This window comes from Kitasatospora sp. NPDC058492, from assembly GCF_042720685.1.
Taxonomy (GTDB): Bacteria; Actinomycetota; Actinomycetes; order Streptomycetales; family Streptomycetaceae; genus Kitasatospora.
The window spans coordinates 171,239-228,909 of the sequence record NZ_JBHXMU010000001.1; the positions used below are offsets into that span (position 1 = coordinate 171,239).

The 57,671-nt window shown below is 72.1% G+C and carries 45 protein-coding genes (2 of these 45 running past the window's edge); 19 read left to right on the top strand and 26 right to left on the bottom strand.

Annotated elements, in window-relative coordinates:
* Positions 1 to 4,821, top strand: partial view of an RICIN domain-containing protein gene (locus ACFWPI_RS00695; protein ID WP_380369161.1) — the 3' portion only. The gene continues 351 nt to the left of window position 1, outside the view; only the last 4,821 of its 5,172 coding nucleotides appear in the window; the start codon falls outside the window, past its left edge; the stop codon is at positions 4,819 to 4,821.
* A gap of 182 nt (positions 4,822 to 5,003) precedes the next feature.
* Here the strand turns inward: ACFWPI_RS00695 and ACFWPI_RS00700 are convergent, their stop codons facing one another.
* The 5 genes from ACFWPI_RS00700 to ACFWPI_RS00720 all read right to left on the bottom strand — a co-directional run bounded on the left by ACFWPI_RS00700 (position 5,004) and on the right by ACFWPI_RS00720 (position 11,512).
* Positions 5,004 to 7,064 (bottom strand): dipeptide ABC transporter ATP-binding protein, encoded by a 2,061-nt coding sequence (locus ACFWPI_RS00700; protein ID WP_380369164.1) that lies wholly within the window; start codon positions 7,062 to 7,064, stop codon positions 5,004 to 5,006.
* A gap of 19 nt (positions 7,065 to 7,083) precedes the next feature.
* The gene (locus ACFWPI_RS00705; RefSeq protein WP_079136461.1) at positions 7,084 to 8,001 is read right to left on the bottom strand and encodes an ABC transporter permease; all 918 of its coding nucleotides are present in this window, start codon (positions 7,999 to 8,001) and stop codon (positions 7,084 to 7,086) included.
* Entirely contained in the window at positions 8,001 to 8,945 is a 945-nt protein-coding gene (locus tag ACFWPI_RS00710; RefSeq protein WP_363581283.1) for an ABC transporter permease, read from the bottom strand. Before ACFWPI_RS00710 ends, ACFWPI_RS00705 begins: the two co-directional genes overlap by 1 nt.
* Positions 8,946 to 8,991: 46 nt before the next feature.
* Positions 8,992 to 10,899, bottom strand: a complete 1,908-nt coding sequence (locus ACFWPI_RS00715; RefSeq protein WP_380369169.1) for an ABC transporter substrate-binding protein — start codon at positions 10,897 to 10,899, stop codon at positions 8,992 to 8,994.
* Positions 10,900 to 11,092: 193 nt separating this feature from the next.
* Positions 11,093 to 11,512 (bottom strand): hypothetical protein, encoded by a 420-nt coding sequence (locus tag ACFWPI_RS00720; protein ID WP_380369171.1) that lies wholly within the window; start codon positions 11,510 to 11,512, stop codon positions 11,093 to 11,095.
* On the opposite strand from ACFWPI_RS00720, the gene ACFWPI_RS00725 reads away from it, so the two are divergent.
* From ACFWPI_RS00725 to ACFWPI_RS00735, 3 genes are all read left to right on the top strand, one after another.
* Positions 11,499 to 12,971, top strand: coding sequence for an alpha/beta fold hydrolase (locus ACFWPI_RS00725; RefSeq protein WP_380369174.1), 1,473 nt, complete (start codon positions 11,499 to 11,501; stop codon positions 12,969 to 12,971). The two genes, ACFWPI_RS00720 and ACFWPI_RS00725, sit on opposite strands and share 14 nt — an antisense overlap.
* Positions 12,972 to 13,067: 96 nt before the next feature.
* Entirely contained in the window at positions 13,068 to 13,769 is a 702-nt protein-coding gene (locus ACFWPI_RS00730; RefSeq protein WP_380369177.1) for a response regulator transcription factor, read from the top strand.
* Positions 13,769 to 15,085, top strand: a complete 1,317-nt coding sequence (locus ACFWPI_RS00735) for a sensor histidine kinase (protein ID WP_380369179.1) — start codon at positions 13,769 to 13,771, stop codon at positions 15,083 to 15,085. Before ACFWPI_RS00730 ends, ACFWPI_RS00735 begins: the two co-directional genes overlap by 1 nt.
* An 84-nt stretch (positions 15,086 to 15,169) precedes the next feature.
* Here ACFWPI_RS00735 and ACFWPI_RS00740 read toward each other — a convergent pair whose 3' ends face one another.
* From ACFWPI_RS00740 to ACFWPI_RS00825, 18 genes are all read right to left on the bottom strand, one after another.
* On the bottom strand, positions 15,170 to 16,126 hold the full coding sequence (locus ACFWPI_RS00740) for a formylglycine-generating enzyme family protein (protein WP_380369182.1): 957 nt from the start codon (positions 16,124 to 16,126) through the stop codon (positions 15,170 to 15,172).
* A 64-nt stretch (positions 16,127 to 16,190) separates the two neighbouring features.
* Positions 16,191 to 17,534 carry an MFS transporter gene (locus ACFWPI_RS00745; protein WP_380369186.1) on the bottom strand — a complete coding sequence of 448 codons (1,344 nt, stop codon included), beginning with the start codon at positions 17,532 to 17,534 and terminating at the stop codon, positions 16,191 to 16,193.
* A gap of 128 nt (positions 17,535 to 17,662) precedes the next feature.
* A complete protein-coding gene (locus ACFWPI_RS00750) occupies positions 17,663 to 19,426 on the bottom strand; it encodes a sulfatase (protein ID WP_380369189.1) in 1,764 nt (587 codons plus the stop codon).
* Positions 19,423 to 20,025 carry a PadR family transcriptional regulator gene (locus ACFWPI_RS00755; RefSeq protein WP_063351980.1) on the bottom strand — a complete coding sequence of 201 codons (603 nt, stop codon included), beginning with the start codon at positions 20,023 to 20,025 and terminating at the stop codon, positions 19,423 to 19,425. The genes ACFWPI_RS00750 and ACFWPI_RS00755 overlap by 4 nt, the downstream gene beginning before the upstream one ends.
* Positions 20,026 to 20,331: 306 nt before the next feature.
* Positions 20,332 to 20,694, bottom strand: a complete 363-nt coding sequence (locus ACFWPI_RS00760; protein WP_380369192.1) for a hypothetical protein — start codon at positions 20,692 to 20,694, stop codon at positions 20,332 to 20,334.
* Positions 20,695 to 20,820: 126 nt separating this feature from the next.
* Positions 20,821 to 22,557 (bottom strand): FAD-binding oxidoreductase, encoded by a 1,737-nt coding sequence (locus tag ACFWPI_RS00765; protein ID WP_380369194.1) that lies wholly within the window; start codon positions 22,555 to 22,557, stop codon positions 20,821 to 20,823.
* 140 nt (positions 22,558 to 22,697) lie between these two features.
* Entirely contained in the window at positions 22,698 to 23,903 is a 1,206-nt protein-coding gene (locus tag ACFWPI_RS00770) for a serine hydrolase domain-containing protein (RefSeq protein ID WP_380369196.1), read from the bottom strand.
* Positions 23,904 to 24,182: 279 nt separating this feature from the next.
* On the bottom strand, positions 24,183 to 24,755 hold the full coding sequence (locus ACFWPI_RS00775; RefSeq protein WP_380369199.1) for a hypothetical protein: 573 nt from the start codon (positions 24,753 to 24,755) through the stop codon (positions 24,183 to 24,185).
* Positions 24,756 to 25,080: 325 nt separating this feature from the next.
* Positions 25,081 to 25,212 carry a M4 family metallopeptidase gene (locus ACFWPI_RS00780; RefSeq protein ID WP_380369202.1) on the bottom strand — a complete coding sequence of 44 codons (132 nt, stop codon included), beginning with the start codon at positions 25,210 to 25,212 and terminating at the stop codon, positions 25,081 to 25,083.
* Between the two features lie 8 nt (positions 25,213 to 25,220).
* The gene (locus ACFWPI_RS00785) at positions 25,221 to 25,529 is read right to left on the bottom strand and encodes a phophatidylserine decarboxylase associated domain-containing protein (protein WP_380369205.1); all 309 of its coding nucleotides are present in this window, start codon (positions 25,527 to 25,529) and stop codon (positions 25,221 to 25,223) included.
* A gap of 53 nt (positions 25,530 to 25,582) precedes the next feature.
* A complete protein-coding gene (locus tag ACFWPI_RS00790) occupies positions 25,583 to 26,395 on the bottom strand; it encodes a TIGR03619 family F420-dependent LLM class oxidoreductase (protein ID WP_380369208.1) in 813 nt (270 codons plus the stop codon).
* Complete coding sequence (locus ACFWPI_RS00795; protein ID WP_380369211.1) at positions 26,392 to 27,750, bottom strand: class I adenylate-forming enzyme family protein; 1,359 nt, start codon at positions 27,748 to 27,750, stop codon at positions 26,392 to 26,394. The genes ACFWPI_RS00790 and ACFWPI_RS00795 overlap by 4 nt, the downstream gene beginning before the upstream one ends.
* Complete coding sequence (locus tag ACFWPI_RS00800) at positions 27,747 to 28,265, bottom strand: polyketide synthase (protein ID WP_380369214.1); 519 nt, start codon at positions 28,263 to 28,265, stop codon at positions 27,747 to 27,749. Before ACFWPI_RS00800 ends, ACFWPI_RS00795 begins: the two co-directional genes overlap by 4 nt.
* A complete protein-coding gene (locus ACFWPI_RS00805; RefSeq protein WP_380369216.1) occupies positions 28,262 to 29,359 on the bottom strand; it encodes a beta-ketoacyl synthase N-terminal-like domain-containing protein in 1,098 nt (365 codons plus the stop codon). The genes ACFWPI_RS00800 and ACFWPI_RS00805 overlap by 4 nt, the downstream gene beginning before the upstream one ends.
* Before the next feature lie 5 nt (positions 29,360 to 29,364).
* Complete coding sequence (locus ACFWPI_RS00810; RefSeq protein WP_350876226.1) at positions 29,365 to 29,748, bottom strand: polyketide dehydratase; 384 nt, start codon at positions 29,746 to 29,748, stop codon at positions 29,365 to 29,367.
* A 7-nt stretch (positions 29,749 to 29,755) separates the two neighbouring features.
* Positions 29,756 to 30,304: an acyl-CoA thioesterase gene (locus ACFWPI_RS00815; RefSeq protein ID WP_380369219.1), complete on the bottom strand. Its 549-nt coding sequence runs from the start codon at positions 30,302 to 30,304 to the stop codon at positions 29,756 to 29,758.
* The gene (locus tag ACFWPI_RS00820; protein ID WP_380369222.1) at positions 30,301 to 31,686 is read right to left on the bottom strand and encodes an aminotransferase class III-fold pyridoxal phosphate-dependent enzyme; all 1,386 of its coding nucleotides are present in this window, start codon (positions 31,684 to 31,686) and stop codon (positions 30,301 to 30,303) included. Before ACFWPI_RS00820 ends, ACFWPI_RS00815 begins: the two co-directional genes overlap by 4 nt.
* Positions 31,683 to 31,952, bottom strand: a complete 270-nt coding sequence (locus ACFWPI_RS00825; RefSeq protein ID WP_244293790.1) for an acyl carrier protein — start codon at positions 31,950 to 31,952, stop codon at positions 31,683 to 31,685. Before ACFWPI_RS00825 ends, ACFWPI_RS00820 begins: the two co-directional genes overlap by 4 nt.
* Positions 31,953 to 32,618: 666 nt before the next feature.
* On the opposite strand from ACFWPI_RS00825, the gene ACFWPI_RS00830 reads away from it, so the two are divergent.
* From ACFWPI_RS00830 to ACFWPI_RS00855, 6 genes are all read left to right on the top strand, one after another.
* Positions 32,619 to 33,134 (top strand): nucleoside 2-deoxyribosyltransferase, encoded by a 516-nt coding sequence (locus ACFWPI_RS00830; RefSeq protein WP_063351995.1) that lies wholly within the window; start codon positions 32,619 to 32,621, stop codon positions 33,132 to 33,134.
* Between the two features lies 1 nt (position 33,135).
* Positions 33,136 to 34,080: a dihydroorotate dehydrogenase gene (locus ACFWPI_RS00835; protein WP_380369226.1), complete on the top strand. Its 945-nt coding sequence runs from the start codon at positions 33,136 to 33,138 to the stop codon at positions 34,078 to 34,080.
* Entirely contained in the window at positions 34,077 to 34,868 is a 792-nt protein-coding gene (locus tag ACFWPI_RS00840) for a creatininase family protein (protein ID WP_380369229.1), read from the top strand. Before ACFWPI_RS00835 ends, ACFWPI_RS00840 begins: the two co-directional genes overlap by 4 nt.
* Positions 34,865 to 36,160, top strand: coding sequence for a hypothetical protein (locus ACFWPI_RS00845; RefSeq protein WP_380369231.1), 1,296 nt, complete (start codon positions 34,865 to 34,867; stop codon positions 36,158 to 36,160). The genes ACFWPI_RS00840 and ACFWPI_RS00845 overlap by 4 nt, the downstream gene beginning before the upstream one ends.
* Positions 36,157 to 37,710: an MFS transporter gene (locus tag ACFWPI_RS00850; protein ID WP_380369234.1), complete on the top strand. Its 1,554-nt coding sequence runs from the start codon at positions 36,157 to 36,159 to the stop codon at positions 37,708 to 37,710. Before ACFWPI_RS00845 ends, ACFWPI_RS00850 begins: the two co-directional genes overlap by 4 nt.
* A gap of 130 nt (positions 37,711 to 37,840) precedes the next feature.
* Positions 37,841 to 38,881, top strand: a complete 1,041-nt coding sequence (locus ACFWPI_RS00855; protein ID WP_380369236.1) for a zinc-dependent alcohol dehydrogenase family protein — start codon at positions 37,841 to 37,843, stop codon at positions 38,879 to 38,881.
* A 132-nt stretch (positions 38,882 to 39,013) separates the two neighbouring features.
* Here the strand turns inward: ACFWPI_RS00855 and ACFWPI_RS00860 are convergent, their stop codons facing one another.
* On the bottom strand, positions 39,014 to 40,165 hold the full coding sequence (locus ACFWPI_RS00860; RefSeq protein WP_380369239.1) for a DNA gyrase subunit B: 1,152 nt from the start codon (positions 40,163 to 40,165) through the stop codon (positions 39,014 to 39,016).
* Between the two features lie 805 nt (positions 40,166 to 40,970).
* On the opposite strand from ACFWPI_RS00860, the gene ACFWPI_RS00865 reads away from it, so the two are divergent.
* The 4 genes from ACFWPI_RS00865 to ACFWPI_RS00880 all read left to right on the top strand — a co-directional run bounded on the left by ACFWPI_RS00865 (position 40,971) and on the right by ACFWPI_RS00880 (position 46,733).
* A complete protein-coding gene (locus ACFWPI_RS00865) occupies positions 40,971 to 41,228 on the top strand; it encodes a hypothetical protein (RefSeq protein WP_380369241.1) in 258 nt (85 codons plus the stop codon).
* Between the two features lie 439 nt (positions 41,229 to 41,667).
* The gene (locus ACFWPI_RS00870; protein WP_380369244.1) at positions 41,668 to 43,179 is read left to right on the top strand and encodes a restriction endonuclease; all 1,512 of its coding nucleotides are present in this window, start codon (positions 41,668 to 41,670) and stop codon (positions 43,177 to 43,179) included.
* A 482-nt stretch (positions 43,180 to 43,661) separates the two neighbouring features.
* On the top strand, positions 43,662 to 45,338 hold the full coding sequence (locus ACFWPI_RS00875; RefSeq protein ID WP_380369246.1) for an ABC transporter permease: 1,677 nt from the start codon (positions 43,662 to 43,664) through the stop codon (positions 45,336 to 45,338).
* Between the two features lie 30 nt (positions 45,339 to 45,368).
* Complete coding sequence (locus tag ACFWPI_RS00880) at positions 45,369 to 46,733, top strand: nitrate/sulfonate/bicarbonate ABC transporter ATP-binding protein (RefSeq protein ID WP_380369249.1); 1,365 nt, start codon at positions 45,369 to 45,371, stop codon at positions 46,731 to 46,733.
* 190 nt (positions 46,734 to 46,923) lie between these two features.
* On the opposite strand, the gene ACFWPI_RS00885 is transcribed toward ACFWPI_RS00880, so the two are convergent.
* Positions 46,924 to 49,239 (bottom strand): LPXTG cell wall anchor domain-containing protein, encoded by a 2,316-nt coding sequence (locus ACFWPI_RS00885; RefSeq protein ID WP_380369251.1) that lies wholly within the window; start codon positions 49,237 to 49,239, stop codon positions 46,924 to 46,926.
* Positions 49,240 to 49,448: 209 nt separating this feature from the next.
* Positions 49,449 to 50,078, bottom strand: a complete 630-nt coding sequence (locus ACFWPI_RS00890) for a TetR/AcrR family transcriptional regulator C-terminal domain-containing protein (protein ID WP_331743719.1) — start codon at positions 50,076 to 50,078, stop codon at positions 49,449 to 49,451.
* A gap of 284 nt (positions 50,079 to 50,362) precedes the next feature.
* Here ACFWPI_RS00890 and ACFWPI_RS00895 point away from each other — a divergent pair, with 284 nt between their 5' ends.
* The 5 genes from ACFWPI_RS00895 to ACFWPI_RS00915 all read left to right on the top strand — a co-directional run.
* Positions 50,363 to 51,238, top strand: a complete 876-nt coding sequence (locus ACFWPI_RS00895) for an APC family permease (RefSeq protein ID WP_380369474.1) — start codon at positions 50,363 to 50,365, stop codon at positions 51,236 to 51,238.
* Between the two features lie 151 nt (positions 51,239 to 51,389).
* Positions 51,390 to 53,126 carry an amidase gene (locus ACFWPI_RS00900; protein ID WP_380369255.1) on the top strand — a complete coding sequence of 579 codons (1,737 nt, stop codon included), beginning with the start codon at positions 51,390 to 51,392 and terminating at the stop codon, positions 53,124 to 53,126.
* A 421-nt stretch (positions 53,127 to 53,547) separates the two neighbouring features.
* Positions 53,548 to 54,717 carry a PLP-dependent cysteine synthase family protein gene (locus tag ACFWPI_RS00905; protein WP_380369258.1) on the top strand — a complete coding sequence of 390 codons (1,170 nt, stop codon included), beginning with the start codon at positions 53,548 to 53,550 and terminating at the stop codon, positions 54,715 to 54,717.
* Positions 54,718 to 54,970: 253 nt separating this feature from the next.
* A complete protein-coding gene (locus ACFWPI_RS00910; protein ID WP_380369261.1) occupies positions 54,971 to 55,342 on the top strand; it encodes a CU044_2847 family protein in 372 nt (123 codons plus the stop codon).
* On the top strand, positions 55,342 to 57,671 hold the 5' portion of the coding sequence (locus ACFWPI_RS00915; protein WP_380369263.1) for a trypsin-like peptidase domain-containing protein. The gene runs 1,987 nt beyond the window's last position; the window shows 2,330 of its 4,317 coding nt (coding positions 1–2,330); its start codon is at positions 55,342 to 55,344; its stop codon lies beyond the right edge, outside the window. Before ACFWPI_RS00910 ends, ACFWPI_RS00915 begins: the two co-directional genes overlap by 1 nt.

Sequence of the window (57,671 nt, forward strand, 5' to 3'; positions counted from 1 at the left end):
TCGGACCACTTTGCGGTGATGTTCAGCAAGGACCCGCTGCGTCGCAAGGACGAGACCTGTCGGCCGAACGTCCCCTCCCCGCCCCGCGCGGCGGCCGCGTCCATGATCTCTCTCGCGGCGGCCGGCGTCCCGGTCGGCGTCCCGGTCGGCGTCCCGGCCGACAGCGCGCCGCCGACGGCCTCCGCTTCCGCCGCCACAGCCCGGGAGCCGCAGCACGGGAAGGTCTCCGTCCTGACCTCCGGAGCCGCCGGCCTGGTCGCCGACGTGCCGGACGCCGCGCCCGCTCCGGGCAGCCCGGTACGGGCCGCCGCCCCCGACTGCTCCGCCGGGCAGAGCTGGGCGACCTGGCAGAAGTCGGACGACACCTGGGTGATCGAGACCGGCCGGACCAACGGCACCACCCCGGCCGGACAGGGCAGCGTGCTCAGCGTCCCCGCGTACGGTGACCGGCTGGCCGTGCGGCCGATCGAGAACGACGCGACGAGCGGCAAGCCCGACGGCAGCCCCGGCCAGCGCTGGCGCTTCGTCGCCGACGGCGCGGGCGGCTACCGCATCACCACGGCCACCGACGGCCGTTGCCTCACCCTGGACGGCAACGCGCTGACGGTGGCGCCGTGCGACGGCTCCGACCGGCAGGGCTGGCACCTGTCCGTGCCGTGCTCCGGCGCCGGCCACACCGTCCCCGGCTTCCCCGACCTGCCGTGGCCGACCGTCGCGGACCGCCCCGAGGTGACCTGGCCGTCGCTGCCAGGGCACCCGGCGATCCCGTGGCCGTCCGTCCCGGGCTTCCCGGGCGTCCCGATGCCCGGCCACCCCGACCTGCCTGAGCTGCGCTGGCCCGGCTTCCCCGCTCTGCCCACCACGGCGTGGCCCGCCATCTCCGGCCACCCCGAGGCGACCTGGCCGGCCGTCCCCGGCTCCCCGACCGTCCCGTGGCCCGCCATGCCGGGCCACCCCGGCGTCCCGTGGCCGGTGCTGCCGCTGCCCGGCAACGGCAACGACGACGGCAAGGCCCTGATCCCCGGGCTGCCGAGCGCCGCCGACCCGGCGATCCCGGGGCACCCGGACCTGGCCTGGCCCACCGTGCCGGGCTTCCCGCAGGTGAAGTGGCCCTCGGTGCCCGGCTCGCCGAACGTGCCGTGGCCGGGCCACCCCGACCTGCCGGACGCGCCGGGGACGGGCGGGCCCTCGCTTCCGGACGTCACCTGGCCGACGCTCCCGGGCAGCCCGCTCTGGCGCTGGCCGTCCGTCCCCGGGTTCCCCACCGTCCCGTGGCCCTCGCTGCCGGGGCTGCCGGACGTCCCGTGGCCCGCGACCACCGGCTTCCCGAACGACCCCGCCGCCTGGTCGAACCCGCCCAAGTCGCCGGAGGAGCCTCCCAAGTGCAAGCGGAAGGACCCGACGGACGGCAACACCCCTGGCGGTGACAACGGTTCCACCGGCGGCCGTCCGCCGGTGCCCGGGCCTCCGGGAATCTCACTGCCCTGGTTCCCCGCGCTGCCCATGTTCCCGCCGATCTTCGGCGGCCCGTCGACTCCCAGCGGCCCCAACGGCGGCACCGGCCCCAACAGCGGTACCGGCCCCAACGGCGGCAGTGGCAACGATGCCGGCGCCGGCGCCTACCTCCAGCCGGGCACCGGGGACGCCCTCGTACCCGACGTCCGCGGCTCCAGCACCGTGGCGGGCAACGCCGTCCAGGCCTACGAGCCGAACGGCACCGACGCGCAGAAGTGGGTGTTCTGGGACCGCGGCAACGGGAACTGGTCGATCGAGACCCGGCTCACCTACAACCGCGCCTCCGCCGCCGAGCGCATGCTGCTGGCCCACGACACCGGCCGGCACGAGAGCGTGCTCGCACCGGCCGCCGCGGACGGGCAGCCCGGCCAGCTGTGGCAGTTCAAGGACGCCGGGGGCGGCTGGACGAACGTCGTCAGCGCGGCCGGCGGCTGCCTGACCCAGCGCGGCGCGCACGAGGTACTGGCCGTCCGCGACTGCGACGGCAGCGCGCAGCAGAAGTGGAAGCTCTCCGGCACCGTGCCGACGGCCGGGGGCGGCAACGGCAACAACGGCGGCAGCACGGGCGGTGGCAGCACCGGCGGCCAGCCGCCGCTGGGCGCCGGTGGTACGCAGCCCGCGCACAACCGGACGGTGGTGCTGCAGTCGGGCAACGGCGGCCTGCTCGCGGACCTGGACGGCGCCAACACCGCCGCCGGGACGCGCATCAAGGCGCAGGGCCGCAACGGCAACGACGCGCAGAAGTGGACGCTGTGGCAGAAGCCGGACAGCCAGTGGCTGATCGAGACGAAGCTCGGCGGCGGCATGGTGATGGACCACAACCCCACCACCCACCGCACGCACCTCATCGGTGCGCAGGAGGGCAACGCCAACCAGCTGTGGCGGTTCGCCGACGCCGGGGGCGGCTGGTTCACGGTCGTCAGCGCCGCCGGCAACGGCTGCCTCACGGCGGCGGCCGACGGTGCGGAGCTGGCGATCCTCGGCTGTGACGGCACCAACGCCCAGAAGTGGCGCCTGACCGAGGCCGTCGACAACCCGTCGACCGGCGGCGGCAACGGTGGCACCGGTGGCAACAGCGGTGGCGGTGGCGGTGGCGGGAACTCCGGCGGCGCGGGCGCGGTGCCGGTCTACTCGGCGCTGCCGTCCAAGTGCCTGGACGTCACCGCCGGCAACACCGCGAACAACACCCCGATCGACCTCTACGACTGCAACAACACCGCCTCACAGCAGTGGACCCCGACCGCGACCAGCGGCGGGCTCGTCCTGAAGGCGTTCGGCAAGTGCCTGGACGTCGCCGCCGGCAACACCGCCGGCGGCACCCGGGTGGGCCTGTACGACTGCAACGCCAGCGCGGCGCAGAACTGGCGCCAGGGCGCGGACTCCTCCCTGGTCAACCCGAACTCGGGCAAGTGCCTCGACGTCGTGGCGGGCAACTCCGCGAACGGCACCGCACTGCAGATCTGGGACTGCAACGCCAGCGACGCGCAGCGCTGGGGCCTGGGCACCGTCCCGCCCCGCGCCCCGCAGCGGCCCGCGCAGCAGCCCGGCACCACCCCGGTGGTGAGCCCCGGCGTCGGTTCGTCGCAGGTCGCCACCCTGCGCTCGGCGAACAACACCATGGTCGCGGACCTCGACGGCGCGAACACCGCCTCCGGCACCTCGATCAAGGCGCTCGGCGCGAACGGCAACAACGCGCAGCGCTGGGCGTTCTGGCCCACCGCGAACGGGCGCTGGATCATCGAGACGCTGCTGACCGACGGCAAGGCCGCCGCCGGCCAGGGCATGGTCATGGACCACGACCCGGGCACCCACCGCGCCCACCTGATCCGGACGATGGACGGCAACGCCAACCAGCACTGGGCGTTCCACGATGCCGGAGGCGGCTGGTTCTGGATCACCAGCGACGCCGACAACGGCTGCCTGACCGCCGACAACGCCGGTGAGCAGCTGGGCATCTGGGCCTGCGACGGCTCGGACCGCCAGCGCTGGCGGCTCGACAACATCCAGAACGGACCCACCCCTGGCGGTGGCTCCAGCGGAGGCGGCGGCGGGAACACCGGCGGCTCGTCCGGCGGCGGCGGCGGGAACAACGGCGGGAACAACGGCGGCTCGACGGGCGGAGGTTCGACCGGCGGCGGGAACGCCGACAGCGGCGGAACCCCGCAGGCGCCCGGGGGCAGCGGGGTGCGCCACGGCGTCACCACCGTCCTGCGCTCCGGCAACAGCGGCCTGGTCGCGGACCTCGACGGCGCCAACACCGCCGGCGGCACCCGGATCAAGGCGCAGGGCCGCAACGGCAGCGCCGCACAGCAGTGGATGCTGTGGCAGAAGCCCAACAACCAGTGGCTGATCGAGACGAAGTTCGCCGGGGCGATGGTGATGGACCACAACCCCAGCACCCACCGCACCCACCTCACCAGCGCCCAGGAGGGCAACGCCAACCAGCTCTGGCGCTTCCAGGAGAGCCAGAGCTTGCCCGGCTGGTACCGGATCGTCTCCGCGGCCGACAACGGCTGCCTCACCGCCGTCAACGGCAACGAGGACCTCGCCGTCTGGGCCTGCACCTCCTCCACCGCCCAGTGGTGGGAGCTCGACGACTCGACGTTCACCGGAGGCGGCGGGGGGAACCCCGGCGGCGGCGGTGGTGGTAGTGGTACCGGCGGCGGTGGTGGTACCGGCGGAGGCGGCGGCGGGAACCCCGGAGGCGGCGGCGGAAGGGACCCGCGCTTCCCGGACGGCATGCAGCTCCCCCCGGTCTGCAACGGGCGGCAGTCCTCCGGTTCGTGGATGTGGCACGGGGACACCCTGTGCCCGGGGCAGAGCCTGGAGTCCAGGGCGGCGGAGCAATCCACCCGGCTCGTCATGCAGCAGGACGGCAACCTCGTCGCCTACTACACGCAGGGCGACGCCATCGGCGACCACACCTGGGCCGTATGGGAGTCGAAGACCGTGGGCTGCGGGGCCAAGGCCGTCATGCAGGACGACGGGAACCTCGTCGTCACCGCCGCCGACGGGCGGGTCTGCTGGGCATCGGGAACCAATGGCCGCAACGGCGCCTGGCTGATGGTCAGCCCCTTGGGTGACATCCAGATCCTGCAGGCCGGCGACGCCACCGGCGCCGCCATCGACGGGGCCCGCGCGGTGGCCGCCGCAGGGAAGGGCGACTTCCTGGAGGCCTTCATCTACGCGCTGCAGGCGATCATCAAGGGCGTCCCGAAGGTGCAGTGGCAGACGAACACCGGACACCCGCGCCTGGTGCCGCCCAAGTGCGTCGTGACAGGAGGCCGGGTCATCCCCTGCACCTGACCTTCCTCCCACGGGTGGCCCGCGTGCGCGCGGCACCCGCCGGGTGCGTCCGGACTCGCCGGCCTCTCGGAAGCCGGCCCGGTGGCCTCCACCCCGCTCTCGGGGTGGAGGCCACCGCCGTGTGCCCATCGCCGACGGCCTCGCCGGCCCGCTCCCGGAGGAGGCATGGCCAGGGGCGCGATTCAGCGGATCGGGGCGGCCCGCAGGGGAAAGTGGCAGGCGGCCAGGTGGTCGTCGGGGCCGAAGGCGGTCAACTGTGGCTCGACCTCCGCGCAGATCTGCTGCGCCGCCGCGCAGCGGGTGCGGAAGCGGCAGCCGGACGGCGGGTCGATCGCGGACGGGAGCTCCCCGGCGACGCCCCGGCTGCTCTTGGCCTTCTCCACCACCGGGTCGGCCACGGGGATGGTGTCCAGCAGGCCGCGGGTGTAGTGGTGCACCGGCCGGGCGTACACCGACGGCGCGGGGCCGATCTCCACCAGCTTGCCCAGGTACATCACGCCGATCCGGTCGGACAGGTACCGGACCACGGACAGGTCGTGCGAGATGAACAGGTACGACAGTCCGAGTTCGCCCTGAAGGTCGCTCATCAGGTTGAGCACCTGCGACTGGATCGACACGTCCAGGGCCGAGACGGGCTCGTCCGCGACGATGAGCTTGGGGCGCAGGGCCAGCGCGCGGGCCAGTCCGATGCGCTGGCGCTGGCCGCCGGAGAACTCGTGCGGGTAGCGGTCCAGGGCGGTGAGCGGCAGGCCGACCAGGTCGAAGATCTCCCTGATCCGCCGGTCGCGCTCGGCCTGGCCGTCGACCCGGTGGATGTCCAGCGGCTCGCGCATGATCGAGTGGACGGGCATCCGCGGGTTCATCGCCGCGTAGGAGTCCTGGAACATCAGCTGGACGTCCCGGCGCAGTCGGCGGCGCTCGGCCCGTGGCGCCAGGGCCAGGTCCCGGCCCTCGAACAGCAGGCTGCCGCTGGTGGGCCGCTCCAGGCCGACGATGAGCTTGCCGACGGTGGTCTTGCCGCAGCCGGACTCGCCGACCAGGCCGAGCGTCTCCCCCCGGCGGACCGTCAGGGAGATGTCGGCCACGGCGCTGACCGCGCCCACGGCCCGGCGCAGGATCAGGCCGCTGGTGACCGCGTACTGCTTGACCAGGTTCTCGATGCGCAGCAGCGGCTCGGCCGGCGCCTCCTCGGGCACCGCAGCGGCCCGCACCTCCGGGGCCCGTACGGCCGTCGCCGGGGAAGGTGCCACGGCCGCCGGGCGGCCGCCCTGCTCGGCCTCGCCGACCGGGAAGTAGCACGCGTAGCGGTGTTCCGGGGTCTCCCCGGACAGCGGCGGCTCCTGCGTGTGGCACTGCTCGGTGGCGTAGCGGCAGCGCGCGGCGAACCGGCAGCCGGGCGGCGGGGTGGTCAGGTCCGGCGGCAGGCCGGGGATCGAGTAGAGCCGGCCGCCGGACTCGGCGAAACGTTCCGGCAGCGATTCGAAGAGTGCCTCGGTGTACGGGTGGCGGGGGTGGGTGTAGAGCTCCTCGGTGCCGGTGGTCTCGACGACCTTCCCGGCGTACATGACGGCGATCCGGTCGGCCCGTCCGGCGATGACGCCGAGGTCGTGGGTGACCAGGATGACGGCCATGCCGAGCTGCTGCTTGAGGTGGTCGATGAGTTCGAGGATCTGCTTCTGGACGGTGACGTCGAGGGCGGTGGTCGGCTCGTCGGCGATGAGCAGTTTGGGCTCGTTGGCCAGGGCCATGGCGATCATGGCCCGTTGGCGCATCCCGCCGGACAGTTCGTGCGGGTAGACCAGTGCCCGCCGGGCCGGACTGGGCATCCCCACCAGGGACAGCACCTCGACGGCGCGCTCGTGCGCCTCCTTCCGGGAGGCCCGGCGGTGGATGCGCACGGACTCGGAGATCTGCCGGCCGATGGTCATCGTCGGGTTGAGCGAGGTGGTCGGGTCCTGGAAGATCATCCCGATGTCGTTGCCGCGCACCCGGTCCATCTTCTCGGGGCCGAGCGCGAGCAGGTCGCGGCCGTCGAGCAGGACCCGGCCGTCGACGACGCTGCCGCCGTTGGGCAGCAGCTGCATGATCGACATGGCGGTCATGGTCTTGCCGCAGCCCGACTCGCCGACGATGCCGAGGGTCTCGCCCACGTCCACCGCGAGGTCGACGCCGTCCAGGGCGTGCACCACCGAGCGCTTCAGCCGGATCTCGGTGCGCAGGCCGGTCACTTCGAGGAGCGCCACTGCTGATCCTCCGTCGGGTTCACCGCTTCTGCAGCCGGGTTTCGAAGGCGTCGCGCAGGGCGTCGCCGATCACGTTGAAGCACAGGATGACCAGGATGATCACGGCGGCGGGCGGATAGATCATCCACCAGCAGCCCTGGCCGGCGAAGGTGGTGCCGACGTCGAGCATGCCGCCCAGGTCGTTGTTGGGGGCCTGGAGGCCCAGGCCGATGTAGCTGAGCGTGGACAGGGCGAAGACCGCGTCGGCGATCGAGAACGTGGTGTTGACGATCGTCGTCCCGATGGTGTTGGGCAGGATGTGCTTCAGCACGATCCGTCGGCCGCCCGCGCCCATCATCCGGGACGCGGCCACGTACTCGCGGACCTTGATCGCCAGGGCCTCGCCGCGGACCAGGCGGGTGATGCCGAACCAGGAGGTCAGGCCGACCTCCAGGATCAGCATGGTCTTGCTCTTCCCGTAGACGCTGCTGAGGTAGATCAGCAGGAAGATCAGCGGGAAGGACATGAAGGAGTCGATCACCCGCATCATCAACGCGTCGATCCAGCCGCCCAGGTAGCCCGCGACCGCGCCGTACAGCGCGCCGAGGACGGCGGCGATCAGACCGGCGGCGAGGCCGATCTCCAGGCTGGTCTGCCCGCCGACCATCACCTTGCCGAGCTCGTCGATGCCGTCGTTGTCCGTGCCGAGCGGGTGCCCCGCGCCCGGCGGCAGGGTGACGGCGGAGAGGTTCACCACCGAGGTGTCGGCGTGGTAGAACAGCGGGCCGAGGAAGCAGAAGGCGATGATCGCGACCAGGACGACGACGGCGACCAGGGCCAGCCTGTTCTCGGCGAAGACCTCCGCGCCGCGCCGGAGCATCGAGCGGGGCCGCCCGGCCGGCTCCCCGCCCGGGGCGGAGGCGGGCCGACCTTCCGTCGAATCGTGTGTCAGGGCCATCAGGTGAGCCTCACTCGTGGGTCCAGCACGGCGTAGCCGAGGTCGGCCAGCAGCGAGCCGACCACGGTGGTCACCGCGGTGAGCAGGGTGGCCGCCAGGGTGATGCCGTAGTCGTTCTGCAGCGCGGCACGGGTGGTCAGCAGGCCGATGCCCTGGATGTTGAAGACGTACTCGACGATCAGCGCGCCGCCGACCAGCGCGGGCAGCGAGAGGCCGACCAGGGTGACCATCGGGATCAGGGCGTTGCGCAGCACGTGGCCGTACAGGGTGCGGCGCCGGGAGGCGCCCTTGGCCTGGGCGGACCGTACGTAGTCCTGGGTGATCTGGTCCAGCACCCCGGAGCGCATGTAGCGGCTGTAGCCGGCCACGGTGGTGACGGTCAGGGTCAGGACGGGCAGGCAGACGGCCCCGGGGTGGGTCAGCGCGTCCCCGAAGGTGGCCACCTGGTCCTGCACCGAGACCCAGTGCAGGTCGTCCTCGAACCACTGCTGGATCAGGAAGCCGATGAAGAACGTCGGCACGCCGTAGGCGACGAAGGAGAACACCGTGAAGGCGTGGTCCAGCACGCTGTTGCGGCGGGTGGCCTGGAGCAGGCCCGCCGGCACCGCGATCAGCAGCGCGAGCAGCAGCGAGGCGCCGACGATGTAGGCGGAGGCGCCGAGGGCGTTGAACAGCAGGTCGGAGATCGGGCGCTGCTGGATGTAGTCGAAGCCCAGGTTGCCGTGCAGCAGGCCGTCCAGCCAGGTCCAGTACTGCACGTAGACGGGGCGGTCCAGACCCATCTGCTGGGTCAGGTGGGCGATGTTGGCCGGGGTGGCGTGGGAGCCGAGGATCGCCCGGACCGGGCCGCCCGGCATGAGCTGCATCAGGCCGAAGGAGATGACGGTGACCATCAGCACCGTCAGGAGGGCCTGGAACAGCCGTCGGATCAGGTAGGCCGTCACCGCCGCCCCCCGAGGGGAGCGGCGGCGACGCCGTTACGGATGGCCGTCATTTCGTGTAGTACCAGTACTCCGGCTCGTAGCCCTGGAAGGGGTCACCGGCGTCGAGGTGCAGCTTCTTGGTGACCTCGCTGATCGCGAGCGTGTTGGGGGTGTAGATGACCGGCTGGACGCCCGCGATGTAGTCCTCGTAGGCGTACAGGTCGTTGACGTCGCTGCCGGTGGTGGTCTTGACGATCAGCTGGTCCAGCTTCGGGTCGGAGAAGCTCCAGACGTTCGGCCCGGCTCCGGTGGCGAACAGCGCGTCGCCGGTCGGGTAGTAGTCGGGGGCGTAGACCCAGCCCCCGTAGAGCAGGCCCTGCCACTGGCAGCCGGCCGGCTGCGCGTCGCTGCAGGCCACGCCCTCGTTGCCGATGGTGTTCTGGGTCTGGCTGACCATGGTGATGCCGATGCCCGCCTTGGCCGCGTCCGAGCGCATGTCCGCCGCCATGGTGTCCAGCGCGGCCTGGCCGGAGGGGTAGTCGAGCGTGAACGCGGCCTTGGTGCCCGCCGCGATGCCGGCGCCGCACTGGTTCGGGCCGGTGCCCGGGTCGGTGCAGGTGGCCGGGACGCTGTCGGTGTTCCAGCCGTGGCTGCTCAGCAGCTGTTTCGCGGCCGCCGGGTCGTAGGTGGCGCGCTCGGACTGGCTCTTGGGGGAGAGCGGGTTGCCGGCCGGGAGGCTGGGCACGGCGCCGGTGCTCGGGTAGCCCCAGCCCTTCCAGATGCCGTTGATGATGCCCTGCTGGTCGACGGTGTCCTGGACGGCCTTGGTGAAGTAGGGCTGCTTGAACAGCGGCCCTACGGCCGGGTTGGCGAAGTTGATCTGGTAGTACGAGATCTCGTCCAGGTAGGTCGGGGCCGGGATGTAGTAGCCCGCGCTGCTCAACGGGTTGCCCGCGTCCGGGTTCTTGGCGTTGAAGGTCGGGGAGTTCTCGGCCGGCAGGTAGCCGACGTCGATGGCGTTGGCGCCGCCGCTGCCGGCCTTCAGGTCCGCGTACTCGGTGGTGGCCGAGGTGTAGGGGACGAAGTCCACCTCGTCGAGGTGCGGCTTCTGCGGACCCGAGTAGGCGGTGTTCGGCACGATCCCGTACGCGCCGGAGGTGCCGTTGTAGTTCTTGAGCTTCCACGGGCCGTCGACCACCGACCACAGTGGGCTGCCCGCGAAGTCGCCGCCCTTGGTCGACTGCGCGCTGAGGTAGGCGTAGTCGGCCGCGCAGTCCTTCGCGGCGGCGTCCGAGCCGAACGCGTCGCTCGCGCAACTGCCCTTCTGCCCCTGGCCGGTGAGGTCCCAGGCGAGCGGCATCGGGGTGATCTGGCTGAGCTCGTCGTCGGTGAACCAGGTCTGGTTGACCGGGGTGTTGAGGGTCAGCGTCAGGGTCTGTCCCGAGGCGGTCGCCGAAGCCACGTTGTCCGGGAAGTACTTGGCGCCGATCGCCGGGTTCGGCGGGGTGTAGTAGCCGCTGTTGGACGACTCGGCCTTGGCCATGTTGATCCAGAACAGCACGTCCTGGGCGTTGACGTCCTCACCGTTGGACCACTTCCACGGCTTGACCTGGACGGTGACGGTCGTGCCGTCCGCGCTCCAGGTGGGCGCCTCGCCGAGGGACACCTCCGGGTCGAGGGTGACCTTGTCGTTCAGGCCCCAGTAGTACAGGGGGCGGTAGAACAGCTCCTGGAACTGACTGGTGTTCACCGTGCTGACCTGGGCCGGGGAGTCGAACGGCCAGATGGCGTCCGGGAAGGTGGAGGGCGCCTCGGCGACCCGCACCACACCCCCCTGCACCGCCGCTCCGGCCGGCCCCGGGTTGCCGCTGCCGCCGCCCCCACCACCGCCGCCACTGCAGGCCGCGGCGGTTGCCACGACCGTGACCAGCGCCACCACCTGCGCGAATCTGCGCGCTCCTGCGGACTTCGTCATCCTTGACTTGCCCCTCTCCCCCACGTGAACACCACGAGTTCTTTCCTTGCGCGACCTGACGGTTCGCCGACGCGGGCATGGCGATGCCGTGGCCGGGCGAGGTGAGCGGCTTTCCCGACGGCGGGAAGGCACCGGCGTCCGCGGGCTTCAGCCGCTTGCTGCGTGCTGGCCCTGCCCCGTCCGGTGCTATTAGTTAGACCGATTTTTCGAACAGAGAGAAGCCTTGGGGACGACTCGTGTTCGTCAAGTTTCCATCAAGGAAAGGATCTTGATGCTGCGTCGCGTGGTTCCGGCGGGGAGACCGGCCGGAGTTCTTACCTGCCTTTGCCGTCGCTCTGCCGAACCGCTGACCGGCACCCGGCAGGGTCGTGCCCACACCGACCGCAGGACGTACGGAGGGCACCACGATGACGACGAACACGGCGACGAGCTCGGCGACGAACACGGCGACGAACACGGCGACGAACACGGCGACGAGCACGGCGACGAGCACGGCGGCAGAGACGACCGGCAGGGCGACGGACGCGACCGCGAGCCGGGCGAAGGAGCCGGCCCGCCGGAGCGGGCTGGCCGCCGCCGCGCTGGCGGTGCTGGCCGCAGTGCTGCCGGTCACCACCGCCTCGCCCGCGCAGGCCGCCCCCACCGGGGCGGCGGGCCGGCCCGCGTGGTGCCCGACCGTCCCCGGGCACCAGGTCGACTGCACGACCATGCGCCGCCCGCTGGTGGCGGACGAGCCGCGCCTGGGCGGCATCGGCGTGAGCTACGCGGTGGTGCGCCACAGCCGCCCCGGCCCGGCCCGGGGCACCATCGCGCTCAACCCCGGCGGCCCCGGCGAGACCCTCATCGACCGCGCCGACCAGGTGGCCGGGGCACTGCAGGGGGTGCTGGACGACTACGACCTGCTCCTGCTGGACCCGCGCGGCACCGGCCGCTCCGGCCGACTGCCCTGCGACGTCACCGAGGCCGACTACCGCTTCGCCCCGCGCCCCGCCCAGCGCGAGCTCGTCGCCGACTGCGCCGAGGAACTCGGCCCGCGCGCCCGCGGCTACACCAGCGCCGCCACCGCCGACGACCTCGATGCCGCCCGCGCGCGCCTGGGCGCCCCGAAGCTGGTCCTGTACGGCCTGTCGTACGGCACCTACCTGATGCCGGTCTACGCCGACCGCCACCCCCAGCGGGTCGAGTCGATGGTGCTGTCCGGCGCCTACCCGCTCGCCTTCGACTCCCTGGCCCGGCCCGGCGCCCGGCAGGTCTCCCTGACGCTGCGCCGGATCTGCGAGCGCAGCGGGGCCTGCGACCCGGAAGGCGCCGTCCGCGACCTCACCGCCGCCGCCGAGCGGCTGCGCACCCGCCCGCTGGTGCTGACCGCCTCCCTCGGCGGCAGGCCGCGCACCGTGGTCTTCAGCGAGGACAAGCTCGCCGACCTGATGTACGAGCCCGCCACCCGAGGCATCGGCCTGCACCCCGAGGAGCCCGGTCTGCTCGGCGCGCTGCCGGCCGCCCTGCACGCCCTCACCACGGGCGACGACGCACCGCTGACCGCCCTGGTGCGCGCCGAGGTCGAGCACACCGGCACCGAGGACCAGGCCTCCTTCCTGGCCGTCACCTGCAACGACTACGCCCGCGCCTGGGACCCGGACGCCCCGCCCGCCGAGCGCCGCCGCCAGTACCGGGCCGCGCTGGCCGCCGCCGACCCGGCCGACTTCGGGGCGTTCAGCGTCAAGGGCTGGACCGAGGGGCAGACCGACGGCGGCGACAACTGCCTGTCCTGGCCGCGCCGCGGCACCGCCGCCCCGCAGCCGACCGACCTGGAGAACGTGCCCGACGTGCCCGTCCTGGTGCTCTCCGGGGACCTCGACACCAACACCCCCGAGGCCAACTCCCGTCTTTCCGCCGCCCAGTTCCGCCGCAGCGCCTTCGTCTCGGTGCCCAACAGCGGGCACATCCCGGAGATGGAGTCCACCGGCTGCGCGGTGGGCATCTCCACCCACTTCATCCGCACCGGCGCGGTCGGCGACACCTCCTGCCTCACGCACATCCCCCCGGTCCCCGTCGTCCCGGTCCCCCGCTGACCCGCTGACCCGCCGACCCACTGACCGGCCGCCCGACCCGCCGACCGACCGCCCCCGACCGGCATGACCACGCCCGCCACCAGCGAAGATGACACCATGACAGATCCCACCGCCGCCCGGCGCACCGTCCTGGTCGTCGAGGACGACCCCGGCGTCCGCAACACCCTCGACCACCTGCTGCGCTTCGAGGGCTACCGGGTACTCACCACCGCCGACGGACAGGAGGCCCTGGAGCTCCTGGAGCACCGGCGCCCCGACCTCGCCGTGGTGGACGTGGTCATGCCCCGCCTCGACGGCCTCGCGCTGTGCCGGATGCTGCGCCGGCGCGGCGACCGCCTGCCCGTCCTGGTCCTCACCGCCCGCCACCAGCTCGGCGACCGGGTCGCCGGGCTCGACGCCGGCGCCGACGACTACCTGGCCAAGCCCTTCGCCACCGAGGAACTCCTGGCCCGCATACGCGCCCTGCTCCGCCGCACCGAGCCGCTCGGCGGCGAGAGCGCCGAACTCGGCCTCGACGACCTCGCCCTGGACCCCGGCGCCCGCCAGGCCCACCGCGGCGGGCGCCGGCTCGACCTGACCAAGACCGAGTTCGACCTGCTGGAACTGCTCCTGCGCAACCAGGGCACCGTCCTGACCCGCCACCAGATCTACGAACGCATCTGGGGCTACGACTTCGACACCGACTCGCGCTCGCTCGACGTCTACATCGGCTACCTGCGCCGCAAGACCGAGGACGGCGGCGCGCCCCGGCTGATCCACACCGTGCGCAACGTCGGCTACACCGCCAGGACCGCCTGATGCTGCGCACCAGGATCGGCCTCGTGGTCCTCGCCTCCGTCCTGCTGGCCATCGCCGTGCCCGTCACCGCCGCCTACCGCGGCGTCAGCACCCTGGTCGCCGACCAGCTCGACCGGAGCCTGGAGGACCGGGCCCACACCGTGCTCGCCGCCCTGGACCTCGACCGCCCCCCGCCCGCACGGCCCGACACCGTCGAACAGCTGCTGCTGCCCGACGGCACCACCCGGCCGCTGGGGGCCCCGGGCGGCCCGGCGCTGCCGGTCTCGGACCGGGCCCGGGAGGTGGCCCGTACCGCACAGGGCGCCCACCAGGAGGACGCCACCGTCGACGGCACCCCCTACGGCATCCTCACCAAGGCCCGCCCCGACGGGCAGGGCGCGGTGATGATCGGCCAGACCTACGCCGGGGCGCAGACCGTCGACGACGCGTTCCTGCGCCGCATCACCTGGACCAGCGCCGCGGCCGCGGCCGCCTCCGCACTGCTCAGCTGGCTCGTCCTCGGCCGGATCCTGCGCCCGGTGCGACGCCTGGCCCGCGCCGCCGAACACATCACCACCACCCGCGACCTGGCCACCCCACTACCCGCCGCCGGCCGCGACGAGGTCGGCCGCCTCACCCGCGCCTTCGAGGCGATGGTCGGCGCCCTGCGCCGCTCCCGCGACCAGCAGCAGCGCCTGGTCCAGGACGCCAGCCACGAGCTGCGCACCCCGCTGACCTCGGTACGCGGCTGCGCCGAACTCCTCCAGCGCGCCCGCGGCCGGCTCGCCCCCGCGGACGAGGAGCAGATCCTCGCCACCCTGGTCACCGAAACCGTCGCACTCGACGAACTCGTCCGCGAGCTGGTCGAGTTGGCCACCGACCAGCAGACCGTGGAGGACCCGGAGCCGGTGGACCTGACGGCCGCCGCCGAGGACAGCGCCCGGCGCTTCCGGCGCCGCACCGGCCGCAAGATCACCGTCACCGCCGAACGGCCCGTGCCGGTGCAGGCCCGCCCGCGCGCGCTGCAGCGCTGCGTGGACAACCTGGTCGGCAACGCCGTCAAGTTCAGCCCGGACGGCACCCCGGTGGAGGTCCACGTCACCGGCACCCGCCTCGCCGTGCGCGACCACGGGCCCGGCATCGCCCCCGGCGACCGGCAGGCCGTCTTCGAGCGCTTCCACCGCGCCGCCGGCACCCAGTCGACCCCGGGCTCGGGGCTGGGCCTGGCCATCGTCCACGACCTCGTCGCCGCCGACCACGGCACCGTCTTCGCCACCGCCGCCCCCTCCGGCGGCGCCGAGGTCGGCTTCCACCTGCCGCCCGCACCGGAGGGCTGACGGCCCGCCCGGGTCCAGCACGTCCGCTCGGTGATCGGCGAGCCCCGGCTGAACGGCGTGGCCCCACGCGGGCGGGTCGGCGCGTCAGTCGGGCCGTTCGGCGTCGCGGGCGCAGCGGAAGCCGGCGTGGCCGCTGGAGCTGTCGGGGGTGTTGGAGCTGCGGGCGGCGACGCGGTAGCGGTTGCAGTAGGACTTGTGGCACAGGTGGGAGCCGCCGCGGATGACCTTGGCGGTTCCGGTGGCGGGGCCGGCGGGGTTGGCCAAGGTCGGGGATGCGGGATGGTCGGTGGTCCACCAGTCGGCGCACCACTCCCACACGTTGCCGGACATGTTGTACAGGCCGAAGCCGTTCGGTGCGAAGGAGCCGGCGGGGGCGGTGGCGCGGTGGCCGTCCGCGGCCGTGTTCTTCGCCGGGAAGGTGCCGCGCCAGATGTTGCAGCGGTGGGTGCCGTCGGGATCGAGTTCGTCGCCCCACGGGTACCGGGCCTGTTCGAGTCCGCCGCGGGCCGCGTACTCCCACTCCGCTTCGGTGGGCAGGCGCTTGCCGGCCCAGGAGGCGTAGGCGTGCGCGTCGTTCCAGGAGACGTGGACGACGGGGTGGTCGCCGCGGTCGGCGACCGTGCTGCCCGCGCCCTCGGGCCGGTCCCAGGCGGCTCCGGTGACCGCGCACCACCAGGGGGTCCGCTCCACCCGCGCGGCGGTGCGCCGCACGGCGGCCGGGAGGAAGCCCGCGAAGACGTAGGACCAGCCCAGGCGTTCGGCGTCGGTACGGTAGCCGGTGTCGGCGGCGAACGCGGTGAACTGCTCGTTGGTGACGGCGCGGGCGTCGATGAGGAACGGGTCCAGCCGGACCTGCCGCACGGGGCCTTCGCCGTCGTCGGGGAAGCCTTCGGAGTCGTCGGTGCCCATCAGGAACTCGCCGCCGGGCAGGAGGACCATGCCGTCCGCGGGCCCGGCGGGACGCGGGGCCGCGAGGCGGAGCGAGCGGATCGCGCCGGGGCCTCGCGAGGGCGTGCAGCAGGGCGCCGAGGGCAGGTTCACAGGTTCCTCCGGGAGTGGGTTCAGCCGGGACTGGGTTCAGCCGGCCGTGCAAGGCGGGCCGGGGTCAGGCCAGGGCCGCCTGACGCCTGAGGTCGAGCTCCCGCTGCACCCGCTCCACGTCTTTCGCGTAGGGCAGGTGGAGGAGGGTCAGGAAGGCGCCGTTGACGAGCATGAGGACCACCAGGACCGCCAGGAACACCGGGCGGAGTCCGACCGCCTGGCCGAGGAAACCGGCGCCCAGGCCGAAGGCGGCCCACGCGAGGGCTTCGAAGACCGAGACGTAGATCGTGAAGGCGGTGGCCCGCAGCTCGGGCAGGGTGACCGCCATGACCATCGGCCGGTTGAGGCTGGGATTGACGCCCTGGGCGACACCCATCAGGCAGAAGAGGAGGGCGTAGGCGCCGATGCCGCGGTAGTGGACCTGGGTGCCCAGGAAGGCGAGGACGGCGAAGGCGACCTGGGCGCCCTGGAGCGCGCCGGGAAGCCCGTGGCGGGGGCTGCGGCGGGTGGCCCAGTCGGCGAGGAAGCCGCCCAGCAGGGTGCCCAGCAGGTATCCGATGCCCAGCGGCATCAGGACGACGGCGGCTCGCTGGGTGGTGAAGCCGAACACGTCCACCAGGTAGACGACGGCGAACGAGGAGAGCAGCAGGTGTCCCGAGAGCAGCCGCGACACCAGGAGGATCGCGAAGCTGGGGATCTTGAACAGCGAGACGACGGTGGCCAGGTCGACCTTCGTCCGGGACTCGCGGGCGGCCCGGTCGAGGTCGGCGAGTTGCCGCTCGGCCGCGCCGCGGCCGGGGTCGCGGAAGCAGAGCAGCAGCACCACGCCGAAGAGGATGTTCAGGACGCCGACGCCCCACAGCCCCCAGCGCCAGCCGTCGCGGACTCCCGCCAGCTGCCCGATGAGCGGGCCGAGCACCGAACCGGCCAGTGCGAGCGCACCGTAGAGGGCACCGACGGCGCGGCCGCGCGACGCCGGGTCGAACAGGTCGCCGATGATCTCGGAGACCAGCGGCTGGGCGGCCGCGTAGCCGGCCGCGAGGACCGTGACGAAGACCAGCAGCTCGGTGAAGTTCCTGGAGAAGCCGGCGGCCACGCCCCACACCCCCCACAGGCCGGTGGACAGGACCAGGACGCTCTTGCGCGACCAGCGGCGTGCCGCCCACACCCACAGGGGGGCCGCGAGCACGCCGATCAGCTTGCCGGCGGCGGTCAGGACGCCGAGCGAGCCGAGGGTGAGGCCCAGCGCGTTCCTGATGACCGGGAACAGGCCGGTGACCAGGCCGGCCTCGGTGCCGTCGACCAGCATGGCGCCGCCGAGGACCGAGAGCTGGGCCCACCGGCCTCTGACCGGGGGCGGGCCGGTCCTCGTGGCGGGCCCGGAGGTGCCCTCGATAAGGTCGGACATGCGCGACTCCGCTCTTCGCATCGTTCGTCACAGGGGCAGTGCGGGGGAAAGGGGGCGTGCTCGCCGGTGACGGGGCTGCAACCCCGTCACCGGTACCTCGTGCGCCGGCTGGGTCGTGCGCCGGCGGGTCAGAGAGCGGCGAGCTCCTCGGCCACCCGGCGCAGGGCCGACACGTCGGTGAGGCCGCCGGCCAGGGCGGCGACGTCGATCAGCGGCGTCGGGCCGAGGAACTGCAGGAATTCGGAGTCGACGATGCCGGGCAGGTGCCTGCGCATGACCTCCACGGCGACCGGGTCGGAGATCAGGGCGAACACCGGGGTCCGCAGCGAGAAGCGTCCCGAGGGGTAGTCCTCCGGGCGGGGCAGCGGCTCGGCGGTCCGGTCGGCCTGCTCGCGCTGGGCGCGGACCAGCAGGTGCTCCGCGCCGACCGGGCCCTCGGCGGGCAGGCCGAGGCGCTCGTACTGGCTCGGCGGTGCGTCGCCCGCGCGCATCAGCTCCACCAGCAGGGTCGCCATCCGCAGCTCGGCCGTGTCGTCGACGAGGGGGGTGCGCTGCTCGGGGTCGCCCTCCAGGTCGAACAGCAGGGTGCCGTGCTGATAGGGGTTGATGAAGGTGCGGCCGGGGACGCGCAGGGTGCGCACGCCCTTGGTGAAGGTGAACGGCTCCGCCAGCTGGAGGTTCGCCAGCTCGGCCGGGGAGAACCGTCCGCGCATGTGGGTGGGCATCAGCGTGTGCTCCAGCAGCGGCGCGTTGTGCGCCGTGGCGGGGGCGCGCATGTAGACGTACCGGCCGTCGGTGACGTTGACGTGGCCGCCGTGGATTCCGAACAGGGCCGCTTCCCGTACCGGGGTGTCCTCGGCCACCGGCAGCGGGTGGCCCTGCACGTCCGCGGGGCGCTCGATGCCGAAGTACTCCAGCAGCGTCGGTGCGAGGTCGATCGTCTGCACCAGGGCCCGGCGCCGTTCCCCGGCCTTTCCGGCCCTCGGGTCCCACACGAACAGCGGCAGGTGGACCAGTTCGTTGTACCAGGGCTGGACGGTCTTGCCCCACCAGCCCTTCTCCCCCAGCAGCAGGCCGTGGTCGGTGTTGACGATCAGCAGGGTGTCGTCCCACAGGTCCTGCTCGTCCATCAGGTCCAGCACCCGCCCGAGGGAGTGGTCGCACATCGACAGCAGCGCCGCGTACTCCAGACGGGCGTGCTCGACCTGGCCGGGGGTCTCCACCACGCGCTTGTAGTCGGGCCAGTCGAAGTGCGGGCCCTCGTAGTCGTGCGGGTAGAGGTCCTTGAAGCGCTGGTGGCTGAAGAACGGCTCGTGCGGGTCGAAGGTCTCGATCTGCACGAACCACCGGTCCGCGTCCCGGTTGGTGCGGACGAACTCCAGGCCCGCGTCGAAGGTCAGCGTCTGCGGGTGGCGGTCCTCGGTCGCCAGGTGCGGGCGGTTCACCCAGTCCTGCCGGTAGGACTCGAACCGGAGCTTCTTCAGGTCCTCGGGGATCTCCGGGTCGGCCACCTGGCCCTTCCACGGGTCGCCCTCCTGGCCGCGGAAGAACTCCCAGGTGTTGTACCGGCCGTGGTAGGTGGCGCCGCCGTCCTCCCAGTAGTGCGGGTGGTCGCTGACCAGGTGGGTGTACACCCCGTTCTGCTTGAGGAGTTCGGGCATGGAGTCGTCGAACGGCTCCAGCGGGCCCCAGCTGCGGTGCAGGAAGTTGTACCGGCCGGTGTGGATCTCGCGGCGGGCCGGCATGCACGGCATCGACCCCGCGTAGGCGTGGTCGAAGGTGACGGACCGCTCGGCCAGCCGCGCGAAGTTCGGCGCGTGCGTCCAGTCCCCGCCGTAGGGCGGCAGCATGTGCCGGTTGAGGCTGTCGAACATCACCATGATCGCCTTCATGCGGCGCTCCCCTCTCCGGCCGGTGGCGTCTTGTGCCCCGGCTGCCACTGTTCGAGACGCCGGAGCATGCGCTCCAGCCAGGCCACCCACGCGTCCATCGCGCCGGCGCCGTACTGGTGCAGTTCCTCGTAGACCTCGCGGGCCAGTTCCTGGTCCAGCTCGGGCAGCGGGTCCTCGAAGCGGACCGTGCGGTCGCGGGGCCGGTTGCGGGCGATCTGCTCGCGCCGGTGGTCCAGTTCGGTGCGGATCAGCCGGATCGCGGCCTCGCGGTCCAGGACCGCGGCGAAGGCGAAGCGGGAGAGGAAGTCCGCGTCCTGGAACCGGCTGGGCGGCTCGTACGGGGAGCGCACCCACTCCATCAGCGCCTCCCGCCCCACGGGCGTGAGCCGGTACACCTTCGCGTCGGGACGCCCCTCGCGCGGATCGACCTCGAACGCCACCCAGCCGTCCGCCACCATCCGCCCCAACAGGCGGTAGATCTGGCTGTGGTGGGCCCGCGAACGGAGGAACTGGCCCTCCGTCTCGACCCACTTGCGCAGGTCGTACCCGCTGAACGGCCGGCCGGCCAGCAGGGCGAGCAGGACGTACTCGAACTGCATCGAGCCCCCTATGTGCGGAATCACTTATGTGCTCAGTGTTCTATCCGCGCCATGGGGGCCGTCAACGCGGCGGGTGGCGAATTATCCGACCGTTCACATGAGTTCACGGTGATTCACAGTGCGCAGCACCTGCGCCACCGGCGGGGATGCCCGGCGCGGTCGCGATGGAACCGGCTCCTCCCGGGAAAACGGGCGCCCCGTGGCGGTTCGGGCGAACCCGGAACCGCCACGGGGCGGGCCATGCTTGTCGTCACCGAATCGGCACGGTCCCCGGCCTGCGTGTCCGGGGCGGCCGGGGACCGGCGCTCAGTTGAAGACCAGGACGTCGGTGCGCATCGGCAGCGGGCTGTTCCAGCCGATGTTGATCTTGAACGTCACCAGTCCGTTGCTCGGGGCGATGCTCGACACCTGGAAGGGCGCCGCACCGACGAACCGGTGCCCGTTCCCGTCGATCTCGGAGGCCGTGATGACGACCGTCGAGTCGATCCCGATGACGTTCCAGGCGATCTGGAGGTTGAACGTCCCGTTTCCCGGGGTCCACGTCCACCACCCCCGCCACACGGCGCCGACGTTGCCGCCGATCGCCGCGAGGCCCTGGTCCCGGTCGGCGGGCTGCGAACTGCTCGCGATCCGCGGCACCTCGATGGAGGAAGATTCGGCTGCGGCCATGACGGCTCCCCTCGCACCGGGAGAGCCCCCATGAGCCCCCCGAATACTTTGAGTGTCCGGCAATGTGCACAGCGTAACAATCACTCGTGCGAGTGAACCTCCGGCGCGCCTCCCCCGGGGCTCTCGTTACGGCCTCCGGTCGGGCGGTTCGATGGCGAGGGCGTGCCGGAAGATGTTGCACGGGTCCCAACGGGCCTTGATCTGTTGCAGGCGGGGGTAGTTGTCCTTGTAGTACAGGGCGTGCCACGGGGTGCCGGAGGTGTTCCACACCGGGTCGGCGAGGTCGGTGTCCGCATAGTTGATGTAGGAGCCGTCACTGACCTCGCCGGGGACGGGGACGCCTCCGGTGTCGCGGTACACCTCGCGGTAGAAGTCCCGGACCCAGGCCAGATGGGCCGCGTCGTCCGCCTCATCGGCCCAGACCGTGTAGTAGACGGCCTTCATCACCGAGTCGCGCTGGGCGACGGCGGTGGCGTACGGGGGCACCGCGTTGACCTGGCCGCCGTAGCCGACGAGGAGCAGGCCGCACTCCGCACCGCCCGTGCCGTCCGTCAGATGCCGGTAGGCGGTGGCGAGTTGGGCGTCGGTGAGGGAGCGGCGCAGGTAGCCGGCCTTGTCCTTGTAGCGCCGGGTGATCGAGTTGCCGGCCTCGCCGGTCCCCGGCCAGGTGCTGGTGGGCAGCCAGGGCATGGTGCCCCGGAGGGTGGCGGGTTCGGTGGCACCCACGTCGGCGGTCACCGCGCGTACGAAGTCGGTGAGCACCGCGTCGGAACCCGGAACGCCCGCGTCGATCTGCACGACCAGCTCAAGGGTGCCGGACTTGCGGTGTCCGGCAATGAGGACGGCGTACAGGTTCGCCGCGGGGGTGCCCGGCTCGCTGTTGCGCTCGTGCCACGTCCCGTAGTTGCGCAGCAGGGTGGTGAACGCCCGTTCCGTCATCTTCTCGTCCCAGCTCCAGGCGACCAGGCACCTCCGCAGCTCGCCCGGGGCACGCGGCAGGAGTGCCGCGGGGTCGCCGTGGGAGCGGGTGCCAGGGCCGGAAGTTTCGGGGTCGGGGGTGCCAGGGCCAGGGGTGTCACGGGAGCGGAGCCAGTAGCGGGTGACGACGCCGAAGTTGCCACCCCCGCCGCCGGTGTGGGCCCACCACAGGTCGTGGTTCGGATCGTCCGGGTCCCGGGTGGCGACCACCGCCCGGACGGTCCCGTCCCGGTCGGCCACCACCACCTCCACGGCGTACAGGTAGTCCACGACCGAGCCGTAGGCGCGGGACAGCGGACCGTACCCGCCGCCGGCCAGATGCCCGCCCGCGCCCACCTCGGGGCAGCCGCCGGCCGGGATCGTCACACCCCAGCCCTTGAACAGGGTCCGGTACACGCGTCCGAGGGTCGCCCCCGGCTGCACCGCGAACGCACCCATCGCGGGGTCGAAGCCGACGGCGTCCATCGGAGAGAGGTCCAGCAGGAGCTGCACCGCCGGGTCGCCGGTGAAGTTCTCGAAACAGTGGCCGCCGCTGCGCACGGCGATCCGGCGCCCGGAGCGGACGGCGTCGGCGACGGCCCGCACCACCTGCTCGGTGGAGCCGGCCAGGCGGATCTCCTCCGGCCGGCCGACGAAACGGTAGTTGTCGCCCCGCAGCAGGCTGTCGTAGCGGGAGTCATCGGGGCGGACCGTGACCGGCCCGAACGGCCGGCCCTCCGGCCCGCCCTCCGGCCCGCCCCCACCTCCCGCCGGACCCGGGCCCTGGTGGCCCGCCGCCTCGGCGGGCCCGACGGCCAGGCCGGCAACCGCACCGCCGACCGCCACCGCACCGGCCCGGGCGAGCAGGTGGCGACGCCCCAGCCGTTCGTCTGCCGACCCGTCCATCTCTTCCTCCGTTCACCACGACCATTCGTCAGCGCATGCTATCGGCGCCAACGCCATCCAAATATGCTGACCGTAGCGATAATTGACGCTGAATCAGGAGTGCCGATCATCGACACGCCCGACCCGCCCCCGGCGGACGTTCAGTGGGCGCCGCAGAAGACGGCGTCGAGGAACTTGTTGCCCGCCTCGTTCTGCGCCGTCTGCTCGGCGTCATCGCCCCGCGGGGTGTAGGAGAGCGCGACCTGGCGGTCGGCGGTGCCCCACAGCTGGGTGGTGAAGCCGAAGGTGCCACCGTTGTGGCCCAGCACGGTGGTGCAGGAGAGCTGCACCCGCGCCAGCCCCATCCCGTAGTCGATTTCGTGCGAGCCCGGCACGGTCTCAAACGTCGTGGTCATCTCGCGCTGCTCCGCCGGGCGCAGCAACTTCCCGTTCAGCAGGGCCTGCTGGAATCGGATCAGGTCATCGGTGGTGGAGATGATCTCTCCGGCAGCGCCCGCCCAGGAGGGGTTCTGGTCGGTGACGTCGATGTCGGTCTTCTTGACGTTCCCGGTGCCGGCGCCGTCCACGGTGGTCCAGTAGCTGTGGGCGTGCGGGCCGGGGATCGTGGTGGAGCGGCCGGGGACCGTGGTCTTCGTCATCCCGAGCGGACGCAGGATGCGCTGACCGACCTCCTGTCCGTAGGGGTGCCCGGTGACCTGCTCGATGATCAGACCGAGGATGTCGAAGTTGGTGTTGGAGTAGCCCCATTGGGTGCCGGGCGCGAAGTACGGGGCGTGGGAGACGGATGCGGCCACCAACTGACGCGCGGTGAACGTGCGGTTCAACCCGCCCTGGGCCAGCCACGTCCGGAAGACGGCCGGGTCGTTGAGGTTGGGAAAGACATCGGTGCCCTCGTTGGTGGCGTCGAACAGGCCCGTGCGCTGGTTGAGCAGCTGGCGGACGGTGATGTTCTGCCCGTTGGGGACCAGCCCCGGCAGGTGGCTCGACACCGAGTCCTCCAGGCCGAGCCGGTGCTCGCCGACCAGTTGCAGCACCGTGGTGGCGACGAACGTCTTGGTGACGCTGCCGATCCGGAACCGGCCGTCACCACGGACGGGCGCCTGACCGACCAGGTCGGTCACCCCCGTGGTGCCGCGCCACCGCTGGTCACCGTCACGCACCTCGGCGATCGCGGACACCGCCTTGGCGTCGGTCAGCCCGTTGAGGGCGAGTTGCAGCGGACCGCCACGCGGGCGGGCCGACGAAGCTGCGGAGTCCTCGGCCCCCGCCACGGCGGCGGAGGCGGGTGACGCGGACACCGCCAGGCAGAAGGCTGCGATCAGGGCACTGGTCAGACGACGAGACATGGTGCTTCCCTTCACTCGGGCGAACAGGAGTTCGCCACGAGCCAGCCTGTCAGCGCCGCCACCGGGGGATCATCACTCCGGATGAGGACCCGTCCATCCTTCAACAGGCTTACGAGATCGACACCTTAGGACACCAAAGAGGTACGTGAGGGGTCGTCCGGCGGTCGCATCCGGGGATGCGCCCGCACGCTCGGTCGAGTTATGGCCGGGGGGAGCCTCTGGCCTGGTGGCTCCCCCCGGCGTTCGGCACAAGGTCCCGTTCTACGGCCGGTCAGCCGGTCAGCCGGCGCTGACGACCTGGCCGCAGATGATCGTTCCGTTGAGCGTGACCGTCTGACCGAGGTCGTAGGTGGCGGCCACCTCCGTGTCCGTCAGCGTGACCGTCCAACTGTCGCCGGTCTTGGTCGCCTTGACGCCGGTCGCGTTGTTCTTCACGTAGCCGCCGACGTGGGCGGCCGTGCTGACCGGCATCATCCAGCCGGTGCCCGACTCGACGCCGGCGACGCTCGGGCCACCGGCGTTCTGGTCCGACGGCGCCTGGAAGGACGTCAGCTCACCCTTGATGACGGTGCAGGTGCTGTCGGCGGCCTTGATGGAGCCGGACTCCACGCCGCTGAAGGTCACGTCGGCGCTGCCCTTGCCAGCCTTCGCCGGCGGGCCGGTGGGGGCGCCCGCCGCTGCGGGCGCTGCCGCGTCAGTCGTCGCCGCACCCGCGGACGTCGAGACCGCGGCCCCCGGTGCGGTGGCGCTCTTGGCCGGGCTCGACGATCCGCATCCGGCGAGGGATATCAGCGTCGCGCCGGCTATGAGCCCGATGACGGCACGTCGTCGGTGGAGTTCGGTCCGTGACATGTTCTCGCCCCTGAATCTCGCGTGTGAGTATTTGACGATCACCGTGCAGAATGCGGTCGGCGGCTGTCCATCACAGGACGGAGGCCGGATGTCGGGCCGGTGTTCTGCGCGGTGATCTCCATGCCCGGCACCATAGCCTGACGGTCTGACAAAAAAGTGTTCGCACTCGGATTGGTGGACACCGGTCCGCCTGGCAGCAAAACGGCCGCCCCTGACCCGCCACACGGAAAACCGGATTCCTCCCCGGGCTGAAGGCCGGGACATCCTTCGACCATCCAGGTGAAGCGCCGCACGGGCGGAGGCAGGGGTCGCCCGGCCGGTGGGGTCAGCTGTCGACGTTCACCGCGGACCAGGTGGAGGCGACGGTGGTGGAGGCGGTGCTGTCGGAGCCGAAGAGGTCGGCGGCGGCCTGGAGGGTGGCGGCGCGGGCACCGGAGTGGTCGGTGGTGGAGATCATGTAGGTGGTCAGCGCGCGGTGTCGTTCATCTCGTACCCGAGCAGGGTGTGCGTGGTGCCCAGGGGCACCGTGCCGTTGTACTGGCCCTGGCCGATGCCGGTGTGCACGGCCTCGTAGGCGTACAGTTGCCCGCCCGAGGCCGCCTCGGTCGGCACGTAGCGGCTCGCGGGGCTGTCCAGGAACGCGCACCACTCACGCAGGACCTGCTGGAGCGCGGAGTTGAACGCCGGAGTGCGCAGCAGGCTCTCGCCTGACCGACAGGTAAGGAAACACCACCCGCTGCCATGAAGCCCGAAAGGATGACGGCGATAACTCATCAGCTCAGCTGATGTGCGCGAGCCGAACGACTTCACCCCCCTGATCCGGCGTGCTACCCGGTCAGCGCCGCGTGCAGTGGGGCCAGCAGGGAGAGGTCGTCGGTGGTGACGGTGAGGTGGGTGGCGCCGGCGGACCGCCAGGCGTCGGCGAGGGAGCGCCAGGTGTCCGGCCGGCCGGGGGCGGGGCGCAGGCGGGCCTCGATGCCGAAGGCGCTCCAGTCGCGGCCGGCTTCGGTCACCGCCGTCCGCAGTTCGGCGGTGAGTGCGGCACCGCGGTCGACCCGGTTGGCGAGCAGGCCGGACATGGTGAAGCCGTCGGCGAGGGTGGCGATCCGGCGCAGTGAGCCGGGTCTTCCTCCGGTGCGCAGGGTGCCGCCGCCCATCCAGAGGGGTACGGGACGCGGCCGGGGGGTGAGGGTGACGCCGGAGAACGCGACGTGCTCGCCGGCGAAGTCCGCGTCCGGCCGCGTCCACAGCAGGCGCAGCGCATGGACCTGTTCCTCGAACAGTGCCGCACGGGTGCCCGGGGCGACGCCGAGGGCGGCGGACTCGGCGGCGTCGGATCCGATGGCGATGCCCAGCCGCAGTCGGTCGCCGCTGAGGTGGGCCAGTTGCGCGGTCTGCTTGGCGGCGAGCACCACCGGGCGGTGCGGCAGGATCGTCATCGCGGTCGCCAGCTCGATCCGGGTGGTGACGGCTGCCAGGAACGCCACCAGCGTCAGGCTCTCGTAGGCGGGAACGCCGGACACCAGGTGTTCGGGGACGGACAGGTGGTCGTACCCGAGGCTCTCCGCGGTCACCGCGAACGCGCGGAGTCCGGCGGGTGAGAGGGCCGTCGGGACGGTCCAGCCGAGGCGGAGGGTCATTTGCGGAAGGCCTCCGGGTCGGCGGTGGAGACGAACACCGCGCGCGGGCGTTCGGCGGGCAGCAGCTGGGAGTTGAGGAGGTGGCGTAGTGCCTTCTCGCCGCCGGGGAGGGTGCCGGTGACGGACAGGTGGACGTGGAGGACTTGCGTGCCGTCCTCGTTCACCACCTCGGGCACGCAGTGCACGACCCCCGGGATGGCGTGCGCGGCCTGTCGGACGGTGTTCAGTGAGACCTTCTCGCCGCGCAGGACCACGAAGTCCGACAGGCGTCCGTGGAAGGTCAGATAGCCGTCGTCGATCGAGAAGGCGTCCCCGGTGGCGATGGTCCGCGGCCCCAGCAGGACTCTGCCGCTGTGCTGCCCGACCCGGCGCAGCAGTACGGTGCCGGATTCGACCAGCAGTTCGCCCACGTCGCCCTGCACCCCGCGCAGTGACGCGCGCACTCCCGGCAGCGGGCGGCCGACGGAGCCGTACCGGTGCGCGGGCTCGGCGTGCGCGGCCAGGGTCGACACGCGTGGTCCGGCCTCGGTGAGCCCGTAGGTCAGGTACAGCTCCGCGGAGGGCCGCGCGGCCAGCAGTCGGGCCACCTCCGCGGGTGCGAGCCGGTCCCCGCCGACCGCCAGTGCCCGCAGGCCGCGTGGCACGAGCCCGGGGTCGGCCAGCAGTTGGCGGGCGATCGTCGGGGTCACCGCCGAGTGGGTGACCCCGCGCGCGGTGACCGCGTCGCGGTACCCGGCCGGCGAGAACGGCGGCCCGTCGAGCACCAGTCGCGCCTTGGTCACGTACGCGGCGAGCGCCTGCGCCACGAGGGCGTAGGAGTAGTACAGCGGCAGGTTCACCAGCAGGGTGTCGGCCGGGGTGATGCCCGTGGCCCCGGCGTGCAGGCGGGCGTTGTGCAGGAGCGAGGCCACCCGGTGCACGCACGCGCTGAACATCCCGGAGGTGCCGGAGGTGGACAGCAGGATCTCGCCCGGCCGGTACGGGGTGGTGGGGTGCCCGGTCGGCACGGCGAACGCGCCGCCCACCGGCAGTTGCGGCCCCGCGCCGGCCAGCCGGGTGGTCACCACGACGCCGGCCCCGACGTGCCCGGCCAGCGCGCGCACCCGCTGCCACGGCGTGCTCGGCGGCACGGCCAGCGGCACCAGGCCCAGCAGCAGCGACGAGAGCAGCACGCGCAGCAGTTCGACTCCGTTGGTGAGGCAGAGCACGACCGCGTCGCCCGGTGCCAGGCCCAGCCCGGCCAGGTCCGCCAGCACGTCGTCCACCCCGGCCGGGGCGCCGCCGCCCGTACTGGCCGGGGTTGCCTCGACCCGGGTCAGGAAGTCGGCCACCTCGGACCGGGTGAGGCTGTTCACCGGTCTTCCCGGGCGCTGGTCAGGACCAGGCAGCGACACAACTGCCCTTCTCCCGAGGCGGGTTGCAGGCCGACCAGGAGGACGTGCCGGGCGTGGCCGTCCGCGAGCCAGCCGCCGATCACCGTGAACGCGACGGGGGTGGCCCGGTCGGGGTGCGCCGCCAGCAGCAGGGACGGACCACGCAACTCGTGGCGCAGGGCGGGCAGCCCGGCCAGCACGCCCGGGTTCGCTCCGGCGAAGCGCAGTGGCGACACCCGGGACTTCGGCAGCGAGGCGGCGATGCGGCGCATCGTCCGTTCGCTCCCGGTCGCGCTCATGACCAGGATCCCGGTGTCGGCGGCGTCGTCGAGCACGGGTTCGGCGCAGTCCGCCAGTGCCCGGTCCACGGTCTCGGCGACCAGCCAGGCCGCCGGGTCGGCGTAGAAGGACGGTTTGTTCACCGCGTACTCGTCCGGGTCGTCGGCGACCACCGTCGCCGAGCCCAGCATCCGGGTGCCCGTCGGCACGTGTGTCACGCCCTCACCCCTTCGAACAGCAGGCACGTGTTGAACCCGCCGAACCCCAGCGTCAGGCTCAGTCCGGCGCCGGGGCCGACGGCTCGCGCCGATTCCGTGGCCAGCCGCAGCGGTGCCACCGGATCGCGCAGCCCGAGGACCGGTGGGACCTGCCGGTGGCGCAGGGCCAGGACCGTCGCCACGGCCTCGACGGCCCCGGTCGCGCCCAGGCTGTGGCCGAACGCCCCCTTGGTGGCGAACACCAACGGGCCGTCGGCTCCGAACAGTTCGAGCAGGCTGCGCGCCTCGACCTCGTCGTTGAGCGGTGTGCCGGTCCCGTGGGCGTTGACCACCGCGATGTCCGCGGGTGCCAGGCCCGCGGAGGCCAGGCAGCGTTCGACGGCGCGCAGCACGGCGCGCCCGGACGGGTCCGGCGCGGTGAGCCCGGCGGCGTCGTTGGCCGCACCGGCCCCGCGCAGCCGGGCGTGCACCCGGGCGCCGCGCTCCCGGGCGGAGTCGGGGTGTTCGACCACCACGAAGGCCGCGCCCTCGCCGAGCAGCATCCCGTCGCGCGCCCGGTCGAAGGCCCGCAGTCCGGTGGGGCTCATCGTGCCCAGCGCGGAGTGCCCGAGCCGCTTGGCCTCGGTGACCACGTCCACCCCGCCCGCCACGCAGACCCGCCGCTCGCCCGAGCGCACCAGGGCGTGCGCGACGGCGATCGCGTCCGACCCGGCGGAACAGGCGGTCATGACGCAGACCGGCGTGCCCGGGTGCCCGATGCCCGCCGCCGCGTCGTCGGCCCAGGCGTGCAGCGTCGGCTCCGCCTCGTCCAGGCAGGCGCCGAAGCTGGTGCCCAGGACGAGGCCGACCTCGGGGTCGGTGGTGGACAGACCGGCGTCCGCGAACGCGGCGGACAGCGTCCGCCCGGCGAGCGCGCGCTGGCGCTCGCCCGCCCCGGTCCCGTACGGCACCGACGCGACGACGGCGGCGGCGGTGTTGCGCAGGGGGTGCGGCGAGTGGACGGGCGCCAGCGCCGAGTCGCCCGCGCACAGCCGTTCCCACACCGCCTCCTGGTCCCGGCCCAGCGGGGTGTCCCAGGCCAGTCCGGTGATCACCGGGGTCACCACGGCCGGGCCGCCGCGGGATCGACCTTCGTCCGGCTCATCGCGCCGCGGAACCCGGCGACCGATCGGCCCTCCACGGTCACCACGGCGGAGAAGGCGAAGGTGGGGCCGGACAGCCGGTCCGCGCGGACGTCGAGCACGACCTGGTCGCCGGGCACGACCGGGGCGAGGAATCGGGACTTGACCGTGCCGACCAGGGTGACCTCGTCGTCGGCGAGCGGATCGCTGCTCAACTGGTAGAGCAGGACGCCGGATTGGGCGAAGGCCTGCATGGTGTGGCTGCCGGGCAGGATCAGCCCCGGGGTCAGGCCGCGCTCGGGCAGGTGCCCGGACAGCGCGCCCATCTCCGCCGAGACGGCGAACATGCTGCGCAGGAACACGCCGGGCTCATGGTCCAGAACCCGGTCGATGAACAGGCGGGGGTGGCGTCCGCGCACCAGGGCGGCGATGGCCGAGGTGCCCAGCGGACGTGCCTCGCGGACCGTGGCGGGAGGGGGTGCCGTTTCGTTCGGGTGTTGCATCCGGGACGATTCCTCTCAGGGCCTGTCGCAGCGGTGCCGGTAGGGGCACCACGCGCCGGGTGTCGGGGGCGACGGCGGCGAAGACGAGGTCGCCGGCCACCAGCGGGGTGCGGGTGCCGTCCTGCTCCTCCCGCAGCAGACGTACCGCGAGGGCGAACCAGGCCGCGCCGACGTGGTCGACCCGGGTGTCCCCGATGATCACGTCGCGGTACACGGCGCTGTTGAGGTAGGTCACCCGCAGGTCGGCGACCACCAGGTCGACGTCGGCCGCGCCGAAGGCGGTCAGGCCCGCGCCGTGCGCTTCGAGGTGTTCGGTGCCCGCGGTCTCCATCAGCGAGGTGTAGCGGGAGAAGTGCACGATCCCGGTCGCGTCGGTGTCGACGTGCTCGACCCGGGTGCGGAACTCCGCGCTCACCACAGGGCCCGGGCGCCTGCCGCCACCCGGTCCACGATCTCGTCGGCCTGCGTCCCGGTGGTGATCAGCGGCAGCACGATCCGCAGGGTGGGGTGGATGTAGCGCCGGCCGCCGGAGCGTCTGCCCGCGCCTGCCATGAACTCCGCGTACACGCCCGCTTCGATCAACTCCCGGCGCAGCGCGCCGATCCGGTCCGCGGCCGCGGCGGTCAGTTCCACGCCGAGCATGACCCCGCTCCCGCGGACCTCGGTGAACACGTCCGGGTGGCGGCCCACCAGGGCGTCGTCGAGATGCTTGGCCAGGTCCACGCCGACGTCGGCCGAGCGTCGCAGCAGCCCTTCGGTCTCGATGTGCTCGATGCCGTCGCGGATCACCGCGCAGTTCGGTGGCCGCAGGTCGGAGGTGGTCACGGCGCCGGAGGAGCGGACGGCCAGCTCCTTGCGGGCGATCACCATCGAGGTGGACACCGTGCCCATGCCCAGGAACTTGCCGATGACGGTGATGTCGGTGGGCACCGGCCCGTCCGCGTCGCGCATGGCGAACCAGCTGCCGGTCTTGGCGAACGTCAGCACCTCGTCGGCCACCAGCAGCACGCCGTCGGCCGCGCACCGCCGCGCGAGTTCGCGCAGGTATCCGGGCGGAGGCGCGAGGATGCCCGCGTCGCCCTGGATCGGTTCGACCACGACGGCCAGCAGCCGGTCGGCGGACTCGGCGAAGTACTCCGTCAGGGCGTCGAGGTCGCCGAACGGAATGTGGTGGACCCGGACTCCGTACGGGCCGGCGGTGTCCGCGCCGGGCAGCCCGGCCCGGTAGTACCTGCGGTTGAGCAGCTGCACCAGCCCACTGGTCCAGCCGTGCCAGGCGCCGTGGAAGGCCAGGATGGTGTCGCGCTGCTCCTTGCCCGGGCGGTGGCACAGCCGCCGGCCGTCGAAGCGGGACTCCAGCACCAGCCGCAGCGCCAACTCGTTGCCCTCCGAGCCGGAGTTGCGTCCGCTGACGTGGTATCGCCCCGCGGGGAAGTGGTCGGTCCACAGCCCGCCGGGGCCGAAGAGCCGGTCGAGGAGCTCCGCCCGTTCCAGCGAGCCCAGTTCGTCGGTGACGTTGCCGACTCCGGTGCTGCGCGCGAGCGCCGCTCGTACGACGGGGTGGTCGCCGCCCAGGGTGGCGCTGGCGTAGCCGCCGCTGGCGTCCAGCAACCGCAGCCGCCTGCCCCGGCGTTCCGGGCTCAGGTCGACCACGTCGAGGTGCAGGCCGCTGCCGCCCACGCAGGCGAACGGGAGCCGGGCCGACCCGTAGTGGTTGAGGTGCAGGTCCGTGCCGCGCAACAGCACACCGGTCCGGTCCCCGGCGTGGTCGTCACCGGCGACCGGGGCCGTGCTCACGCGGTGGCCGGGGGGCGGTCGGCCCCCGACAGCCGCTCGACCAGTGCCAGCACATCGCCGAGGGTGGACAACTCCCCCGCCGCGATGGCCTCGTCGGGGATGCTGATGTCGAACGCCTCTTCACACTGCACGCGCAGTTCCACGAAACCGAGCGAGTCCATGCCGTAATTCTCGCGCAGCCTGTCGTCGAGTCGCATCCGGTCGATCGGCACCTCCACCAGCACCTCGGAGTGCAGAATTCGCTTGATGGTCTGCAAAGGATTCACCAGAACTTCCCCTCTGGGTGGGTTCATTCGAACAGGCGGCGACCGGGTGTCCGGCGTGCGGAAAGGCGAGTGAGATCGCGGAAACGGTCGGGCCGAAAGCGGGCCGACGCCGATCGAAATACAAGGCGGCGCCGGCCATTCACGCTTTATCGAAGCTAGCCGAGGCCTTATCACCTGTCAATGGTCGACGATTTACCCGCCACGCACCTTCGAACACCGGATTCGACAATTCTTTTGCACATTAGTTCGACGGCGATTCGGCCATTTCCGAGCACACGGTCCGTACACCCGCGAAAACCGGCCCGCAACGCGCCTCCCGAGCGGGCCGCGATCGACAGCCGAGCGGCAGCTATGCACCTTTTGTGCAATTTGAGACGCATCTCCGTCTGGCGCATATGCTTCTTGTCCTGGTGAATCATCCCGAACTAGCCTGAGGTCGTCCCTTTGTCCGGATGGACACAGAGCGCGGGAACGGGAACGCCATCGGGCTCCCCGGTGGCAGCGTCAGGCCTCACCCCCGGCTTCCTCCCCGTTCACTGCGAGCGCACCATCCGATGGCGCTGACCACTTCTGTCGATAGCGCTGACCATTTCTGCTTCCTGCCGACCGAAGTCCGCCTCCTTGCGCGGCTGTCGGCAGACTCCTTCGAAGGAGCTTCGAAACGCCATGAAAGTCACCCCCGACGCCCTGCGCGGCGTCACCGTGTTCGTCGGCGGCCCGATCCAGCACGCCTTGGTGCCCGGCGGGATGGCGGCGCCGATCCACGATTTCCTGAGACTGACCATCGACCAGTCGCGGCAGGCCGGCGCCACCGTGCTGTCCGCGCACGTGGCCGAACGATTCGGTGCCGACACCGCTTCGTTCACCCCCGAGGAGGTGTCCGTGCGCGACTACGCATGGATGCGCGAATGCGATGTGTTCGTGCCGGTCCTGCCGGTGCTCGACGGCACCCTGCTGCGCACGGACGGCACGCACATCGAACTGGGGTGGGCCAGCGCGCTGGGCCGCCCCATCGTGGGCATCACCGACCAGCCCTTCTCCGAGTCGGCCAGCCACCTGCTCAAGGGACTCGCCCAGGTCGCCGCCGCAACGTTCCTGTCCGCCAAGGAGATCGCCAAGGACCCGGCGCTGCTGGTCGACGGCGTGCTCGCGGCGCTGGGCCGGACCAGGGCGGCGGCCTGACATGGAGGCCCCGACCCACCTGCTGGGGATGCACCTGGCCAATCCGGTCGTGGTCGGCTCCGGCCTGCTCACCGACCAGGAGCGCAACATCCGCAGGCTGCTGGACGCCGGCGCGGGCGCGGTGGTCACCAAGACCATCCACCCCAACCCGCCGATCGGCCTGGACGAGCGCCTCGTCAGGCTGCCCACCGGAATGATCAACAGCACCACCTACTCCAAACGGTCCGTCGAGCACTGGGTGCGCATCCTGCGCGACCTGACCAGGGACGGGCTGCCGGTCATCGCGTCGCTGCACGCCGACAGCCCGGCGGAACTCGCCGAGTTGGCGGCCCGCGTGGAGGCGACGGGCTGCCGGGCACTGGAACTGGGCATCTCCTGCCTCAACGAGGAGGACGGCCTCGACGACACCCCCGAGCGAGTGCACGCCTACACCGCAGCCACCCGCGCTGCGACGCGGGTGCCGTTCTCGGTCAAGCTGGCCAGCGGGGAGGGCCTGCACGCCCGGGCGTTCGCCGCCGCCCGGGCCGGCGCCGACGCGGTGACCATCAGCGACACCCTGCCCGCCGCCGCCGTGCACCCGGAGACCGGTGACCTCCAACTCGGCGGCGTGTTCGGCTACTCCGGACCGGGCATCAAGCCGCTCGTGCTGGCCTCCCTGTGGAAGCTGCGCCGAGCCGGGTTCACCCTTCCCGTGCTGGCCTCCGGCGGCGTGCAGTCGGGCCGGGACGTGCACGACTACCTGGCGGTCGGCGCGGTGGTGGCCCAGGTGTACACCGCGCTGCACACCGACATGTACCCCACGCTCACCCGGATCGTGGCCGAGACCACCGGAACGGACAACACCGGGACGGGGAACGTCAACGCCGGGATTACCAACGCCGGGAACACCGGCCGGGGCCTCGAACCCGCCACCGGCGCGAACCGATCCGGGCAGGTGCGGCCATGACCCCCCGCAGCGCCGGACCGCAGCTGTGCGACCTGAGCAGCGCCGACGTCCTGGCGGCCACCACCGGGCGGACCGTGGTGTGGCCGGTGGGAGCCACCGAACAGCACGGTCCGCACCTGCCGCTGTCCGTGGACACCGTGCTCGCCGAAGCGTTCGCCCGACAGATCGCCTACGAGCTGAACGCCCTGACCCTGCCGACGCAGTCCATCGCGGCGCGGTCGCTTCCGCAGAGCGGCGGCGGCCTGGCCTTCCCCGGCACCGTCTACGTGCGCGGTCGGTCCCTGCTGGCCTTCCTGGAGGACGCGCTGGAGTCGCTGTGCGCCCTGCCGTGGAGCCGACTGCTGGTCGTCAACGGCCACTTCGAGAACGAGCCGTTCCTCTTCGAGGCCCTCGACGAGGTGGGCCGACGGCCGGCGGCCGCGGGCAAGGAGTTCGTCGCGCTGAGCTGGTGGAGCCTGGTCGACACCGACTGGCTCGCCGGGCGGGTGCCGCTCTTCCCGGGGTGGCACGCCGAGCACGCGGGGATCACCGAGACCAGCCTGATGCTCTACCTCCGCCCGGAGCTGGTCTCGCCCGCACGGCCCGACCACGCCGACCCACCCCGCCCGGGGATCTACCTGCACCCCGCCGACGTGAGCCGCACGACCAACCAGGGCGTCCTGTCCAGCACTTCGGGCTCCACCGCCGCCCTGGGCAAGGAGCTCTTCTGGCACGTGGTCTCGGCCGCGGTCGACCTGGTGTCCCAGGGCGACGGACTTCTGCACGATCTGCACGAGGAGAAGCCGTGACCGTACCCACCCTCTGCGTGAGCAACGCCGTCGACACCCTGCGCGACTTCGCCGTCCGCGCCGACGACGTCGACGAACTGCTGTCGGAGTGCTACGCCCAGCAGGACCAGGCGCTGTTCTGGGGACCGCTGGACAAGATGCTCATCACCTACGAGCCGATCGGAGACCTGGACTGGCAGCGGAAGTTCCTGGAGATCGACGGTGTGGTGAACCTCAGCCCGGCGGGCCGCACCGGCTCGCTGTTCGCCGACATGCTCGCCGATCCCGAGCTGATGGCCGCCGTGGCCGCCCACGCCGGGCCGGGCCGCAGACTCCGGCTGATCCCGCACACCACCACCGCCGACCTGTGGCGGTTCACCGAAGCCCTGCGCACCCGGTACGACGTGGTGACCGAACTGCCGGAGAGCCCGCCGCAGCAGTCCCTGCGCGACCTGCTGGACACCAAGACCGGCCTGCGCGACCTGGCCACCGACCTCGGCATGACCGACGGACCCTGCCGCATCCCGCCCGGCACGCACTGCGCCGGGAAGCAGGACGTGCCGGCCGCCGTCCGGGACATGCTCGCGACCGGCACACCGTGCATCGTCAAGGCGGACCGCGGCGAGGCGAGCCTCGGCCTGCTGATCTTCCGGCCCGGCGACGACGACATCGCCGAACGCCTGGCCGGAAGCACGTTCTACGACGAGGACCCGGTGGTCGTCGAGGAGTTCCTCCACGGCGACATCACCTTCCCGTCCGTGGAGTACATGGTGCCGGCGGACGCCCCGCCCCACCTCTGCTACACGACCGACATGCTGTTCGAGGGCGCCACGCACCTGCGCGGCAACGTCACCGCGCGCGAACTGCGCCGCGCATGGTGGTACCGCCCGCTGACCGAGGGCGGACTCCGGCTGGCCGAGGAGATGCAACGGCGCGGCTACCGCGGGCGCTTCGGCATCGACGCGATCGCCCGCGACGGCGTCGTCTACCTGCACGACCTCAACGCCCGCCGTACCGGGTCGAGTCACGTGCACGAGTTCGGCGAGCACCTCATCGGCCCCGGCTACCTCGACACCCACGCGGTCGGCAACTACGACTTCTACGGCCTTCCGGCCGGGCTGTACCTGCCGGAAGTGCTGCGTCTGCTCGGACCGCTCGTGGCCTCACCCCGACACGCCGACCGGGGCGTGGTCCCGACCGAGCTGACGGACCTTCAAACTGGCAGACTGAGCTGCATGTTCTACGCCCCCAGCCTCGCCGAACTGCACGACCTGATCGACCGAGCCAGGACGGCTCTGGACCTCGGCCGGTGAGCAGCCCGCTGCCCGTGGTCGGGACGGCCCGGCGCTGGCTGGTGCTGACCGTGGTGCTGCTGTGCTTCCTGCCCGCCGCCGTGGACGTCACCATCCTCACCATCACCGTCCCGACCCTCGCCCACGAACTGCAGGCCTCCCCGACCGAACTGCTGTGGGCGGTCGACGTGTACTCGCTCCTGATGGTCGGACTGGTGCTGGTCAGCGGGCCGTTGGGCGACCGGATCGGGCACAAGCGGCTGCTGCTGGCCGGACTGGGCGTCTTCAGCGCGGCCTCGGCGCTGTGCGCGGTGGCACCCGGTCCGCCCGCCCTGATCGGCGCCCGGGCACTGCTGGCGGTCGGCGCGTCGATGATCATCCCGGCCACGCTGGCGCTGATCCGGCAGACCTTCGGCGACGGCCGAGACCACGCGGTGGCCATCGGAGCGTGGAGCGCGGTCGCCGCCGGCGCCTCGGCACTGGGACCGGTGGCCGGCGGCTTCCTGCTCCAACACTTCTGGTGGGGCTCGATCTTCCTGGTCAACCTGCCGATCGTGGCACTGGCCGTGCCCGCCGTGGCACTGCTGCTGCGCAACGAGGTCGAGTCCGAACGGCAACCGTGGGAGGCCACCTCGCCCCTGCTCTCGATGGTGGGATTCCTGGGCTGCGCCTACGCCATCATCGCCTTCACCCACGACGGCGTCGGCATCCCGGAGGTGGTGCTGCCGGCGGCGGCGGGCCTGACCGCGCTGGTGCTGTTCGTGCGACGGCAGCAGCGGATGCCGCACCCGATGCTGGACCTGTCCCTGTTCCGGCTGCCCGGGCTGCGCGCCGGAGTGGTGGCCTCGGTACTGCCGGTGCTGGTGATGGTCGGCTTCGAACTCCAGCTGGTGCAGTACCTGCAGATCGCCAAGGGACTGTCGGCGGAGGCCGCCGCGCTGTACCTGATCCCGATGCCGTTGGCCGCGACGGTGGCGGGGCCGGTGGGCGGACTGCTCCTCTCCCGCCTGGGACAACCGCGCGCGGGCGTACCCGCCGGCCTGCTGCTCGCGGCGACCGGATACGTGCTGGCCGCCTCCGGCACGGTGGTCCCGCTCGGGCTGGCCCTGATCGGGTTCGGCCACGGCCTGGTCCAGATGGTCGCCTCGAACCTGATCATGACCACCGCGCCGTCCTCCCAGGCAGGCGCGGCGGCGGGCATCGAGTCCGTCGCCTACGAGGCCGGCGCCGGCCTGGGGATCGCCGTCTTCGGCACGGTCACCACGGTGGCCTACCGACTGCTCCTCCCCCCGGGCACGTCATCGTCCCCACTGGACGCGGGCGCCTCCCCGGAAACCGCCCAGGCCTTCACCGACGCCTTCCACACCACCACCTGGCTGGCTGCCGCCCTCACCCTGGCCACGATCCTCCTGGCCACCCCGACGAGAACGTCGACGCGATCCGTCGCATCCAACGCAGCCGGCGCAGCCGGCGCAGCCGGCGCAGCCGCAGACGCCTCGACGTCCTCGGCCCCGCCGGGTCCGGGGACGAGCAGCACACCGAGCAGGAGACAGCCGAACGAACGGACCTGACTGCGCGGAAGGGGGTCCTCCACGACTGTCCGGCGGGGCGGCGCAGAAGCGGGGCGACGCAGGGCCCGTGTGCACGGCGGCCCTGCCGGGATGATCCTGAAGAGCAGGGGCAGCAACACACGAGGCGGCGATGGACACCACACACGCAGCACCGGGAGAGACCGAGGCCTGGGTCGTGGCGCAGCCGGGGCCGGTGGGTACGGCACGCCCGGGGCCGCTGGTGTGGGAGCGGCGGCCGCTGTCCGCACCCGGACCGCAGGAGATCCTGGTGGAAGTGGAGGCGTGCGGGGTGTGCCGTACGGACCTGCACCTGGCCGAGGGGGACCTCGCTCCCCGGGTGGCACGGTGCTCACCGGGGCACGAAGTGGTCGGGCGCGTACGGGCGGCCGGTCCCGCGGTCGAGGAGTTCACCGTCGGGGACCGCGCCGGGGTGGCCTGGCTGGCCCGGACCTGCGGCAGCTGCGGGTACTGCCGGACCGGGCGGGAGAACCTCTGCCCGGATTCCCGCTACACCGGCTGGGACCGGCACGGCGGCTACGCCCGCCACGTGGTCGCGGACGCCCGTTTCGCCTACCGCCTGCCCGAAGGGCCGCCCGCCGAGGAGCTCGCCCCTCTGCTGTGCGCCGGGATCATCGGCTACCGGGCGCTGGAGCGGGCCGAGCTGCCGTCGGGCGGGCTCCTGGGCATCTACGGCTTCGGCGCGTCCGCGCACCTGACCGCCCAGCTCGCCCTCGCCCGGGGCGCGCGGGTGGCCGCGTTCACCCGGGGTGCGGCGGCCCGACGGCTGGCGCTGGAGCTCGGCGCCGAGTTCGCCGGCGACTCGTACGACCCGCCCCCCGAACCGCTGGACGCCGCCGTCCTCTTCGCCCCGGTCGGCGAACTGGTGCCGGTCGCCCTCGCGGCGCTGGACCGGGGCGGCACGCTCGCGGTGGCCGGCATCCACCTCAGCGACATCCCGCCACTGAACTACCAGCGGCACCTCTTCCAGGAACGCACGCTGCGCAGCGTCACCGCCAACACCCGGGCCGACGGACAGGCCTACCTGGCCGAGGCCACCCGGACCCGCCCGGTGGTCCACGTGCGCCGCTACCCGCTGCGGCACGCCGACGCGGCCCTCGGCGACCTCGCCGCGGGCCGCGTGACCGGAGTCGCGGTCCTCGTCCCGGAGTAGCCGAAGGCGGGCCGGGCCCCGACGACCGTGGCGCCCGGTGGCTGGTGGGGTCGCCGGGATCGTCTGCACCCACCGAAAAGCCCAGGCCGGGGACCCAACCCCGACCTGGGCTTCGGTGTCTTCGGTGCGCTGTCAGCGGCGGGCGGTCATCGAGATCCGGGCGAGGACGGCGGCCGCCTGCGCCGGGTCGGCGCGGAGCCAGGCGGCCAGGTGCTCCCGGACGGCCTCGGCGACGCAGGCACGGACAGGCCCGTTGCCCAGTCTGTCGCGGGTGCACCCCTCGAACTCGGGGCGATCGAGCTTCACCGACACGACCGCCGTCAGGCCCGCGCCGAGCTGGGCGGGGGTGAAGTCGGGGTCGGACGGCATCAGCAGCTGCTGCTCGCGGGCGTAGGCGTTGACCGCAACCGCCAGACCGTCTCGGAACCCGAGCTCGTGCGTGCCGCCGCCGGTGGTCGGCCGGCTGTTGGCATAGCTTTCGACCCGCTCCTCGCGCGAGTCGCACCAACGGAAGGCCACCTCGACACTTCCCTCCATTTCGGAGTACTCCCTCTCGAAGCCGATCACGTCCGGGTGGAGGGGGGCGCTCTGCTCCGCGATGCGGTCCCTCGGTCCGCCCGGGAACCGGAAGCGGACGGCCCGGGGCGCCGCGGGGTCGCGGTCATCGGTCAGGGTGATGTCCAAGTCTCGGTTCAGGATGGCCAGTTCCCTGAAGCGATCGGCCAGCGCGTCGAACGAGAACTCCAGCGTCTCGAAGATCTCGGCATCGGGCCGGAAGGTGATCGCGGTCCCGCTGCCGTCGGCCGGTCCAGTGCGGGTGGGCGTCGCGACGGCTACGCCTCGCTCGTACTCCAGCACCCAGCGGGCGCCGTCGCGCCGCACCTCGGCCGTCAGACGGCCCGACAGCGCGTTGACGACGGCCAGTCCCATGCCGAAGTAGCCGGCGAGCAGCCAGCGCCGGTTGGCAGGCTGCGCCCCGCAGCAGAGCACGGTCAACCGGGTCTCCAGCGCAGGGCCGTCGCTGTGGCCGGCGTGCTCGATCGGGAGGCCCGTGCCGTCGTCGGCGACGCGGATGCCGCCGTCGGCGGTGAGGGTGATCTCGACACGGCTGGCGGTACCGCCGAGGATCTCGTCCAGCGCCCGCTCGGCGGCCTCGAACACCAGGTCGTGCAGGCCGCGTTCACCGACCGATCCGATGTACATCCCGGGCCACTTCCGAACGGCCTCCAAGCCCTCAAGAACCACGATCGTGCTGGCGTCGTACGCCTCTGATTCCTCGCTCATGATGCCCCCTCCGAAGGTGTCCGACAGAGCTCCCCAGCCTACGAGATTTCCGAGAAAACACCAGGTCAGAGCCACTTTAGCAAGGTCACGGACGGGCTCCTGAGGGGCGATCGCGAGCGCCCGGCCGGGGACGGGTGCGCACGACCGCCGCAATCCGGCCACGGCCCCCTGAGGGGCGTCTGCGGCACCGTTCCGGGCGGCTGCGGGGCCACGAGTTTCAAGAATTTTCACGTCACCCCGGCGCGATCGTGGATGACCCCTGAACCGTCCGGCTCCGCGGCCGTTTCAGCTGTCCGACTTGCTCGCGCCGGGCGTGGAGGAACGACGCTGGTTCCGGTGGCGCTGAGCCCGGCGTGCAGCATCTGCCGCCGGCATGACGGGACGCCGAGAAGGTGTCAGCGGCCTGTCGTACAGTCGCCACCTGTGACGCCGACCCTGATGACGTACGCGGGCACCACGGAGCCCTGCGCACGAGCCGTGTTCCTGTGGCAATGCTGACACCAGCAACCTCCCGTCCCCGCCCGGAGGGCCGAACCGCACTGGAGCAACTACGCACGCTGCTCGGGGAACCCTCGTGCTGGGGCCGGGCCAGGCCCGCGATCTGGGATGCCAGCGAGCGGCACCTCGGCTTCCGGCTGCCCGCCGACTTCAAGGCGTTCCTCGACCTGTACGGCCCCGGCTCGGTGGACGGTTACCTGACAATCGACCGGCCGATGGACACCACACCGGCCGAGCTGGAGCGCCACTGGGGCCCCCACCTGAGCGTCCAGCCTGGTACGGCGAGATCGCCGAGGGCTGGTGGGAGGTGGACGAGTCCGACGTCCAATCGGGCGTTCTGCTGCTATGGGGAAGCGACGAGCACGGCAGCCGGTACTTCTTCCGCGCGGTCGAGGACGATCCCACCGAATGGCGGATCATCATCAGCAGTGATGAGGGCGAGTGGTTCGAGACCGCCGGAACGTTCACCGAGTTCCTGGTGCGCTGCTTCCACCGGATCGACCGCCCCGACTTCATGGACCCCAGCTGGCCTCGGCCGGGTGCACGCTACGAGGTCCGCGGGTGAGCCCGCGCTCAACGGCCTGGCCGGGCCGCTGCGGAGTCTCGACGAACTACCTGAGCAGCGCTGTGCGGACCACGACGAGGGCGACCAGCCGGGTCTCACCACAGCCCGTGGCGCCTACGCCGTCGATCCCGAGCCATTCGCTGCCCCGTACGTCGTCCCGAGCGCCCCCGCCCCGACGCACCTGCGAACGTCCGCGTCCGCCGAACACCTCCGACAGCAGCAGCTCACCGTCTCCATCCGAGTCTCCATCCGAATGAACGCGCCATCTCCCGATTGACAGCGGCGCGTTGTGCACCAGGCCGCCTGACCCGGTCCTCCTGCCCCGGCCCGAGACTGCGGATTCCCAGCCGTCTCCACCGGGTAGTGCTGCTCGGGTAACGCAGAGGCTGTAGAGGGCCGCCGTGCCGGTGTGCGCGGCAATGGACCAGGGGGTGGGCTGGTGGCACGCCGCAAGACGGTGGCGGAGATCCTCGCGGAGGCGTACCGCCTGAAGCAGCAGGCGAAAGCCGCGGAGGCCCGGCAAAGGACGCAGCAGCAGGCACCCGCCAAGACCTCCACGCCGGCTCCACCTCGCCCCCGGAAGCGGACGGTCGATCCTGCGGTCGAACACGCCCGGCTCCTGGCCGCCGGAGAGAAGCACCTCAAGCGCGAGGAAGCCGCCCGTGCGAGGGAAGCCGCTCGGGTGGAGGCCGAGTTGGCCAAGCGCCAGGCAGCCCGCCGTCGAGCGGAGGAGGCGAAGAAACGCGAGGAGGCCCAGGCCGAGAAGGAAGCCCAACGGCAGGCCCGGCAAGCGGAGACGGCCCGCCTCAAAGCCCAGGCCGACGAGGGAACGCTCCAATGCCGCTTGTGCCGCGAGGAGTTGGAAGCGGTCCTGCTGCAGCGTCCCGAGGGTCTCGACCTGTGGCATCCGCACGTGGAACAGGCCTTCGCCCACGACGGCCCGCAAGGCGTCGCCAGCGTCGTGGAAGACCTCTTGCGGCGCTCTCCGGTCCCCGAGGGCTGCCGAACGGCGGCCCACACGCTCTACGTCCCCGAGGCGCAGCAGCTCCTGGTCGAGGTCGAGCTCCCGAGCCACGAGATCGTTCCCACGGTGGCCTCCTACCGCTACGTGGCGCAGCGGGCCGAGGTCGTCCCCCAGCCGCTCAAGCAGGCCGAAGTCCACGAGGCCTACGCCCGGCTGGTGGCCCGCCTGGCCCTGCGCGCGCTGGACGAGGCGTTCTCCGCCACACCGGCCGCGTTCGTGGAGAGCGTCATCCTCAACGGCCGCGTCAACGCGACGGATCCGGCAACCGGCCAGGCCATCCGGGCGTGCGTCGTCAGTGTCATCGCCCAGCGCAAGGACTTCGCCGAACTGGTCCTGGACGAGCCCAGGCTCGACCCGCAGCAGTGCCTCCACCGGCTCGGCGCCACCGTCTCCAAGCACCCCCACGACCTGGAACCGGTCACACCCATCATCGAGGCGGACCTGTCCCGCTACCGCATCATCACCGACACCGCCGTCGTCGCCACGCTGGACAGCCGGCCGGACCTGCTCCAGATGAACCCCTACGACTTCGAGCGGCTGGTGCGCGAACTCTTCGAGGCCATGGGCTACGAGACCTGGCGCACCCAGGGATCCCGCGACGACGGCGTGGACGCCGTCGCAACCCTGGCAGACCCCACCGGAGCCAGCGTCTTCGCCATCCAGGCCAAACGATCCAAGAACGCGGTGCCGGTGGAGACCGTCCGAGCCCTGGCCGGCGTCATGCACGACAAGGATGCCGGCTACGGCATCCTCGTCACCACCTCATGGTTCGGCAAGGCCAGCTACGACTTCGCCCACCGCAACGGCCGCATCCGCCTCATCGACGGCCGCAACCTCAAAGCACTCCTGGCCAAGCACCTGAACATCGACGCCCTGATCGGACTGCCCAAGGTCCCCCCGGGCTGGCAGGCCGACGACCTCGGGTGAGCGCGGGAACCACTCGATAGTCCCCCCAAGGCGGGAGGCTCCGGACCGGCCGAGGCCCCCACGGCAGCAGCGCCCTGCCCGTGGGGAAATGGTGCCGTTCCAGGGCCTACCCGGCAGGCCACGGCGGAACTCCCACTGAGATCCCTGGTCCCCAGCTGGTCCCCGGCAAGATCGCAAGACGTCGACCACCTGTCGGCCCATCCTGTGTTCTACTTTGTTCCATTTCGACGTGCCCGGCGGGAAGTTGCGGAGCAGCGGGCAACTCGGCGAGGAGGACGTGGGCGCCGTGTGAGGGACGCCTCGGCTGCTCTGGATCTTCTGTCGGTGAGTGTTCGCGTGTCGCTCGGCGGGGACTCGTCCGGAGTTTCCCGGGCATGGTTTCCTGGCCGAGGCAGCGAGCCGACGGTGACACGGGAGGCCAGGTGGCGGGTCCGGGCGGGTTCCCCTCGCGGGGGGTGTGGCGGCGGCCGGCATTCCGGTGGGTGGACGTGCTGGTGGTCGTGGCACTGGTCGCGTTCCTGTACGGCCTGCTGCGGCTCGCCCCGTCGCTGAACGCGCCGTTCCTGCCCAGCACGGCTCCTGACACGGTGTCGACGGACCCGGCGAACCTGCCGTACTACGCGGTGCGCTCGCTGGTACGGATGTTCGCGGCGCTGGTGGCGTCGGTGGTGTTCACCTTCGTGTACGCCACCGCCGCGGCGCGGCTCCGGCGGGCGGACAAAGTGCTGCTGCCAGTGCTGGACATCCTGCAGTCCGTGCCGGTGCTGGGCTTCCTGTCGGTGACGGTGACCGCGTTCATCGCCCTGTTCCCCGGTTCGATCCTGGGCCTGGAGTGCGCCTCGATCTTCGCGATCTTCACCGCGATGGCCTGGAACATGACCTTCGCCTTCTACTACTCCCTCGTCTCCCAGCCCAAGGAGCTGGACGAGGCCGCGCGGGTGATGCGGCTGACGAAGTGGCAGCGGTTCTGGCAGCTCGACGTGCCCTCCGGGATGATCCCGCTGGTGTGGAACGGCATGATGAGCTTCGGCGGCGCCTGGTTCTTCCTCGCCGCCTCCGAGACCATCAGCGTCCTCAACCACCGCTACGCGCTGCCCGGCATGGGGTCCTACGCCGCGGCGGCCATCGCCGCCGGCGACCTGGGCCAGGTCGGCATCGCGATCGCCGTGATGGTGGTCATGGTGATGGGCGTGAACGTGCTGTTCTGGCGGCCCATGGTCGCCTGGTCGGAGCGGTTCCGGGTGGAGGAGTCGGAAGCCGCCGAGCGCCCCCGCAGTCTGATGCTCGACCTGTTGCGCCGCTCAAGCGTCCCCGAACGGCTCGGCCGCCCGTTGCTGCCGATCGGCCGCGCGCTGGAGCGGGCGAGCCGGCCGTTCGGGCTGGCCGAGCACCCGATCGGCGGGTCGGCGGCGCGCGAGCGGACGGGGGACGTGTTCTTCGCCGGTGCGGTCAGCGTGCTGGTGCTCTTCGGGGCGTGGAAGGCGTTCGCCTACGTCAGATCCACGGTGGGGCTCGCGGAGTTCGGACACGCGCTGGCCCTGGGAGCGGCGACCTTCGGCCGGGTGATCATCCTGCTCGCGTTCGCGACGGTGGTGTGGGTGCCGATCGGCGTGTGGATCGGCATGAACCCGCGGGTGACCCGCTTCGCCCAGCCCGTGGTGCAGGTCCTGGCGAGCTTCCCGGCGAACTTCGTCTTCCCGTTCGCCACCGCCGCGTTCGTCGCGCTGGGCATCTCGCTGAACGTCGGCGCGATCCTGCTGATGGCGCTGGGCGCGCAGTGGTACATCCTGTTCAACGTGATCGCCGGCGCCTCGGCCATCCCCACCGACCTGCGCGAGGCGATGACCACCTTCCACGTCGGCGGGAGACTGAAGTGGCGCACCTTCATCCTGCCCGCGATCTTCCCCTCCTACGTCACCGGCGGGATCACGGCGGCCGGCGGAGCGTGGAACGCCTCCATCGTCGCGGAGGTCGTGACCTACGGCTCCCACACGCTGACCGCCACCGGCCTCGGCTCCTACATCACCCAGGCCACCGCCACCGGGGACTTCCCGAAGATCCTGGTCGGCATCGTGGTGATGAGCCTGTACGTCGTCGCCCTCAACCGGCTGTTCTGGCGCCGCCTCTACCGCATCGCCGAGACCCGCTACTCCCTCTGACCTTTCGTACCAGCGAGCGAGGCAGGACCCGTGACCACCGACCACCCGCGCACCCCCGGCCCCCGCCCGACCGGCGCCACGATCGTGCGGGCCGAGCGGGTGACCAAGACGTTCACCACCCCCGACGGCCGGGAGCTGCCTGTCCTGGACGACATCGGCTTCCACCTGGCGGAGGGCGAGATCGTCGCGCTGCTGGGCAAGTCCGGCTCCGGCAAGTCGACCCTGCTGCGGTGCATCGCCGGGCTGATCGCCCCGTCCTCGGGCACCGTCGCCTACCGGGGCGAGCCGCTGACCGGTGCCAACCCGGGTGTGTCGATGGTCTTCCAGTCCTTCGCCCTGCTGCCCTGGCTCACCGTGCAGCAGAACGTCGAACTGGGCCTGCACGCCCAGGGCGTCGGTGAACAGGAGCGGCGCGTGCGGGCGCTGAAGGCGATCGACCTGATCGGTCTGGACGGCTTCGAGTCCGCCTACCCCAAGGAACTGTCCGGTGGCATGCGCCAGCGCGTCGGCTTCGCCCGCGCCCTGGTCGTCGAACCGGACGCGCTGCTGATGGACGAGCCGTTCTCCGCTCTGGACGTGCTCACCGCCGAGAACCTGCGCAACGAGCTGGTCGGCCTGTGGGAAGGGCATGAGGCGCCGGTCAAGTCGATCCTGATCGTCACCCACAACATCGAGGAAGCCGTCCTGCTGGCCGACCGCATCCTGGTGCTGGCCGCCAACCCCGGCCGCATCCAGGCCGAACTGCGCGTCGATCTGCCCCGCCCCCGCAACCGCCAGGACCCGCACTTCGAATCCATCGTCGACACCGTCTACGGCATCCTCACCGGCCGGGAGGATGCTGCCGTCGCCGCGGTAGAGCCTGCGACGACCGGTGGTGCCGAGCGGCCCGCCCCGACCCCGACCAGCACGCCGCTGCCGGAGGTCAGCGTCGGCGGGCTGGCGGGCCTGCTGGAAATCCTCGTCGCCCGCGGCGGCGAGGACGGCCTGGCGGAGATCGCCGACGAACTCAACTTCGAGATCGACGACCTGCTACCCCTGGTCGACGCCGCCGAGCTGCTCGACCTCGCGCGCACCGAGGGCCCCCGCATCCGCGTCACCGACGCCGGCCGCGAGTTCGCCGCCGCCGACATCCTCACCAGCAAGCAGCTCTTCGCCCACCACGCCGCCAGCCGCGCCCCGCTCGTGCGGGCCATCGTCCAGGCCCTGGCCGCCACCGACGGTCATACCCTGCGCGAAGGGTTGTTCCTCGACCTGCTGCGGCGCGGGTTCTCCGCCGAGGACGCGCGCCGCCAGCTGGACACCGCCATCGACTGGGGCCGCTACGCCGAGCTGTTCGACTACGACTCCGGCGACGGCGAACTCACTCTGGACCCCGGCGCGCAGGACGCCCTGTAGGCGGGGTGCGGGCCTCAGTCCTTCCGATGGGCCGCCGCGTCGGCGAGCAGGCCCGGCCGACCCTTCGCTCCCCGGTCCGTCCGGCGCCGCCCGGCAGTACGAGGCCGCACCCACGCGGGGGGTGTGGGTGCGGCCGTGGGGTCGTGCGGGTGCGGGGCTCAGCGGGTGCGGGGCTCAGCGGGTGCGGGGCTCAGCGGGTGCGGCGGCTCCTCAGCAGCAGGAGCGCGCCCGCCGCGACGGTGCCGAGCGCGGCGAAGCCGACGAAGGGCAGGATCCCGCCCATGTTGCTGCCGGTCTCAGGGAGTTGGCCGCCGTGTCCGGGCGGAGGGGTGTGGGTCGGGATCGGGCTGGGCGCCGGGCTGGGGCTGGTGGTCGGGCCGGGGCTCGGCGAGGACGTCGGGCTCGGGCTGGGACTCGGGCTCGGCACGGTCACCGGCACCTCGGCGCGGCAGTGCGCGTCGGTGGAGCCGGGGCGGCAGTTGTTCCCGAAGGTGTCGGAGGAGACGGTGTTGCGCAGGACCGCGTCGGCGGCCAGCGGGGAGCGCACGGTGACGGAGTAGTTGATGGTCGCGGTGGCGCCGACGGGCAGGTCCCCGCTCCAGGTCAGCGTGGTCCCGACGGACTGGACCTGCCCGCGGTCGGCAGTGGCGTCGTTGTTGTACGCGGCGGAGTTCAGCACGCCCGACAGGTCGTCGGTGAGGGTGACCCCGGGGGCGTCCGTCTGGCTGGTGTTGGTGACCTGGATCCGGTAGTGGACGGTGTCACCGGGCTTGGCCGTGCCGGGGTCGGCCGTCTTGGTGATGGTGTAGGCGGGTACCGCGGCGACGGTGTTGCGGACGGTGTTGCTGGTGCGCTCCTGGGCCCGCTGGGTCTGGCTGCCCTGGAAGTGGAGGGTGGCGGTGTCGTCGAGGTGGGTGCCGACAGCGGCCGAGGCGTCGACGGTGACCTGGAAGGCGACGTCGGCCTCGGCGCCCGGGGGCAGGTCGGGGACGGTGCAGGTGACGGTCTGTCCGCTGGCCCGGCAGGCGGGGTTGGAGGCGGGGACGAAGGTGGTGCCGACCGGGATCGTGTCGGTCACGGTGACGTCGGTCGCGGTGTCGAGGTCCGTGCTGCTGCCGTCCTGGCGGCGGTTGGTCACCGCGAAGGTGTAGGTGATGGTCTCGCCGGGGCCGACCAGACCGGGCGGGTTGTCGTCGGGGCTGCCGGGCGGGGTGTTGGCCTTGGTGATCCGCAGGTCGGGTTCGAGGGCGTCGAGGGCGAGCCAGGCCGCCTGCGGTTCCAGGGCGTCGCCGGCGCCGCTGATCCGGACCAGGGCCTGCTCGCTGCCGGCCGGGATCTTGCCGGTCACGTCGATCATCCGGGCGTCGTAGCCGTAGTTGTTGATCGGGTCGGGGTCGCGGGTGGTGATGTTGGTCCCGGTGCCGTCCGCGGCGACGTGGTCGATCCGGCTGGTGAACGCGTTGTCGGTGCCGACCCCGTTGGGGCCGGGCATCGGCAGGAGGGTCAGGTTCTCCGGCGTGGAGCCGACGGCCAGGGTGTCCCCGGCGATCGGCGCGTCGCCGTCGCCGACGGTGATCCCCATGGTGGCGCGCGGGGCCGTGGTGGCGGGGGTGCGGATGCCGCCGAGCGTCAGCGTGGTCGAGTTGTCCGGGTCGCGCAGCAGCTGGTAGCCGTCCCAGACCTGGAGGTAGCGCAGCGGCTCGGCCTGGTCCTCGTACGCGACGACGAGTGACCAGCCGCCCCAGCAACCCACGTTGTTGCCACCGTAGTTCTGCGCGGAGGAGCGTCCGCTGCACGCCTGGATGTCGGCGACGGTGTAGCTGCCGGGGCCGGCCGCCTTGACCTCGGCGGTCACGTCCTTGACCGCCCCGCCGGCCAGCAGCGGTTCGGGCGGGTTCCCGCCGACTTTCTGGTCGAACCAGTCGTAGGTGTCGGCGGTCACCTGCTGGTAGCCGCTCGCGCCCGGGACCTTCCAGAAGACCTGGTTGCCCTTGTTGATGTCCCCGGAGGTGCCGTTGGTGCTGGTCCCGGTCGGGTTGAACTGCCAGTACAGGCGGGCGGAGAGGACGTTCGCCCCGGCCGGCAGCAGCAGTTGCGCGGAGGCGGCGTTGGGGCCCGGCGCGTTCGGGTCGACCTTGATGAACTTGGTCCGCCCGTTGTTCGAGCCCTCGGTGTCCGAGCAGACCGTGCCGTCGCTGTCGTCGCAGGTCAGCACCGAGTTGGAGGCCATCGTGAGGTTGCCGTGCGCCAGCAGGTCGACCACCGGGTCCGGGCCGATCGGACGCTGAGTGCCGGCTCCCCGTGGCTTGGGCTTGGCCGCCTTGGCTGCTTTGGCTGCTTTGGTCGCCGGTTCCGCAACCGACTGGGCGTGACCGGGCCTCGGTGTCCCCGCAGAGGCGGCCGGGGCCGGAACGGTCAGCGCGGCAGCGCCCGCACCGAGCACCACCGCCAGCAGCGCGGACAGGACGTGCGGCGGGCGCGGCCGCAACCGTCGGACAGATGACACGGGAACCTCGATGTCGGGAGACGGCACGGACAGCAGGACCACGTACCTGCGCCGGCCCGAATCCAAGCCTGACGGGTGGTTTCTTCACCTGCCCGGCGCAGCACCAGTGGCCCCAACGCCCGGGGTGTGGTCGCTGTGGCGAAGTCGGGCTTGCCCGGCGATCGGGAGCCTCACTCCCCTCCCGGGGGACGCGACGACCCGCCCCGGCCCTACGGTGTCCGACGCTCCACGCCGTCGAGCAGCAGACCGAGCCCCAGCTCGAACCCGCGGTCGTCGAGGCCCGTAGCACCACCGCCGCGGGCGAAGGAGCCGTCCAGGGCGTCCGCGAGCGCCGGGTACTCCGGCCGGTATGCGGCCGGTGCCCGGGTGAAGCCGGCCGTGAAGGTCTCCATCGCGGAGCCGAGTACCAGGTAGTCCAGCGCGGCGGCGACCTCCGCCGCGTCCGCGGGGCCGAGACCGGCCCGGCCGAGGAGGGCGAGCAGCGCGTCGTAGCCGCGCAGCGCGCTGGCTGCTTCGACGCGGCGGCGGGCGAGCAGGGCGATGGTGTTCGGGTGCCTCAGGAAGACCGCGCGGTAGCCGCGCGCGTACGCCGCGAGGCCGGCCCGCCAGTCGGGATCGCCCAGCGGAGTGTGATCGATCTCGTCGTTGACCAGCTCGGAGACCGTGTCGACCAGCGCGTCCTTGCTCTGGATGTGGTTGTAGAGCGAGGCCGCCTTGACCCCGAGCCGCTCCGCCAGTGCTCGCATGGTCAGGCCGTCGGGGCCGTCCTCGTCCACCACCTGGAGCGCGGCGAGCGCGATCCGCTCGCGGGTCAGCAGTGCCTTGGTAGGTCGGCCCACCGAAAATTCCCCTCTTCCGCTCTCCGTGTCCGGGGGCTATCGTGCCAGACCGACAGCAGTTGCTAACAAAGTTAGTTTTATCTGGAGGGCGCAGCCCGTGGCCGAGAACACCCCGACCGATGCCGACCGGCTGGCCGCGCTCGGCTACCAGCAGGAGCTGCGGCGCAGCCTGAGCGTGCTCGGAAACATCTCCATGGGCTTCGCCGTCGTCTCCCCGGTCGTGGGGCTTCTTCCGGCAGCACGGCTTCTCCCTGCTCACCGACTTCCTGAACGCGCCGAAGGGGCTGGGCATCAGCGACACCGGCGCCCTGCTCGCCGCCGTGGCCGTCGTCGGCTGGGCCTTCATGGGCTTCGACGCCTGTGTGTCGACCGCCGAGGAGACCAAGAACGCCGCTCGACAGGTCCCCAAGGCGATGTGGTGGTCGCTGCTCAGCGTCGGACTCGTCGTCATCCTCAACGCGGTCTCCGTCGAGCTCGCCCACCCCGACCCCGCCGCCGTCGTCGCGGCCAAGGACCTCGACCCGGTCACCACCGCCGTCACCCACGCCTTCGGCGGCTGGGCCGAGAAGCCCTTCGTCCTCGTCGTCCTGATCAGCTTCACCGCCTGCCTGATGGCCTCCCAGGGCGGCGCCGCCCGCGGCCTCTACTCCCTCGCCCGCGACGACGTCTTCCCGTTCTCCCGCCACGTCCGCAAGGTCAACCGGCACAAGGCGCCGATCGGCGGCCTCGTCGCGGCCACGGTGGTCAGCTGCGCCGCACTGGTGCTCGGCCTGAACACCTCGGCCATCGGCAGCCTGATCACCTTCGGCAGCGCCGCCATCTTCGTGCCGTTCTTCCTGCTCGCCCTCGTCGCCCTCATCGCCCGCCTGCGCGGCACCTGGAAGCCCGCCGGCGCGGTCGGCTACGGACGCCTCGGCACCCCGCTCAACGTCCTCGCGGTGCTGTGGACCGGCTTCGAACTGGTCAACATATGCTGGCCGCGCACCATCCTCGCCCCGGCCGGAGCACCCTGGTACCAGATCTGGGCGGCACCGCTCGGCGTCGGCACCGTCACCCTCGCCGGCCTCGCCTACCTGCTCGCGCGCCGCCCCGACCGCCGCATGGCCGACACCGACCAGGAGCACCCGCACACCGACGAACTCGCCCCCGCCGTCCTGTAGCCGGCGCCGACCCGGCCGACACCGCTCGGCCGACACGTGCGAAGCTGCGTCCCCACCCCCGGGCGGGGCCAAGTCCCACCAGCGGCCCAGCGCCGCACCTTCGAGGCCGAACGCCTCGGACCGTTCAACCGAAAACCCTGGAGGCACCCGCATGACACGCGCATTCGACGTCGTCGAGACAGATATCGCCGACCTGCGCGCGGCGTTGGAGAAGGGCGAGACCACCGCGGTCGGCCTGCTCGACGCCTACCTCGCCCGGATCGACGCCTACGACCGACCCGGCACCGCCACCGCGCTCAACGCGATGGTCGTGATGAACCCGCACGCCCGCGCCGAGGCCGAGGCCTCCGACGCCCGCCGCGCACGCGGCGAGACCCTCGGTCCCCTCGACGGCATCCCCTACACCGCCAAGGACAGCTACCTCGCCGAGGGCCTCACCGCCGCCGCCGGCTCACCGGCCTTCGAGCACCTCGTCGCCCAGCGCGACGCCTTCGCCATCGAGCGCCTGCGCGCCGGCGGGGCCGTGCTCATCGGCCTGACGAACATGCCGCCGATGGCCAACGGCGGCATGCAGCGCGGCGTGTACGGCCGCGCGGAGAGCCCGTACAGCGCCGACTGGCTGACCAGCGCCTACGGCTCCGGCTCCTCCAACGGCTCCGGCACCGCCACGGCCGCCTCGTTCGGCGCCTTCGGCCTCGGCGAGGAGACCTGGTCCTCGGGCCGGGCCCCCGCCTCCAACAACGCGCTGTGCGCCTACACGCCGAGCCGCGGCGTGATCTCGGTGCGCGGCAACTGGCCGCTCGTACCGACCATGGACGTCGTCGTCCCCCACACCCGCACCATGGCCGACCTGTTCGAACTGCTCGACGTCATCGTCGCCGACGACCCGGACACCCGCGGCGACCTGTGGCGCGCACAGCCCTGGATCCCGCTGCCCGCGCCGTCCCAGGTCCGTCCGGCCTCGTACCCGGCGCTGGCTCCCGCGGACGCGGCAGCGGCGCGCGCAACGCTCGCCGGCCGGCGCGTCGGCGTCCCCCGGATGTACATCAACGCCGACCCCGACGCCGGCACCAACCCCGACGGCGGCATCGGCGGCCAGACCGGGCAGCCGATCGACACGCGCGCCTCGGTGATCGCCCTGTGGCAGGCCGCCCGCCGCGACCTGGAGGCCGCCGGCGCCGAGGTCGTCGAGGTCGAGTTCCCCGTGGTGACCAACTACGAGTCCGACCGCCCCGGCGCGCCCTCCCTCCTCACCCGAGGCCTCGTCAGCCGCGACTTCCTCACCCACGAGATCCTCGACCTCTCCGCCTGGGCCTGGGACGACTTCCTGCGCGCCAACGCGGACCCCGCACTGGCGACCCTCGCCGACGTCGACAGCGCACTCATCTGGCCCAAGCACCCCGGCGAACTGCCGGACCGCTACGCCGGCTTCGACGACGTGATCGCCGACTACCCGCGGCTGGTGCGCGACCGCCCCTACGCGTCGATCACCGAGATCCCGCACCTCGAGCAGGGACTGCGCGGGCTCGAGGAGACCCGCCGGATCGACCTGGAGACGTGGATGGACGAACTCGGCCTGCACGCCGTGGTCTTCCCCGCCGTCGCCGACGTCGGCCCTGCGGACATGGACGTGAACGAGTCCTCCGCGGACCTCGGCTGGCGCAACGGCGTCTGGGTCGCCAACGGCAACCTCGTCCCCCGCCACCTCGGCATCCCGACGGTCACCGTCCCCATGGGCACCATGGCGGACACCGGCATGCCCGTCGGGCTGACCTTCGCCGGGCGCTCCTACGACGACAACACCCTGCTCCAGCTCGCCGCCGCCTTCGAGACGACCGGGCAACGCCGCACGGAACCGCCGCGCACCCCGCGCCTTCCGGTCGGCTGACGGACAGCCAGGACAAAGGGATCGCGGGTTCCCAATGCCCCCCGCGACTTCACACAACGAAGAGGCCGCTTCCACCAGAAGGTGGAGGCGGCCTTTCCGGCCTTTGCACGCTTGCCGAACTCCGCACCGCACGGAGGGAGCCGTCCCTGACGGTACGTCAGAAATGTGATGCCGATGTGCCGGTGTACCGACCACCACCCGGAGAGGCGCCTGGTCCTGGTCCCAGCCGTGGGCGGCCGGCCCCCTCGGCCCGGAGCTGCTCCTCCAGCTCACGGGCGGGCCGCGCACGTTGCGCTGTCGCGACGAATAGTGCGTGTCGCAAGCACCGCGTTTCCACCAGGGGCCTTCGCGCCTCCCATGCTGGGGCGGATGCCGCCCCGCGTGGGCGGGTGGAGCTCGATGAGCTGGACGGAGACTGCTGATGAGTGTGATGGAACGCGTGGACGAGAGGGTCCTGGCGGTGGAGGGGGACGACGAGTCGGACGTCTACCCGGACGACCGGGAGTGGGTGAACGCCTGCATCCAGCGCATCCGCGGCGAACTCGCGCCCAAGGAGACGGCGGTGAACGAGATTCCGCTGCCCCCGCAGCTCAACGGGTTGAAGCTGTACATCAAGCGAGAGGCCGACCAGCCGTCCGGTAGCCACAAGCACCGGCTCGCGGCGGCGCTGCTCACCCACGCGCTGGCCAGCGGTTGGCTGGCGAAGGGCCGCCCCGTGGTGGAGGCGTCCAGCGGCTCGACGGCCATCTCCGAGGCGTGGTACTGCCAAAGGCTCGGCATCGACTTCTACGCGGTCGTGCCGAAGAGCACGGCCCCGGAGAAGCAGAAGCTGATCGAGCAGTACGGCGGCACCGTGGTCCCGGTGGCGGGTGACATCGTCGAGTACGCCCGCCGGGTGGCGAAGCGCTATGACGGCCACTTCATGGACCAGTTCACGTACGCGGAGCGGTCCTACGACTGGCGTGGCGACCACAGTCTCGCGGCGGAACTGCTGAAGGGCCTGCCGGACCTGGACTGGTTCGCCATGGGCGCGGGCACCGGCGGCACGACGACCTCGGTGGCCCGGTACGCCCGGTACACCGGCAAGAAGCTCCGGGTGTGCGTGCCCGACCCGGAGCACTCCGCGTACTTCGACGGCTGGTACTGGCAGGACCCCACGGTGACCGACCAGGGCTCGCACATCGAGGGCATCGGCCGGCCCAGGGTCGAGGCCTCGTTCGTACCGACCACGGTCAACCGCATGATCCGCGTCGCCGACGCGGCGTCGGTCGCCACCATGCGCTACCTCTCCGACCGGACGGAGTTGGGCATCCACGCCGGGCCCTCGACCGGAACCGGCGTGTTCGCCGCGATCCGGATCCTGCTCGGCATGAACGAGGGCACCCAACTCGGAAGCGTCGCCACCGTGATGTGCGACCCGGGCGACCGCTACACGAACGAGTACTACAACGACGACTGGCTGGCAACGCAGGGGATCGTCTACAAGCCCTGGTACGCCACCATCAAGGACTTCTTCGAGAACGGCGTCTGGGCCCCGCCCACCTCCGTTCCCCCCACGCCCCGCCCCACGACCGTCCTGTGGAACATCTGACGGCCCATGCGCCGACGAGCGGGCCCCGGAACGGCGGTGCAGCCGTTCCGGGGCCTGTTCGCGGAGTCCCGTCGCGATCGGGGCCGGCTCCCGGCACCAGCGGGACCACCGCGCGGACCGCCGGCGACGGGAAGCCCGCGTTGACTGACAGTCATGATTCCGGGACGCGGAGGCCGGTAGGCCTTTACGGTGAGCAGGCGACACCTCACAAGCGGTGTGCTGTTCGGGGACTTTGACCAGATCCGGGGGGATCATGGCGTACTTCGTGGAACTGCCCGTCGGCTCGGTGAGCGACGGGCAGGACGTGGTCCGGGTGGAGATCGAGCAGGTCGGGGAAGGGCTGGTGCAGGTCGCCCGGCCCGGACAGGTGGTGGCTCGGGCGACACGCTCGCTCGGGGACATGCTGGCCGGTGTGCGTCCGGTCGCGCAGAACTTCGTCGAGGGGTTCCGGGACCTGGCGCACGCCCCGGACGAGATCAGCATCGAGTTCGGCCTGTCCTTGTCGGCCGAGGCCGACGTGGTGATCTCCAGCACCGCCGCAGAGGCCAACTTCAAGGTCTCGCTCACCTGGAACCGGCAGACCACCGAGGCGTCGGCGCCTCCGGCGGCTTCGGACCCGGCCTAGTGTCCACGTCCCGCGCCGACGCCGTCGACGGGGCCGGGCCCGACGCACTGGCCTCCGCCGTCGTCCGTATCCATGACCGTCGAGGCGTCCCGGTCGGCCTCGGCTTCCTGGTGACCGCCGATCGGATACTGACGTGTGCGCACGTGGTGTCCGCCGCGCTGGGCCTCCCTCCGGGAGCCGAGCCGGACGCCGACGCCCGCGTCGACATCGACCTCCCGCTGCTCACCAGCCCGCTCGCCAACCCGCTCGCCGCAGCCGACGGCACAGGCGGTACAGGCGGCACAGGCGGTACGCGCGTGCCCACGACCGTTGAACGGTGGGCGCCCGCCCACCCGCACGGCGCCGGGGACGTGGCCGTGCTGCACCTGTCCGCTCCGCTTCCGGGCGCCCGGCCGATCCGCATGGTGGAGTCCTCCGACGTCTGGGGACACACCGTGCGGGCGTACGGCCTGCCGAGCGGCCGCCCGGGCGGTGTCTGGCACTCCGGTGTCCTGAGGGCCCGGCAGGCCAACGGGTGGATCCAGGCCGACCTGGCCGCCAACGGCTACCGGGTCTCCCCCGGGTTCAGCGGCGGCCCGGTGTGGGACGAACAACTCGACGGTGTCGTCGGCATGATGGCGGTCGCGGAGACCGGAGATCCTCCATCCGGTTACCTCATCCCTGCCGAGGGCCTCGCCGCCGTGTGGCCGGAGCTTCGCGAACTGGCGCTGCCGCCATCACCGTTCCGGAGTCTGCGCCCGCTTCAGGAATCCGACGCCCCGGTCTTCCACGGCCGTCGGGCGGAGACCGCCGAAGTCGCCGCTCTGGTCGCCCGGGAACGGTGGACCACCCTCGTCGGCCCCTCCGGTTCGGGCAAGTCCTCCCTCGCGATGGCCGGCATCATACCCCGCCTGCACTCCCAGGGCATGACCGCCGTGGTGATCCGGCCCAGCGCCGGCGCCACCCCGCTGTCCGCGCTCGCCGCCGCGCTGTCTCCGCTGCTGGAACCGGATCTGACCGAACTGGAACGTCTCGAACGCCTTCCGGCGCTCACCGGCCTGCTGCGCGCCCAGGGGCTCGGAGATCTCGCGGCCCTCCTGCTGTCCCGCCTCGGCACCGATCAACTGATCGTCGTGGTCGACCAGTTCGAGGAGATGCTCACCGGAACCGACCCGGCGGCCGTCGACGAGCTGGCGGCCGTGCTGTTCGGCCCGTCGCTCCCCCAGGCCGTGCACGTGCTCACCACGCTCCGGGCCGACTACCTGGAGACCGCGCTGGCTCATCCGAGCCTCGGCCGGGCCTGCAGCCGGCAGGTCTACGCGCTGGGGCCGATGACCGGTGACCAGCTCCGGGAGATCGTCACCGCACCGGTGGCGGCGATTCCGTCGGTTCGCTACGAGGCCCACCTGGTCGACCGCATCCTGACCGATGCGGGCGGTGAGGCGGGTGCCCTGCCGCTCCTCGGCTTCACCCTCGACCTGCTGTGGAAGCGTCAGGCGGCCGGGGTTCTCAGCCACCGTGCGTACGAGGAGATCGGTCACGTCAGCGGAGCTCTCGGAGAGTACGCCGAGCAGGCCTGGGACAGACATGTCTCCGCCGGGGAGGAGCCGGCCGCCCGCAGACTCTTCACCCGCCTCGTCCGCGTCCCCCTCGGCGCACCCGGTGCCACCCGCCGGACCGTTCCCCGCCAGGAGCTCGCCGAGGACGAATGGCACATCGCCCAACGTCTGGCCGGCACCCGGCTCCTGGTCATCGATCACAGTGCCGAGGGCGTCGAGACCGTCGAACTGGCCCACGAGGCCCTGATCACCGCCTGGTCCCGGCTGCGCGACTGGGTCGGCGAAAACCGCGCATTCCTGGAGTGGCGCGAATCCGTCCGGCACGACCGCCGGCGCTGGGACCACGCCGGCCAACCCGCCGACCTGCTCCCCACCGGGCCCACCCTCGCCACCGCCCGCACCTGGCAGCGCGAGCGCGGCGCCGAGCTGTCCGAGGCCGAACGCACCTACCTCGAACTCGCCAGGCGGCACCACCGGGCCCGCGGCCGCCGGCGCCGCACCTTCCGGACCGTCCTCGTCGCGGTGATCACCGTCTCCCTCGCCCTGGGCGTCCTGTTCGCCACGGCCCGCCGCGATGCCGCTGAGCGCCAGGCCGACTCCGACTCCCGCGCCCTCGTCCAGGCCTCCCAGGACGACATGGCCTACGACCCGGTCCGGGCCGTGATGATGGCCCTCGCCGCGTACCGGACGAAGCCCACGCCGGAGGCCCGGAACCAGCTGATGCGGCAGTACCTCCTCCGGGCCGGCGCGGACTCCCTGTTCTCGGGCCTGTCCGGAACCGGCGGGACGTT

Coding starts and splice junctions, on each gene's coding strand:
- ACFWPI_RS00760 (WP_380369192.1), bottom strand. CDS start 20,694: ATGGCCGCAGCCGAATCTTCCTCCATCGAGGTGCCGCGGATCGCGAGC.
- ACFWPI_RS00765 (WP_380369194.1), bottom strand. CDS start 22,557: ATGGACGGGTCGGCAGACGAACGGCTGGGGCGTCGCCACCTGCTCGCC.
- ACFWPI_RS00715 (WP_380369169.1), bottom strand. CDS start 10,899: ATGACGAAGTCCGCAGGAGCGCGCAGATTCGCGCAGGTGGTGGCGCTG.
- ACFWPI_RS00745 (WP_380369186.1), bottom strand. CDS start 17,534: ATGTCCGACCTTATCGAGGGCACCTCCGGGCCCGCCACGAGGACCGGC.
- ACFWPI_RS00730 (WP_380369177.1), top strand. CDS start 13,068: ATGACAGATCCCACCGCCGCCCGGCGCACCGTCCTGGTCGTCGAGGAC.
- ACFWPI_RS00755 (WP_063351980.1), bottom strand. CDS start 20,025: ATGCAGTTCGAGTACGTCCTGCTCGCCCTGCTGGCCGGCCGGCCGTTC.
- ACFWPI_RS00835 (WP_380369226.1), top strand. CDS start 33,136: ATGGAGGCCCCGACCCACCTGCTGGGGATGCACCTGGCCAATCCGGTC.
- ACFWPI_RS00705 (WP_079136461.1), bottom strand. CDS start 8,001: ATGGCCCTGACACACGATTCGACGGAAGGTCGGCCCGCCTCCGCCCCG.
- ACFWPI_RS00840 (WP_380369229.1), top strand. CDS start 34,077: ATGACCCCCCGCAGCGCCGGACCGCAGCTGTGCGACCTGAGCAGCGCC.
- ACFWPI_RS00855 (WP_380369236.1), top strand. CDS start 37,841: ATGGACACCACACACGCAGCACCGGGAGAGACCGAGGCCTGGGTCGTG.
- ACFWPI_RS00770 (WP_380369196.1), bottom strand. CDS start 23,903: ATGTCTCGTCGTCTGACCAGTGCCCTGATCGCAGCCTTCTGCCTGGCG.
- ACFWPI_RS00735 (WP_380369179.1), top strand. CDS start 13,769: ATGCTGCGCACCAGGATCGGCCTCGTGGTCCTCGCCTCCGTCCTGCTG.
- ACFWPI_RS00910 (WP_380369261.1), top strand. CDS start 54,971: ATGGCGTACTTCGTGGAACTGCCCGTCGGCTCGGTGAGCGACGGGCAG.
- ACFWPI_RS00750 (WP_380369189.1), bottom strand. CDS start 19,426: ATGAAGGCGATCATGGTGATGTTCGACAGCCTCAACCGGCACATGCTG.
- ACFWPI_RS00905 (WP_380369258.1), top strand. CDS start 53,548: ATGAGTGTGATGGAACGCGTGGACGAGAGGGTCCTGGCGGTGGAGGGG.
- ACFWPI_RS00900 (WP_380369255.1), top strand. CDS start 51,390: ATGACACGCGCATTCGACGTCGTCGAGACAGATATCGCCGACCTGCGC.
- ACFWPI_RS00860 (WP_380369239.1), bottom strand. CDS start 40,165: ATGAGCGAGGAATCAGAGGCGTACGACGCCAGCACGATCGTGGTTCTT.
- ACFWPI_RS00790 (WP_380369208.1), bottom strand. CDS start 26,395: ATGACCCTCCGCCTCGGCTGGACCGTCCCGACGGCCCTCTCACCCGCC.
- ACFWPI_RS00775 (WP_380369199.1), bottom strand. CDS start 24,755: ATGTCACGGACCGAACTCCACCGACGACGTGCCGTCATCGGGCTCATA.
- ACFWPI_RS00785 (WP_380369205.1), bottom strand. CDS start 25,529: ATGAGTTATCGCCGTCATCCTTTCGGGCTTCATGGCAGCGGGTGGTGT.
- ACFWPI_RS00780 (WP_380369202.1), bottom strand. CDS start 25,212: ATGATCTCCACCACCGACCACTCCGGTGCCCGCGCCGCCACCCTCCAG.
- ACFWPI_RS00830 (WP_063351995.1), top strand. CDS start 32,619: ATGAAAGTCACCCCCGACGCCCTGCGCGGCGTCACCGTGTTCGTCGGC.